Consider the following 57,294-nt stretch of genomic DNA (forward strand, 5'->3'; position numbering starts at 1 on the left):
GACATGTGGAGCTGACTGATACTAATAGATCGAGGACTTAACCAACGCTTTAAAAAAATGAAATACCTTCTTATTATCTAGTTTTGAAGGAACAACGTTCCTTTTATGTTTGGTGGCGATAGCGAAGAGGTCACACCCGTTCCCATTCCGAACACGGCAGTTAAGCTCTTCAGCGCCGATGGTAGTTGGGGGTTTCCCCCTGTGAGAGTAGGACGCCGCCAAGCCATTTCAAAAGATCAGCCATCCGGCTGGTCTTTTTTTGCATAATGCAAAGAAAAATCATTGGAAATAAAGGGATTATCAATTATGGAAACTTTTATAAAGACATACACGTATTGAAATTCTTCATCATACATTGTTAAAAGCATCCCCGGTTCTCTTAAACTATTTAAATTAATGTATGCGAACAATGGTTTTTGGGGAGAATGCAGGTATGGAGGTGGAGATGTTGGGGACAACAACAACCAAAACAACGGCAGGGGAAATGTGCGCGGTTTGTGAACAAATAAAAGGGATGGGTATACATCTATATACGACTTTTATTTGTGAGGAGTGCGAAAAGGATATGATCGGGACGGATACGAACGATCCCAAGTACCAATATTACTTAAAGCAATTAAGAAAAGTCACTAATCCTGAAATATTATCATGAAAAAATAGTTTGTGGAAAGTTAAAGAGTCAGAGAAAAAAGAAATGGTGTGTTTCTTTAGTCTCTGATTCTTTTTTTGGTACTTTAGAAGAATGCTTGCCAATATGTTTCAAGCTCCAACCAGACTGTTCGGGGATACATAATCGCCTTTCTGTTGTCGCAATATGAGATAAAATTGAACTTATTTGATAAAATGAAAAAAATACTATGATATGAGGGAAGAGAAAAATGAATCAATCTCAGACACCATTGTTTGATGCAATGAGTGCTTTTCATAAAAAAAGCCCAATATCTCTGCATGTCCCAGGACATAAAAATGGGTGGGTGTTTAGTAAAAAGGGCCAAGCCTTATACAATCCCCTGCTTGGTATTGATGCCACGGAGATAAGCGGTTTAGATGACCTGCATGCTCCAGAGGGCGCCATTTTAAAGTCCGAGCAACTACTCGCTGACCTATATGGGGTAAAGCGGAGTTACTTTCTCGTTAATGGGTCAACCGTAGGCAACATTGCCATGATTCTTGCTACCTGCCGGGAAGGCGATAAGGTCCTTGTCCAAAGAAACTGCCATAAATCAATTTTACATGGATTGATGTTAGCGAATGTACAACCGATCTTTTTACAACCGGATTATTATGAGAAATGGGGCATTGCTGGCGGTGTGGGATCAACATTAATTGAAGAAGCCTTGAGTGTACATCCAGATGTAAAAGCCATCATTGTTACATATCCTAATTATTATGGTCTTGGTGAGGACCTGACGGAAATGGTAAGACTCGCACATCAAAAGGGGATTCTTGTGCTGGTGGACGAGGCACATGGCGCTCATTTTCAGTTAGGCAGTCCGTTTCCAAAGCCGGCCATTTTGGCAGGGGCAGATGCCGTTGTCCATTCAGCGCATAAAACACTGCCGGCCATGACGATGGGGTCATTTCTTCATGTGAATTCATCCTTGGTTGATGTCGATCAAGTATCATTCTATTTACAAATGCTTCAGTCGAGCAGTCCATCTTACCCGATTATGGGATCGCTCGACTTGGCAAGGGCCTACTTAGCCGGTTTTACATCAGAAGATAAAAGTTCACTTATTGAAAAGATATCAGATTTCAGAGGGGAATTAGGTGCCCTGCAAACAGTAAGGGTGCTGGAGGCGCCACTAGGCACCTCGGCAGACCCGTTGAAAGTAGTCATTCAATCAACAAATGGTTTAAGCGGGTTTGAGTTACAGCAGCTATATGAAGCCGAAGGCATTTTTACGGAATTGGCTGACCCTGATAATTTATTAATGATTTTACCTTTATTAAAAATGGGTACCGAATTTCCTTTTCATGAAATCGTTCAAACTATAAAAAGTGCCACTGAAGGAAGAATTGGAAACAAGGAAGCAGATCTTGGGGTCAACTGGCCTGATCGAAGGTCAATGACAGGACTTGAAATGCCATACTCCGTCATGAAGCATAGTAAATCAAAACCTGTCGCATTAAGGAAAGCAGTGGGTGAGGTATCTGCTGAGATGGTCATTCCTTATCCGCCGGGCATCCCTTTAATTATGTCCGGGGAAATGATTACTCCTGAGCATATATCCATTTTGGGAAGCCTGCTAGAACTGGGATCAAGGTTTCATGGCGGTTCCTCCCTTTCAAATGGAGAATTGATCGTTTATGAAAGCGGGCAGACTGGTTAAAATGTTATACTACAAACAAAGAACCTTGGAGGTACATCGATGAAACGTGGTATTTTTATAACAATGGAAGGGCCTGAGGGTGCCGGGAAAACAACAATTACCCAAATGCTTGGCAAGGCTCTGCAACAAGAAGGCTACCAAGTACTATTAACGCGTGAGCCAGGTGGAGTTCCCATTTCGGAGCAAATCAGGGAAGTGATCCTTAATAAAGATAATACAGCCATGGACTCGAGAACAGAGGCTTTATTATACGCAGCAGCAAGGCGTCAGCATTTAGTGGAAGTGGTCATGCCTGAGTTGGAACGGGGGGGAATTGTCCTCTGTGACCGATTTATAGACAGCTCGTTAGCCTATCAGGGCCATGCAAGGGGTTTGGATATAGAAGAAGTTTACAATATCAATAAATTCGCAATTGGAGATATGATGCCAGATGCCACGTTCTTTTTTGATATCGACCCAGAAGAGGGGTTGAGACGTATCCAGTCCAATGGGGAAAGGGAAGTGAACCGGCTGGATCTTGAAGCCCTCGACTTCCATAAAAAAGTTTGTGAGGGGTATCAGTTCATTATAAATAGATGGAAAGACCGTTTCATCATCGTGGATGCAGGCCGGACAATAGATGAAGTCTTTGAGGAAACGAAAGCCGGCTTGTTGGATTTTTTAGCGAAAGCGGGAAACTGAATATATAGGTTTCCATATTATTCAACCAATACTATTCCAGGCAAGGACTAGTTGATATAATGGAGTTAGTAAAAATTCAGAGTAACCGGAGGATGATGAGAAATGAAAATGATCATTGCTGTCGTTCAAGACAAGGATAGTCATCGCCTGCTGAATCAATTAGTGGAAAATAATTTCGGAACGACCAAGCTAGCCAGCACTGGCGGGTTTTTAAAATCAGGTAATACGACTTTTATGATCGGCACAGAGGATGAACGTGTTGACCAAGCCATCCAGATCATCAAACAGAATTGTCAGTCACGATCCCAATTAGTATCACCGGTTTCACCGATGGGCGGGAATGCCGAGTCCTATGTACCTTACCCAGTGGAGATTCAAGTAGGCGGTGCGACCATTTTTGTTCTGCCGGTTGAAAACTTTTTACAATTTTAACGGTAAGTTTCAGGGAGGTTCATTATGAAAATCAACCATGATATCCCTATTAAGCTTGATAAATCGCGTCAGGATGCCAAACAGTTTCAAACCGGGAATGGAAGATTTCAACAAATGGTCCAGACACAGGATCAAAAGATGCAAATCCAAACATTAAACCGTTTGATAGGCGATATTGAAGGGGCGGGTCAGCGTTTAGTAAGGTCACGTACTTTTAGGGAATTGGCAAAATATAAAGCATTGGTGAAACGGTTTGTTAAAGAAGCGGTTGAATATGGACTTGAACTGAAGCAATCCACGAGCTGGAACGAATATGGACAGAGCCGGCCGTTGAAAACCGTGGAAACGATAGATGTAAGATTGGTTGAGTTAAGCGAGGAAATTCTTAATAAAGAGAAAAGCTCGCTTGAAATATTGGAAATGATCGGCGAGATTAAAGGTCTTCTGATTAATTTATATACTTAAGTGAGTTGATGGTTTTGGATAAAACATGGCAGGACATGAGTGAAATTCAGCCGCAGGTAATGACGATGCTGCAAAATAGCATAACGAAGAACAGGGTGGCTCATGCGTATTTATTTGAAGGGGAAAAAGGGACGGGTAAGCAAGAGATAAGCAATGTCTTTGCCAAAAGCTTACTATGTGAGGCCCCGACAGCAGGTTATGAGCCATGCGAACTTTGTCGGAATTGCAAACGGATTTCAAGTGGGAATCATCCTGATGTCCATTTGATAGCAAAAGACGGTCTCTCAATAAAGAAAGAACAAATCAAGGGACTTCAGGAAGAATTTTCAAAAAAAAGCGTAGAGGCAGATCGAAAGGTTTATATGATTGCCGATGCGGACAAAATGTCGGTGGGGGCAGCCAACAGTCTATTGAAATTTTTGGAAGAACCTTCGGCTGATACTGTAGCAATATTGATGACCGAACAGCTTCAGAGGATTCTACCGACTATATTATCTAGGTGCCAAGTGATTTCGTTCAAGCCATTATCTCCGGAGAATGTGAAACGGAAGCTGATAGAACAGGAGTTAGAACCACAGCTGGCCTCGGTCATCGCACACATAACACAAAATGTGGAAGCTGGAATCGAGCTTAGCCATGATGAATGGTTTGTACAAGCTCAAAAAATAGTGGTAAAATTATATGAAGTGTTAAAACTCAATTCCTTGAAGGCATTGCTGTACCTTCAGACGGATTGGTCCACACACTTTAAAGAAAGAGAACAGGTAGACAGAGGTCTTGATTTGTTACTTCTTATATATAAGGATTTATTATACATTCAGTTGGACAAAAAGGACTTCGTTGTATTCCAAAATAAACTGAAGGAATTTGAAACTCACGCTCTTCATCTTTCCCCAAGACGCCTTGCTGAACATATGGGTTGCATTTTGGAAGCAAAAAGGAAGCTGATGTCCAACACGAATCCACAGCTGTTGATGGAACAGCTTGTGCTGAATTTGCAGGAGGGATCATGATTTGTATGATGTTGTAGGTGTCCGTTTTAAAAAGGCGGGCAAAATATACTACTTCGATCCGGGTGAATTCACTATTCCTAAGGACGATTTTGTAATAGTGGAGACTGTCCGCGGTGTTGAATTCGGTAAAGTCGTTACAGCCCGTAAACAAGTAGATGAAAACGATGTTGTCCTGCCATTGAAAAAAGTACTTCGGGTCGCTGATGCAAAAGATAAGCTGATTGTAGACGAGAACAAGGCGGCTGCAGAAGAGGCTTATTCTATATGTTGTCAAAAGGTTATAGAGCATAAGCTGGATATGAAGCTGGTTGATGTGTCATATACTTTCGACAGAAATAAAGTCGTATTTTATTTTACAGCGGATGGTCGCGTGGATTTCCGTGATTTAGTCAAAGATTTAGCTGCCATATTCAGAACCCGCATAGAACTGCGCCAAATTGGGGTAAGGGATGAGGCAAAGATGCTTGGTGGCATCGGACCTTGTGGCAGAATGCTTTGTTGCTCCACATTTCTTGGGGATTTTGAACCGGTTTCCATCAAAATGGCGAAGGATCAGAATTTATCATTAAACCCTACAAAAATCTCAGGTTTATGCGGTCGATTGATGTGCTGTCTGAAATATGAAAATGATGAGTATGAAAGTGCGAAGGAAATGCTTCCTGATTTAGGTGAAATGATTAATACGCCTGGTGGCAAAGGCAAGGTAGTGGGGCTTAATATTCTAGAACGCGTACTTCAGATTGAACTAATCGAGCAAGAAAGAGTATTAGAGTATACTCTAGATGAGATTCTTAAAGAGGGAGCCGTTTCTATTCAAGCCACAGATTATTAAGGTGGTGGGAGAGCGTGGATAAGAAAGATATTTTTGAGTCGGTGACCAATATGGAAACCCAGATAGGCCAATTATATAAGCAGCTTGGAGAATTGAAGCAGAACTTAGCTGAAATCCTTGAGGAAAATCAGTCGCTCAAGCTGGAGAACAAGCATTTGCGCCATCGATTGGGCCTTGTGGAAGTCGAAACTGAGCCTGCTGCAGTAAAGGTCAAACAAAAAGTGAAAAACCGTACAGCAAGTGCGGACAAGGTTATGGATATCGGGGAAGGCTATGATAATTTAGCCCGTATCTATCAAGAAGGCTTTCATATTTGCAATCTGCATTTTGGCAGTTTGCGAAAAGAAGGGGATTGCCTGTTCTGTTTATCTTTTTTAAACAAGAAGTAATAATGGAATAATATAAAAGATGTTCCATCTCTTTTACGTGATAGATAGACCGTTTACAATATATAGTGATTCGGGGTCTGACGCATACTATGAGTCAGACCCCTTTTTGTACGATAGTAATGTCGAAGCATGGACCCTAAACATGCTTTTTTCCATACATGATTAGGAGGGTAACAGCAATGGTAGAACTTAAAGGAGATGAGCGCCTGGATTATCTATTGGCTGAGAATTTAAGGATCATCCAGAGCCCGTCGGTGTTCTCTTTTTCATTAGATGCCGTTTTATTATCAAGGTTCGTAAATGTCCCGATCCAAAAAGGGAAAATCGTAGATCTTTGCTCAGGGAATGGGGTCATACCTTTGCTGCTGAGTACAAGAACGAAAGGGAAAATTACCGGTGTTGAAATTCAGGAACGGTTATATGACATGGCCCAGAGGAGCATGGACTATAATGGGGTATCCTCCCAGATCGAGATGATTCATGGGGATATAAAGGAAATTCCAAAACAGATAGGGTATAGCAAATATGATGTCGTTACTTGCAATCCACCCTATTTCCCGACGCCATCTATCGAGGAAATTAACAAAAATGAGCATTTTGCAATTGCCCGACATGAATTAATGTGTAATCTAGAGGACGTCATGCGTGTTTCAAGTCAGTTGCTGCGTCAAGGTGGGAAAGCGGCATTCGTTCATAGGCCGGGCCGTCTGATGGATATCCTCCATTTCATGAGGATGTACAGAATTGAACCGAAGCGACTGCAATTCGTTTATCCAAAGGCTTCAAAAGAAGCGAATACGATTCTTATTGAAGGGATAAAGGACGGCAATCCTGATTTGAAGATTCTTCCTCCGCTTGTTGTATATAATGATCAAAATGAGTATAATCCGGAAATCAGAAGGATTTTATATGGAGAAGAATAAGCATTATTTTTATGTTTTAAAATGCAGGGACGGCAGTTATTATGCTGGGTATACAAATAATTTGGACCGTAGGATTGATGCTCATAATCAAGGCAGGGGTGCAAAGTATACACGAGGACGGACCCCGGTTGAACTGATTTATCATGAAATATTCGAAACACAGACATTGGCCATGCAGGCTGAATATAAATTCAAGCAATTAACAAGAAAACAAAAGCAAAAGTGGATGGCAAAGGAGGATACATGATATGTGGCAGCAAAAGAGTTTTGAGAAAGAAGGATTGGAGCCAGCTCTATATCTGGTTCCTACACCGATAGGAAACCTTGAGGATATGAGTTTCCGGGCTTTAAGAATCTTAAAGGAAGCGGATGTCATTGCTGCTGAGGACACGCGAAATACAAAGAAATTATGCAACTACTTTGAAATTTCGACACCTATCGTCAGTTACCATGAACATAATAAGGAGTATAGTGGGAAGCAGATGCTTGAGAGGCTTCGATCTGGAGAGGTCATCGCATTGGTAAGTGATGCTGGCTTGCCGACGATATCCGATCCGGGATATGAACTTGTCAAAGAAGCCATTGCTGAACAGTTTAAGGTCATCCCGTTGCCGGGGGCCAATGCTGCATTAACTGCATTGATCGCATCTGGACTGACTCCGCAGCCTTTTTACTTTTATGGCTTTCTACAACGGGGAGCAAAAGAAAAAAAGCAGGAGCTGGAAAAATTAAAAAAAATGGAATCGACTTGGATCGTTTATGAATCACCACATCGACTGAAAGAAACATTGAAACATATGCATGAAATTTTAGGTGACCGTCAAATAGTATTATGCCGAGAATTAACCAAGAAGTTTGAAGAGTTCATTCGAGGAACTGTTAGTGAAGCATTGACATGGGCGATGGAATCCGAAATTCGCGGTGAGTTCTGTTTAATTATAGAAGGAGGGCAATGGTCGGAGGATGAACCTGAAGAAGCTTGGTGGATGGCCCTTGACATCGTCGGTCATGTTAAGCATTATATGGAAACCAAGCAGCTCACTTCAAAGGACGCAATCAAGCAGGTCGCGAAAGATCGTAATATGCAAAAACGCGATGTATATCAAGCGTATCATATTGATATACAAGAATAATAAACATAAAAAAAACTTCCGAAGACCGGAAGTTTTTTCATTTCATTTATTTAGAAGCAGTGAAGTTTTGTTGAATTTCTTGAATAAGTAATTCTGCACCTTCACGACTAAGAATCAATTTACCATTTGCAAGTGTAAGGTTGTTATCGGAAACTTCACCAGTAACTTGGCAAGTCATGTTTGGTTTGTATTTTTTCAAGATGATGCGCTCATCATCAACATAGATTTCAAGAGCATCTTTCTCAGCGATACCCAATGTACGACGAAGTTCGATTGGAATAACCACCCGGCCTAACTCATCAACTTTACGAACAATACCTGTAGATTTCATTTATAATTTCTCCTCTCAGTTACAATCTAGTACCCTATTTCTATTTTTTTCGCCAATATTCGACAAATTTTTTTATAAATTTATAATACCAGCCATTCCCAAATTCGTCAATGATTTATTTTCATTTTTTTGTAAGAAATAGCATGGCCGATTTCGTGTAACAAAAACGCTTTTAAAGGGAAGAAATCGATTATGTCTTTAATAAAGAAAAGGCAGGCTACAAAGAACTCCTCACTTCACCAGATTTCGACAAAGTGTACCAAATAAAACATACTTCATTATTATATGATTAAATATAATTTAGTTTCAAAACAAAAGTTCTGAATTAAGGATAATTTTCTGAAAAAGTTTATGAATATGTGAGTTGTTGCACAAAAAAAGAAATTTAGGTATATTTTGTTGAGGTAAGAGGTAATGCTGTCATAAGGGAAGTTCACGTCCAGGACACTTATTTTTAAATATAATTTTTTAATTCTATCAACATGATGATTAGATTAGTGATTATTGTCGCATATAGCGTTAAAATAGAGATAATAACTTATATATATTCTTATTGGCTTGGGCCAGTCCCATAGCCGGTTTTTCAAAAGATGAGGAGGGAACGAAGTGCAAGATAAATTAAAAACATTCTATATCACGACACCCATATATTATCCGAGCGGTAATTTACATATAGGGCACGCGTATACGACAGTGGCAGGGGATGCCATGGCTCGTTATAAAAGGATGCGTGGCTTCGATGTCATGTATTTAACAGGCACTGATGAACATGGTCAAAAAATCCAGCGTAAAGCGGCTGAGGAAGGAATCACTCCACAGCAATATGTCGATAATATCGTATCAGGGATTAAAGAGCTATGGGAAAAGCTTGATATTTCATATGATGATTTCATCAGGACGACGGAAGATCGCCATAAAGAGGTTGTAGCCAAGATATTCAAAAGGCTATTGGACCAGGGTGATATATACTTGGACCAATATGAAGGGTTATATTGTACACCTTGCGAATCTTTCTTCACGGAACGTCAGGTGGAAGAAAGCAATGGAAACTGTCCTGATTGCGGCAGGCCTGTTGAGAAGGTGAAAGAGGAATCTTATTTCTTTAAGATGAGTAAATATGCGGATCGGTTACTGAAGTTTTATGAGGAAAACCCGGACTTCATTCAACCGGAATCCCGCAAAAACGAAATGATCAATAACTTCATCAAGCCTGGATTGGAAGATCTGGCCGTTTCACGAACTACTTTCGACTGGGGCATCAAGGTGCCGGGAGATCCAAAGCATGTCATTTATGTCTGGATAGATGCTTTGACCAATTATTTAACGGCATTAGGGTATGAGACGGATAATGATTCTAAATACTTGAATTATTGGCCGGCCGATGTACATCTGGTCGGAAAGGAAATCGTTCGTTTCCATACGATCTATTGGCCGATCATGTTGATGGCTCTTGACGTGCCGCTTCCAAAGAAAGTCTTTGCCCATGGATGGCTTCTCATGAAAGATGGTAAAATGTCCAAATCAAAAGGGAATGTAGTCGATCCCGTTACATTGATTGATCGTTACGGTTTGGATTCTTTACGCTACTATTTATTGCGTGAGGTTCCATTTGGTTCCGATGGAGTTTTTACACCGGAAGGGTTTGTTGAACGGATCAATTTTGACCTGGCAAATGATTTAGGGAATTTATTAAATCGAACAGTTGCAATGGTCAATAAGTATTTTGATGGTGTGATTCCAAATTACGAAGGATCCAATGGCGAATTCGAAAAGGCTTTGCTTGAAATGAACCAAGAGACGGTAGGCAAGTATGAGGAAGCTATGGAAAACATGGAGTTTTCAGTTGCACTGACATCCATTTGGCAACTCGTGAGCAGAACTAACAAATTCATCGATGAAACCCAGCCATGGGCTCTTGCCAAAGATGAATCAAGGAAAGAAGACCTTGCTAGTGTCATGGTTCATTTGGCGGAATCTTTACGCAGGACGGCCATCCTTTTGAAACCGTTCTTGACGCAAACACCGGAAAAAATCTTTGCTCAGCTTAGCATCAAAGATGATGTGTTAAAATCCTGGGAAAGTTTAGCGGAGTTCGGTCAAATTCCTGCTGAAACAAAAGTTTTGAAGGGAGACCCGATCTTCCCTCGTTTGGATATGGAAGAGGAAGTTTTATATATTAAAGAACAAATGCAGGGTGATGCCCCTAAGGCCGAGGAAAAAGTTGAAGAGGCGATTCCCGAGGTTGATGAAATCACTATTGATGACTTTACAAAAGTGGAGCTTCGTGTTGCTCAGGTCATGGAAGTTGAACCTGTAAAGAAGGCGGATAAGCTTCTTAAACTTCAGCTTGATTTGGGCTATGAGAAACGGCAAGTCGTATCAGGCATTGCACAGCATTATAAACCCGAAGACTTAGTAGGCAAAAAAGTGATATGTGTAACGAATTTGAAACCTGTTAAACTTCGTGGCGAGCTCTCTCAAGGAATGATTTTGGCGGGAAGCCAGGATGGTGTACTATCAGTCGCTACTATAGATTCATCGATTCCAAATGGTTCAAAGGTGAAATAAACCGATCAAAACATAAAGGTGTTTCATATGAAACATTTTTATGTTTTTTTCTTTATGCTTTTGGAAAAAGTAATTTTATACAGGTTTTGTTTTTGGTGCTGCATTTATTTGTTGGGCATATAGGGTCCTTTGTAATCTGTTTGTTACCAAATTGTGAAACATAAAACTTTCATTTTTTAATAAAATAGTGCTAGAAAGGAAGAAAAATAATGTTATTTGATACACATGTACATGTTAATGCGGAACAATTCAACGAGGATCTCGAAGACGTAATAGAAAGAGCTAAGGAAGCAGGAGTCAATAATATGGTAGTCGTTGGTTTTGACCGGCCTACTATTATAAGGGCAATGGAGTTAATAGAAGCTTATGATTTCATGTATGCCGCAGTCGGCTGGCATCCTGTCGATGCTATAGATATGACAGAAGAGGACTTACGATGGATCGAGGAATTATCCAACCATCCAAAGGTTGTGGCCATTGGTGAGATGGGCCTGGATTATCATTGGGATAAATCACCGAAAGATGTTCAAATGGAGGTGTTCAGGAAGCAAATCCGATTGGCAAAAAAGGTGGGGCTGCCCATTATCATCCATAATCGGGAAGCGACCGCGGATATCGTGAACATACTCAAGGAAGAAGAGGCATCAACGGTTGGAGGCATCATGCATTGCTTTAGCGGGAGTGCGGAAACGGCTTTGGAATGCATCAATATGAATTTTTATATTTCATTGGGTGGCCCTGTGACCTTCAAGAATGCAAAAAAACCAAAGGAAGTGGCAGCTGCCGTACCTTTAGAACGTTTACTGATAGAGACCGATTGTCCATACTTGGCTCCCCATCCTTATAGGGGGAAGCGTAATGAACCTTCGTATGTGAAGCTTATTGCTGAACAAATTGCAGAAATCAAACAACTCACGATAGAGGAAGTTTCCCTGGCAACAACAGAAAATGCCAAGAAATTATTCGGCATTAACTGACATTTTTTTTTACAATATCTCCCGGGGTTCGCTAGCTGAAATCGCACTTTTTTAATGTTTCAACAAATCTCACTCCAACTATAGGCTTATTATGTCGAGAAGTCGCCCTTTCCTTTTCAATTTGGAATATGCATAATAGGTAGTAATTTCCTGAATGAGAAGTGAATGGGTTGACAGCTTGATAACTAAGTCTATATAATCACCGGGAGGAAGGAGGAGTTTTTCATTCTATTAAAAACTATGAAAAACCTTATTCCCAAACCTTTTGGGAAGAAGAGAATGGCAATTGCCATTTGCAGTGCTATTCTTGTTTCTACAGCATTGGGAATACTAATATATCAAGGAACAAAGGATACAGTAACAATCATGCTAGACGGAAAAAAAGAGGTAGTGCGTACACACGCGGCTACTGTAAATGATATGTTGGAAGATTTAGAGATTACCGTTCAAGCCGCAGACTATGTCCATCCTTCAAGAGCCACAAAGGTTGATGATGATTTAGAGGTGGTTTGGGAGCCTGCACAAAAAATCGTAATGGTACAGGATGGTAAGACGGAGGAAGTTTGGTCCACTGCCGATACGGTAGATGAACTTTTAAAAGACCAAGATCTTAGTGTGAAGGAACAGGATAAGATCACCCCTTCAAAAAATACGAAGCTGAAAGCGAATATGGAAGTTGCCATAGACAAAGCCTTTTCACTGAAATTAGTGGTAGGCGGAGACGAAAAGCAGGTATGGTCAACTTCGACTACTGTCGCTGACTTTTTAAAGCAACAAGGGGTAAAACTCAATGATTTGGATCGAGTTGAGCCAGAATTAACCGAAAAAGTTGAAGCTGAGAATACGGTAAACGTAGTTCGAATTGAAAAAGTCACCGATGTAGTGGAAGAACCAGTTGACTTTGCTGTCATAACAAAAAAAGATGACTCTTTATCAAAAGGGAAAGAGAAAATTGTCAAAGAAGGAAAAGACGGACTCATTTCCAAGAAATATGAGGTTGTTAAAGAAAATGGCAAAGAGGTCAAAAGAGAATTACTTTCAGAAAAAGTAGTTAATAAAAAGCAGGATAAAGTTGTAACGGTCGGAACTCGAACGACGGTTGCCCAGGCATCACGCGGAGTAACTAACGTTAGTTCTTCAAGTGGAAAAGAAATATACGTATCATCAACAGCTTATACTGCCAGTTGTAAGGGCTGTTCCGGTGTCACGTCTACAGGCGTAGATCTTAAGAGTAATCCGGGTGCGAAGATCATTGCTGTCGATCCAAGCGTAATTCCTATGGGGTCGAAAGTATATGTAGATGGATACGGCTATGCTGTAGCTGCTGACAAAGGCGGAGCAATAAAGGGAAATAGGATTGACGTCTTCTTTTCCTCAAAAAATGATGCCTATCGTTGGGGTGTAAAGAGAGTAAAGGTTCGCGTATTGGACTAATAAGGTTTCTCTCGCAGGAGATGAATTCGTCTCCTGTTTTTTGCGTTTTATTTTCCATTTGTTGAAAAACCCTATGTAAAACTGTTTTAATAAGATAGACGTCTCACTATTCCATAAGATTTCAATTTATGCGTGTAAGCTTTCATAAATGATCTTGACTGATTCTCTATCCAGAAAAATTTTACGGGGGACCGGTAACGTTTATCCAAGAGCCAATCAAAGCGCTTGCGCTTTTCTGTATGGAGGAAACCATGAAAAAGATTAAAGAAATTATTGTTGTAGAAGGAAAAGACGATACGGTAGCTATAAAAAGGGCTGTTAATGCTGATACAATTGAAACCAACGGTTCTGCGGTGAATGAGTCCTGTATTGAGCAGGTGAGGCTTGCACAAAAGACGCGTGGAGCCATCATTTTCACAGACCCTGATTTTCCTGGTCAAAAAATCAGGAATATCATTTCAGAACAAGTAAAAGGCTGTAAACACGCCTTTTTAACGAAGGAGGAAGCCCTTCCTAAGTCAGGTAGAGGAATTGGTGTGGAACATGCTTCTCCTGAGGCAATTCGTAATGCTTTAAAGGATGCCCAATTAATGGATGAAGAGGCTTCAGAAGAGATTTCACAGCAGGATTTAATAGATGCAGGTTTAATCGGGGGATCCGGTGCCAAGGAACGAAGGGAAAAACTTGGATCTATTTTAAAAATCGGGTTTACCAATGGTAAACAGTTATATAAGAGACTAAAAATGTTCCAAATATCAACTGATGCTTTTGAGAAAGCGATGGTACAGATAATTCAGGAGGAAAAAAATGAATAAGGATATTGCAACCCCTGTCAGAACGAAAGAAATATTAAAGAAATACGGATTCTCCTTTAAAAAGAGCTTAGGCCAAAACTTTTTAATCGATACGAATATTTTGAAACGTATTGTCGAACATGCCAATTTGACAGAGGAAAGCGGCGCCATCGAAATTGGGCCGGGAATCGGGGCATTGACGGAACAACTGGCGAAAAGCAGCAAAAAGGTTGCGGCCTTTGAGATTGATCAGCGTCTACTGCCCATTTTATCGGATACACTGTCTCCCTATAACAATGTAAACATCATTCACGGCGATGTTCTCAAAGCTGATGTCAAGAAAGTAATCGAGGAGGAATTCGCTGGCTTCTCGGACCTGATGGTTGTTGCAAATCTGCCATACTATGTCACGACGCCGATCATTTTAAAGCTATTGTCCGAGGACCTGCCCATTAGAGGCATCGTGTGTATGCTGCAAAAGGAAGTGGCTGATCGAATTGCCGCAAAACCGGGGACAAAGGAATATGGTTCTTTATCCATTGCGATTCAATATTATACCGAAGCCGAAACAGTGATGATCGTACCCAAAACGGTATTCATGCCTCAGCCTAATGTTGATTCAGCTGTAATCCGCCTTACCTTGCGCGATAAGCCAATCGTCAAAGTCCTGGATGAGGATTTCTTATTCACTGTGACCCGGGCGAGCTTTGCACAGCGCCGGAAAACGATATTAAATAACTTAACCAGTCAGCTGCCGGATGGTAAATCGAAAAAAGAACTCATACTTGCCGCTCTCGAAGCCTCAGAAGTTGATCCTTCCAGACGAGGAGAAACACTGAGCATCAAAGAATTTGGCCGCTTAAGTGATGCGTTATTGCCGAATTTCAAATAAAGATAATGTGAAAGATTCAAGTCGGAATGGGGTCACTCCCAGCTTCCGGCTTTTTTCATTTTGAAATCGGACTGCCATGATGTAACGTACCCGAAAATGTATTCAATCCCCACCTTTCACCATTCAAGAATGGTTCGCATAACTTAAGAATGAAAATAAACTAGGGCGGGCTGAAAATAAGTCTTCTCATGGGGTGGGGCCATGAATATTCAAATAAACGATATTGTTGGTCGGGTTTCTTATAAATGCGACGTGTTGTTCCGGGTAATCGATATCCGTGATATTGACGGAAGGCGTGAAGCTATTCTTTATGGCGAAGATATCCGATTGATTGCAGATGCACCTTTTCAAGATTTAATGATCATTAATGATAATGAAAGAAATGATCGACAAAGGTCGAATGAGGTACTTCAAGAACAATCTTACCGCTTATTAACACAAGATCTAGAGCTGCAACAACAAAAAAATGGCTATCAATCGAGTAATGGCTATCGGTATAGCGGTGAATACTTTCAGATACCAGGGAGGGTCCTCCATGTTGATGGGGACGCATCTTACTTAAAGAAATGCATGGATCTATATCAGAAATTCGGTATACCGGTCAATGGCATCTATTGCAATGAAAAGGAAATGCCCCAAAGAATCGGGGGTTTGTTGGACCATTATCGGCCGGACATTCTTGTTGTCACCGGTCATGATGCCTATTCAAAATCAAAAGGACCGATGTCCGATATCAATGCCTACCGTCACTCAAAGGATTTTGTACAGACAGTTAGAGAAGCGCGAAGGAGGGTTTCTCATTTAGACCAACTGATTATATTTGCCGGGGCTTGTCAATCGCATTTTGAATCGCTAATCCAAGCGGGGGCAAATTTTGCAAGTTCTCCTTCCCGTGTTAATATACATGCTCTTGATCCGGTATATATCGTTGGAAAGATAAGCTTTACGCCATTTTCCGATCATATTCATGTATGGGATGTCCTTCGGAATACTTTAACGGGAGAAAAGGGGTTGGGAGGAATTGAGACAAAAGGGGTGTTACGGACCGGGTTGCCTTTCAAGCCATTTCAGGAAGAATGAACGAGCTGCATTTTGAAAGAATGCAGCTTGCTTTTGGTAGGGAAGAATTCGGATATTCTCGCAAAAAAACGGGTTTTTTGCTTGTTAATGGCACTAAGTAATAATTTAACTACGAAAATTCGGTTTAATAAATAATGAAATAGTTCGTTTACATAATTTTTCATTTCCCAGGATATAATAAAATTGTTCGCGATTTTGCCGAATTTCAAATAAAAATATATTGACTACATTTTTAAGTGCTGATATAATTTATTATTTTGTTTGCGTATATTTGTGAATTGTGATATACTTAACTTAGTGAGGTGGACCGAAAATGCCAAAAACTCTAGCTGATATTAAAACTGCACTTGATTCAAACCTAGGTAAAAGATTGCTCTTAAAAGCAAACGGTGGAAGAAGAAAGACTGTAGAACGATTTGGAACTTTGGCGGAAACTTATCCGGCTGTTTTTGTAATTGAGCTCGACCAAGATGAAAATGCGTTTGAAAGAGTATCTTACAGCTATGCGGATGTTTTAACGGAAACCGTAGAACTAACATTTTTAAACAAACAACAAGAGATTTAACTTAGACGAGGCAGCGAACAACTATGTTTGCTGCTTTTTGTTTTGTATAAAATACCCTGTGGGCCCCAATAAAGGCTTAAAAAGGATGTAATGAAATAGCGTATGATGCAAACACTAGGCATGTGACGGCATGTGAAAGGGGTTGCTTCGCTTGAGCAGGAAAAAAGGGATTATGTCAAATGATCTTAAAGAGGAATTGGCTAAAGAACTTGGATTTTACGATGTTGTCCAGAAAGAAGGCTGGGGAGGAATCCGGGCCAGGGACGCAGGGAACATGGTAAAACTTGCTATCGAAAAAGCACAACGTCAATTGGTGAACAAGGAGTAAGATAAAACACTTAATTGTATCATGCCGTCATGTTGAAAGTAGCCGGACTCTTTATACAATGTATAGCTATATTCATTTTTGCTTACATTGTAGTTAAGGAGTCTGGTTTTTTTATGTATCGGTGAATGCTATATGGATATGTAGCAAGTCTTTTGGGATGAAGGAAGTGGCTGCTCTCCCATGTACCTACATGTGTCTATTCTCCTCTAAAGGCCAATCTTCGCTTCCTTACATTGAAATTACGATGAAAAAACCTTTAGAATATAAACAAATATGATAGAATAGGACAAGAACTTTTAAGAACGTTAAAGTAGGTGGACATATTGAAGCTTATGGAAAAAGCCCCGGCTAAAATTAATTTGGCTTTGGATGTGCTTTTCAAACGGCCTGATGGGTATCATGAGGTGGAAATGATCATGACGACAGTCGACCTTGCCGATAGAATTGAACTAAAGGAAATAAAGGGAAATCATATTCAGATTCTATCCCATAATCGATTTGTTCCGGATGATCATCGGAATTTAGCTTATCAAGCCGCATTTATTCTAAAGGAACGTTTTGGGATCAATAAAGGTGTTTCTATAACAATAGAGAAAAATATACCTGTAGCAGCAGGACTTGCTGGTGGAAGCAGTGATGCCGCAGCTACCCTGAGAGGCTTAAATAGACTGTGGAAGCTTGGTCTTTCCATGGATGAACTTGCGGAAATAGGAGCTGAAATTGGCTCTGATGTTTCATTTTGTGTATATGGAGGTACGGCATTGGCAAGAGGGCGCGGGGAAAAAATCACGCATCTTCCTGCACCGCCAAAATGCTGGGTCATCTTGGCCAAACCGACGATCGGCGTTTCGACTGCTGATATATACAAAAGGCTCCAAACTTCAAAAATGGAGCATCCTGATGTACCTGGGATGATTTCGGCTATTATGGAGAACAATTATCACGCTGTATGTGATGGGTTGGGCAATGTTCTGGAACAGGTGACATTGCAGTTATACCCAGAGGTTGCGAACATTAAAGATCAAATGAAGACATTTGGTGCAGATTCGGTCTTGATGAGCGGAAGCGGTCCGACCGTTTTTGGTTTGGTGGAACATGATTCGCGCATGCAAAGAATTTATAATGGACTTCGCGGATTTTGTGATCAAGTCTATGCGGTCCGTTTACTTGGTGATCGAAACAATCTTGAATAGAAACGTACATTAGTGGTATAGTTGCTATATAATATTCGGAATTCACAAAGGGGGTGTCTCAATGAAATTTCGTCGCAGCGAGAGGCTAGTCGATATGACCAATTATTTATTAGAACATCCGGGGGAACTTGTTTCGCTGACTTATTTTGCTGAAAGGTATAGTTCGGCAAAGTCCTCGATCAGTGAAGATTTGACGATCATCAAAGATACCTTTGAACAGCGCGGGATAGGATCTTTAACAACCGTTCCAGGTGCGGCCGGTGGAGTGAAATATATTGTTTCCATCAAGGAAGAAGAAGCCAATGCCTTCATTGACGGATTATGCGATACGATCGCCAGTCCCGAAAGGTTGCTTCCTGGCGGTTATCTATATATGACAGACATATTAGGACATCCGCAAACCGTGAATAAGGTTGGAAGGATAATCGCTTCAATGTATGCCAAGAAAAATGTCTCAGTCATCATGACAATGGCAACCAAAGGGATATCATTAGCATACGCCGTGGCAAATTATTTGAATGTTCCAGTTGTCATTGTAAGAAGGAATAATAAAGTAACGGAAGGTTCTACAGTGAGCATCAATTATGTTTCTGGCTCTTCAAAGAGGATTCAGACTATGGTACTCTCTAAGAGAAGCTTGGTTGAGGGTTCGAATGTATTAATTGTAGACGATTTCATGAAGGCTGGGGGTACCATTAACGGTATGGTCAGTCTATTGGATGAATTTAAGGCAACAGTTGCCGGAATTGCGGTGCTGGTCGAATCCGAACATACGGAGGAGTGCCTTGTCGAGGACTATGTTTCATTAATCAAGTTGACGCAGGTGGTTGAAAGAGACAAGAAAATCAATGTCAGCCGAGGGAATTATTTTACGAAAAAGGAATAGGGGGAACCATTTGATGAAAACGATACATACGGATGAAGCACCGGCAGCGATCGGACCATATTCACAAGGCGTGATCGTGGATAAGTTATTTTTCAGTTCAGGACAGATCCCACTTACTGCTTCTGGTGAGATGGTGACAGGGAATGTCAAGGAACAAACACACCAGGTCTTTAAGAATCTCCAAGCTGTATTGAAAGAAGCTGGGGCTTCATTGGAAACTGTCATTAAGGCTACAGTATTCATTAAAAGTATGGACGATTTCGGTTCGATTAATGAAATATACGGAGAATATTTTTCTGCCCACAAACCTGCTCGCTCTTGTGTAGAGGTTGCTCGGCTTCCTAAAGATGCACTAGTGGAAATAGAAGTAGTAGCGCTCGTTAAATAAACGGGCGTTTTTTTTTATTTTTTAAGGGGAATTCGTAATGGGTAATTTTCTCGTAATAAAGGGTGATTTTTAGTATTTAAGAAAACTAGGCTGAATTTTCTAAAAAAATTACAGATAATAGAAGGAGTTCACGTTTTTTTGTTGAATATGTACTTTAAGTTTTAACAACAACAAAAAGGGATGGTGAGCTTAAATGGAAGTAACTGACGTAAGATTACGCCGTGTGAATACGGATGGTCGTATGAGAGCTATCGCATCAATTACACTGGATAATGAATTTGTGGTTCATGATATTCGTGTGATCGACGGAAACAATGGTTTATTTGTAGCTATGCCAAGTAAACGAACTCCAGATGGAGAATTCCGGGATATCGCTCATCCAATCAATTCCTCGACACGTGGGAAAATTCAAGAAGCTGTCTTGACAGAATATCATCGATTGGGAGAACTTGAAACTGAATTAGAGGAAGCTGGAGCAGGTGCTTCTTAAAATAACCTTACTTTTACACTTTAAATTTATAATTCGTGCATCTAGAGCCTACTTCATAAGTAGTGCTCTTTTTTATTTATTCAAAAACATGTAAGTTTAGAACTTGTCTGCTCATCATACAGACATTTGCTTTAATGAATTGTTAAACCTACGTTGTTTCTTCAAAATTTTAAGTACCCGTCCTTTTTATTTTTTAAACCTTTTTGATTGAAATTCATGTAAGTGGGATTAAGGGGCTGCCACTTACTCTAGCCATCCAGCTGAAGATGAAATGAACCGGTAACCTGATTTCGGAATGGGAGTTAACAAAGGGTGAAGTATGCCCAAATGGCTTGTACATAGGGCATGACGCAATCATGGCGGTGTTTTGGATAATGGGAGTGGCTGGTGTTATAAAGGGGAGGAGACATGGTTTCTGTTTCATGCTGTTAATGAAAATGACATCGACCATGATGTGAAATAATGCTCAAAGGTCCAATAATAACATTTGTAAGGCTGTCGGAAATCGAACTTTTTTCACCTGATCGGTTGACAATTATATGTACTTTTAATTGTTACCTTGAAAAGAATCACTATTTGAGATAATATTTTTAGTGGATAAAAAGGTGAAAATGGAGGCCTGTTATGAGTAATCGCTATGCAATAATATTGGCCGCTGGGCAAGGTACTAGGATGAAATCTAAGCTTTATAAGGTTTTGCACCCTGTTTGCGGGAAACCAATGGTACAACATGTTATCGATCAAGTCAATCAACTTCAAATAGAAGATATTGTAACAGTCATCGGCCATGGAGCTGAAAAGGTTCAAGAACAACTTGGTGATTCATGCAAGTATGCCTTACAAGAACAGCAATTAGGTACGGCACATGCGGTAATGCAAGCGGAAAGCGTTTTATCCGTAAAAAGTGGTACGACCCTTGTTATTTGCGGTGATACGCCTCTGATTAAAGCGGAAACGATGAAAGAGCTTATAGCATTGCATGAGCAAAGTCAGGCGAAAGCAACAATCTTAACAGCATATGCAGATAACCCTGCTGGCTATGGAAGGGTCCTTCGCGGTGAAGGCGGACTTGTAGAAAAAATCGTCGAGCATAAGGATGCCTCTGATGAAGAAAGATATGTTAAGGAAATAAATACCGGTACATATTGCTTCGATAATCAAGCATTGTTTAGCGCGCTGAAAAAGGTTTCAAATGAAAATGTCCAGGGGGAATATTACTTACCGGATGTTATTGAAATCTTAAAACAGGAAGGCGAAGTGGTGACGGCCTTCCAATCCAGTGATTTCGAAGAAACATTGGGTGTGAATGACCGTGTGGCTTTATCGCAGGCTGAGCAAGTTTTACGGAAACGCATCAATGAAACGCATATGAGGAATGGTGTAACGATCATCGATCCGCTTACTACGTTCATTGAAGCTGATGTACAAATCGGGCAGGATACAGTCATTAACCCTGGGTCATTCATTAAAGGAAAAAGTATTATCGGGCAGGATTGCTTAATTGGTCCGAATACGGAAATCAGTAATTGTGAAATTGGTGATGGAACGGAAGTCCTCCAATCGGTTGTACACGAAAGCAGTATTGGAAGTTTTGTAAAAATCGGTCCATTCGCACATGTTAGACCTCAATCTGATATTAAGGATTCCGTTAAGATTGGTAATTTTGTCGAAATTAAAAAGACCGTTTTTGGCAAAGGAAGCAAGGCCTCACATTTGAGTTATATTGGTGATGCAGAGGTTGGGGAGAATGTTAATATAGGCTGCGGATCTATTACCGTGAATTACGACGGTAAAAATAAATATTTGACGAAGATTGAAGACAATGTTTTCATAGGCTGCAATTCTAATCTAGTTGCACCTGTGACGGTAGGAGAAGGAGCATATGTAGCTGCTGGGTCAACCATCACGCATGATGTACCGCAGGAAGCACTATCCGTTGCTAGGGCTCGTCAAGTTAACAAAGAAGATTATGTCAAGAATTTGAAATTTAATAAATAACCGACGGAGGTCATCATGTCAAATCAGTATTTAGATCCTAATTTAAAAGTATTCTCTTTAAATTCAAACTTCGATTTAGCTCAGGAAATTGCTGCTGCAATCGGTGTTGAACTTGGAAAATGTAGCGTAACAAGTTTCAGTGACGGTGAAGTTCAGATTAATATTGAAGAAAGCATTCGTGGCTGTGACGTATACGTAATCCAATCAACAAGCCAACCAGTCAATGAAAATTTAATGGAACTTTTAATTATGATCGATGCTCTTAAACGTGCTTCAGCTAAAACGATCAATATTGTAATGCCATATTACGGTTATGCCCGACAAGATCGTAAAGCGCGTGCGCGTGAACCGATTACAGCTAAACTTGTCGCAAATCTTTTAGAAACGGCTGGTGCCCACCGTGTAATCACATTAGATCTTCACGCACCACAAATTCAAGGTTTCTTCGATATTCTGATCGATCACCTTGTTGCTGTTCCGATTTTAGCTGATTTCTTCAAGGAAAAAGATTTAAGTGATATCGTCATCGTTTCCCCAGATCATGGTGGTGTAACACGTGCCCGTAAAATGGCCGATCGCCTAAAAGCGCCGATCGCCATTATCGATAAGCGCCGCCCAAGACCGAACGTGGCTGAAGTCATGAACATCATTGGTAATATTGAAGGGAAGACAGCAATACTGATTGATGACATCATCGATACTGCAGGAACTATTACACTTGCGGCCAATGCCCTTGTGGAGAATGGCGCTAAAGCAGTGTACGCTTGTTGTACACACCCAGTCCTTTCAGGTCCTGCCATCGAAAGGATTCAAAATTCAACGATTAAGGAATTGGTCGTGACTAACTCGATTGCCCTATCTGAAGATAAGAAAATCGATAAAATTGTTGGACTTTCTGTAGCACCTTTGATTGCAGAGGCAATTATTCGTGTGCATGAGGAACAATCAGTCAGCACATTATTCGATTGATAACAAAATAAACGAAAACACGGCGGGCCTTCAGGCTCGCCGTATTTTCGTTGAAAAGTTTCAGAAAATATTTAATTCTTAGTTGACAGATGTGAATAGTAATAATAAAATGGCTATACAAATCCAATTAATATTGAATGAAAAACTGTACTAACGCAAATGCATACTGGTTAACGCCGATCGGACTACCGAAGGCTCCTTTTCACTTACCAATAGAACATTAGGCATCATTTTGCCCTATTGTCCTACTGGTGAAGGAAAGGAGCCTTTTATTTTTATATAAATAGTTTAAGAAGGGTGTGCAGAATATGAAGAAAAAACGAAAGATATGGCTGCTGTCCATCTTCAGCATCTTCATGCTGATAGTAAGTGCATGTGGGCAGGAAAAGAACAGTTCCACAAGTGCTGACGCAAAAGAATCAGATAAAACCATCCGAATCGGTTATCAAAAATTCGGGACATTAAATATTTTAAAATCAAAAGGGGATCTGGAAACACATTTAAAAGAAGTGGGATATACCGTCGATTGGACTGAATTCCCTGCAGGACCTCAGCTGCTTGAAGCCTTGAATGTCGGCAGCCTTGATTTTGGGCACACAGGGGAGGCACCGCCGATATTTGCACAGGCAGCCAAGGCTCCGCTTGTCTATATTGCCAATCAACCGGCAAACCCATCAGGTGAGGCTATAGTCGTACAAAAGGATTCACCCATTAAAAATGTGAAAGATTTAAAGGGAAAGAAGGTTGGTTTGAATAAAGGTTCCAATGTTCATTATCTATTGGTAAAAGCTTTAGAGGAAGCAGGACTTGCTCTTGATGATATTACCCCGGTTTACTTACCGCCGGCAGATGCGAGGGCTGCTTTTGAAGGAAACCAAATTGATGCCTGGGTAATATGGGATCCATTTTTATCAGCGGCGGAATTGGAACTTGAAACGAAAACGATCCGGGATGGAGAAGGACTGGTGGCGAATCGTGAATTCTTCTTGGCAACTGATTACTTTGCCGATAATGAAGAGGCTTTGAAGATTATCAAAGAAGAACTGACAAAGGCTGATAAATGGATTGAAGAGAACCCAAGAGATGTTGCTGAGTTTCTATCTCCGGAAATTGGCATGAGTGTTGAGGCATTGGAAAAAACACTAAATAGAAAAGAATATGGACTTGAGCAGATTTCCAATACCGTTTTGGATGATCAACAAAAGATTGCCGATACTTTTTACAATCTTAAATTAATCCCAAGCAAGATTAATATTCTGGATGCTTCAGCAGATCTTAAAAAACATTAAGGGGGAATTACAAATGAAAGTTTTTTGGTTTTTACCATCTCACGGGGAAAGTCGCTATTTAGGATCAACAAAGGGAGGACGAGCAATCACGCTTCCTTATTTAAAACAAATAGCACAGGCTGTCGATCATTTGGGATTTGAAGGAGCTTTGCTTCCGACGGGAAGGTCTTGTGAGGATGCATGGGTAGTGGGTTCTTCATTGATTTCCGCAACGGAAAGAATGAAATTTCTAGTTGCGATCCGACCAGGTTTAATGTCGCCAACCTTGGCTGCCAGGATGGCCTCGAGCTTCGACCGGCTGTCGAATGGACGACTCTTGATCAATGTAGTAACTGGAGGGGACCCGGTCGAATTGGCCGGTGATGGCGTATTTCTGGATCATAAGGAACGATATGGGCAAACAGATGAATTTCTTGATATCTGGAGAAAGGAAATGTCCGGGGGTAAAGTGGACTTTGAAGGGGAGCACCTAAAGGTCGAAGGCGGGGATATCCTGCTGCCACCTGTACAAAAACCGTACCCACCACTCTATTTCGGAGGTTCATCCGGTCCGGCCATCGATATATCAGGAAAGCATATTGATGTGTACTTGACCTGGGGTGAGCCCTTGGTGCAAGTTGCAGAAAAAATTGAAAAGGTACGTAAAAAGGCAGCAGAATATGGACGTGAGGTCAGGTTTGGCATAAGGATGCATGTCATTGTAAGAGAAACGGAAGAAGAAGCTTGGCAGGCAGCGGAGGAACTCATTAAATATGTGGATGACGAAATGATTGAAAATTCGCAAAAGATTTTCAAGAGATTTGATTCAGTGGGCCAGAAGCGGATGTCGCAACTCCATAACGGAAACAGGGATTCGCTTGAAATCAGCCCTAACCTATGGGCAGGTGTAGGTCTTGTGCGCGGGGGAGCCGGCACGGCACTAGTCGGGAGTGCAGAAAATGTTGCTGCCAGAATGAAGGAATATGAAGAAATCGGAATAGAATCCTTTGTTTTATCTGGATACCCTCATCTTGAAGAAGCGTACAGAGTTGCGGAATTATTATTCCCATTACTCCCTGTTGATCGGCTGCAAGGTCCCGTTTCAAAAGCTACGAGCCCATTCGGGGAAATACTGGCTAATGACCACTACCCTACAAAAGGAAGTGAAATTGAAGATGCAGAAAAAGTTAAACAAAAAGTTCAATAGGTTCCACCTCATATCATGGCTTGTGCCCATTCTCCTTTTGGCAACTTGGCAGCTGCTGTCTTTGTGGGGGATTTTGTCGGATCGGATATTGCCTGCCCCGACTGAAGTGTTTCAAGCAGCTGTCGCTTTATTGGGGACAGGTGAACTTATTGATTTCATCGGCATCAGTGCTCAGCGTGCCTTCATCGGCTTTTTAATAGGCGGGATCATTGGTTTTGTACTGGGTTTATTAAATGGATTATCATCCATTGCTGAAACCTTATTCGATACCTCGCTTCAGATGTTGCGTAACATTCCGCATTTAGCTTTAATACCGCTAGTGATTCTATGGTTTGGTATAGAAGAAGAAGCGAAAATCCTCCTTGTCGCTTTAGGGGTTCTGTTTCCTATCTATTTAAATACATTTCATGGAGTGAAATCGGTGGATAAGGGATTAATCGAAGCGGCGAGGGTTTATGGGTTAAGTGGTTTTTCTTTATTCTGGAATGTGATCCTCCCTGCAGCCTTTCCATCCATTTTGGTGGGTATCCGCTTCTCCCTTGGAATCATGTGGGTCACATTAATTGTCGCAGAAACAATATCCGCCAATTCCGGAATAGGATATATGGCCATGAATGCCCGGGAATTCATGAGGATGGATATTGTTGTTCTCAGTATTCTCTTATATGCCTTATTGGGGAAAATATCAGACGTTGCAGCCAAAATGATTGAAAAAAGATGCTTAAAGTGGCATTCATCATACCAATGAGGAGGTCATTTATATGAAAAATGGAAATTCGTTGGAGTTGCAGAGTGTAAGAAAGGACTTTGGCGAGTTTGAAGTATTAAAGGGAATGGACCTCACTTTTAAAAAAGGGGAATTCGTAGCCATTGTCGGTAAGAGTGGATGTGGAAAGAGCACATTGCTTCGTCTTGTGGCAGGACTGGAAAAGCCGACGGGCGGGCAGATACTGGTGAATGGAAAGCCATTGAATGGATTAAATAAATCGTCACGTACGATGTTTCAGGATGGAAGGCTTTTTCCTTGGAAAAAAATCCTTGAAAATATCGGTGTCGGCTTGAAAGGGGATTGGAAGCCAAAGGCAATGGAATTATTGGAGCAAGTGGGTCTTGCTGATCGGGTAAATGATTGGCCATCCGTTTTATCAGGGGGGCAGAAACAAAGGGTGGCATTAGCGAGGGCATTGGTGAACCAACCTGACATTCTCCTCTTGGATGAGCCGTTAGGGGCATTGGATGCTTTGACGAGAATTGGCATGCAAAGACTGATTGAGGAACTATGGAGAAAAAAGGACTTTACTGCCTTGCTTGTTACACATGATGTTGAAGAAGCCGTACTGCTTGCCGACCGTGTCATATTGATCGAAGAAGGCAAGGTTGTCATGAATAAGGAAATCAATCTGCCGAGACCACGGAAAAAGGATAGCATTCAATATTCATCACTAACAGCCCAAATTCTTAACCGGGTGATGCAAGTTGAGGTGGAAATGGAAAACAAAGCGATTCGCGCTTGAATTAGGGAAAAAATGAAAAAATATTTTGCGGCGAATTCCTATGTTTACCATATGTTTATTCTCTTCTTGCTCCCTTCGGATTTTACCTTTCATGTTTAATGATTCACCATTTAGGGAATTGTTAAATATAGAGAAACTTGTAAATTATATTTAGGAAGGCGGAGGATGTATGAGTAATATATTAGCTGCAAAAGAACGTACGGATTCAAAACACTCTAATTTAAGGAATTTGAGAGAAAGCGGCGAAATCCCTGCGATAGTATATGGCAATAAAAGTGACAGTACGGCCATTTCAGTCAATAATATTGAGCTTCAAAAGACAATCAAGGAAATAGGCCGCAATGGCATCATTTCTTTGGACTTGGAAGGTAAGAGTTATAAAGTCATGCTCTCTGACTACCAAAAGGATCCAATAAAGAACTCCATTTATCATGCAGATTTTTTAATTGTAGATATGTCCGCCCAATTACAGGCACAAGTTCGCGTTAACCTTGTCGGTGTTTGTAAAGGCGTGAAAGACGGCGGTGTCCTTCAGCAGTCTCTTCATGAAGTGACGGTTACGGCTAAACCTAATGACATTCCTGACTCCATCGATGTTGACGTTACCGAACTTCAGGTAGGAGATACAATCTACATATCCGATATCCAAACGAATAAGCAAGTTAAAATCGACAACGATGGTGAAGAAGTCGTTGCATCTGTTTTGGCTCCTCGTCAGGAAGAGGAAATAAGTACAGGTGAACAGCAGGATGGCGGTATCCCTGAAAATGAAGAAGGCAGGGAAACCAAGGCATCACCAGAGTCATGATGCCGGGATTAAACAAGTGAATCGTGATATAATAGACGTAGCTCTTTACGAGTTACGTCTTTTCAATCTAGGGGTGCATCCATTTATACCGGACCATTTTTTTGCAATGGATTCCTTTAATTGGGATTTTTCCTAATTAGTTCTCCGGTCGCTTGCAGGCCAGCTTGAAATTAGGGTACTATTTTTCTAAGGTCAATGATCTTGGAAAAACTTCGTCCCACCGTAACTCCCTAAATAACCGTAATGACGGAGTGTGAATCATGAAAATTATTGTAGGGTTAGGGAACCCAGGTAAACAATATGAAAAAACTCGGCATAACGTCGGATTTGAAGTAATAGATGAGTTATCCAAAAGATGGTCGATTCCACTTGATCAAGCAAAACATAAGGGAATCTATGGTGTAGGAATGGTAAAGGGAGAAAAAGTTTTATTGCTTAAACCCTTAACCTACATGAATTTGTCAGGAGAATCCATTTCGGCTGTCATGCATTTCTTTAAGGTGGATATCGCGGATGTTGTCATTATATATGATGACCTTGATTTGCCACCAGGGAAGCTTCGCCTTCGTCAAAAAGGAAGTGCAGGCGGCCATAATGGGATAAAATCTTCAATTGCGCATTTGGGTACGCAAGAATTCAATCGAATCAGAATAGGCATTGGCCGCCCGATTGGCCGTATTCCGGTATCTGACTATGTGTTAGGGCGTTTTTCGCCTGAAGAATGGGATCATGTCGGTGCAATGATCGAAAAAAGCGCTGCTTCTTGTGAAGCCTGGTTGGAAAAACCATTTATACAGGTCATGAACGAATATAACCAATAAGCAGAGAGTAGATATAAGTAAAGAATAATATCTTCCTGTTTCGCTGAATAAAAACCCTCTACTTTTGTACATACTAACACTATTACTAAAATAGGGGGTTACCGAATGGCTCTCCATTATCGATGCCGACATTGCGGAACTAAGCTGGGCTCAATAGAGGCACACTCACTGAGTACGGAGCAGTTAGGTTTTAATCAACTTACCGATGAAGAGCGACAAGAGATGATCGTTTATGATTCTGAAGGGGATATGCATGTAAGGGCGATATGTGAAGACTGTCATGAATCGCTGCAAAGAAACCCTGATTTATATGAAAACGATTATATTATTCATTAGCGGGAGAGGGCTTTGGACAAAATCCAAAGCATTTTTCCGTTTTTCTGGAATACCAAGGGCACATAAAATTGCCGTTAATAAAAAGGACGCTTGGTGAAATGGCCAAGTTCTAATACAAGGATTTCAAATGGTTTTCGCACGTTAAGAGAGGGGGGGAAGAAAATGAATGGATTACAGAACTTGTTCTCCAAACAAGATGATGTTCATTCGTTAATAGCCGGCATCGATGAAGGACTTAAGGAGCAAATCGTCTCTGGTCTGACAGGTTCCTCGAGATCACTATTGCTGGCTTCCGTATATGAAAAGACGAATAGGCCTATTTTGCTAGTCACCCATAATTTATTGCAAGCACAAAAATTCCATGAGGACTTATCCAGTTTCATTCCCGAGGAAGAATTATATATATATCCAGCCAATGAATTGATTGCGGCTGATTTGAGTGTAGCCAGCCCGGAATTAAGGGCCCAACGTGTAGAGGCATTGAACTTTTGGGCGGAGGGAAAGAAAGGGATTGTCATTGCGCCAATTCCCGGGGTTCGTCGTGTGCTTCCTCCAAAGGATATATGGAAGAGGCATCAGCTAGCGTTTAATTTAGGGGAAGACATCGAGCTTGAACCAACGCTCAATAAGTTCATTGCCATGGGGTATAACCGGTCTGAAATGGTTGCTTCTCCAGGTGAATTCAGTATCAGGGGCGGCATCATCGATATTTATCCGATCACCGAACCTAATCCAATACGAATTGAATTATTCGATACCGAAATAGATTCAATAAGGACTTTTTCAAGCGAAGATCAGCGATCTATCGAGAAACTCAAGAAAGTGACGATCGGTCCCGTCAGTGAGGCTTTGCTAGAGACGGAGCATATCGAAAGAATCATAACAAGGCTCGAGAGCGGATTAAGTAAAAGCTTGAAGAAACTTAAAGATGAGAAAACAAAGGAACAGCTGGTTCAAACGATCAGTTATGAGCTTGAACAGCTGAAAATGGGGAATAAACCCGACAAAATCTTTAAATACTTAAGTTTAGCGTATGAAGATCCAGCTAGTTTAATAGATTATTTACCGGTAAATGGTTTGGTTTTCTTGGATGAAATCAGTAGAATCCAGGAAATCAATGATTCTTTGGAAAAGGAAGAGGCTGGTTGGTACACGGACCTTTTAAGTCAGGGACAAATTATCCATGACATAAAATTGGCTCATCCCATGCAGGAATTAATAATGAAATCCAGCAGGCCGTTTGTATACCTTTCATTGTTTTTACGGCATGTGCCGCATACGAATCCTCAGAATATCCTGAATTTTGCCAGTAAACAAATGCAAAATTTCCACGGACAGATGAATGTGTTCAAAGCTGAACTGGAACGTTGGAAAAAAGGAAAATACACAGTCGTCATACTTGGACAGGATGAAGAACGGGTAAAAAAGCTGCATTCAGTTTTAGCCGATTATGATATAGAGGCCGCTGAACTGTTTAATGCGAACAGCATCCTTCCCGGTAAAGTACAGATTTTACGCGGCAGTCTGAATAGCGGCTTTGAATTGCCTATGCAAAAATTCAGTATCATTACGGAAACGGAATTGTTTAATAAGAAATCAAAGAAATCGATACGGAGACAGAAACTATCGAATGCGGAGCGAATCAAGAGTTATTCCGAACTGAAGATCGGTGATTATGTCGTTCATGTTAACCACGGTATCGGTAAATACTTGGGTATTGAGACCCTTACGATAAATGGGGTCCATAAAGATTACCTGAATATCCGTTATCAAGCGGATGACAAATTGTATGTTCCTGTCGACCAGATTGATCTTGTCCAAAAATATGTCGGTTCTGAAGGAAAGGAGCCGAAGCTTTATAAGCTCGGCGGAACGGAATGGAAACGTGTCAAAAGTAAGGTCCAATCATCCGTTGAGAACATTGCCGATGATTTAATCAAGCTGTACGCAGAAAGAGAAGCGGCAAAGGGCTATGCCTTTTCACCTGATGGTGACATGCAGAGAGAATTCGAAACATCATTCGCTTATAACGAAACGGAAGATCAATTACGTTCCATAGTCGAAATCAAAAAGGATATGGAACGGGAACGGCCGATGGATCGTTTATTATGCGGCGATGTTGGATATGGGAAGACCGAGGTGGCCATCCGGGCCGCTTTTAAAGCCATAATGGATGGCAAACAAGTTGCATTCCTGGTTCCGACCACAATCCTCGCCCAGCAGCATTATGAAACATTAAGGGAGCGTTTTCAGGATTATCCGATTTCGATTGGTCTTATGAGCCGTTTCCGGACTAAAAAACAGCAAACGGAGACGATTAAAGGATTGAAGGCCGGCACGGTGGATATTGTGGTTGGCACGCATAGGATTTTATCCAAAGATATCGTGTACCGCGATTTGGGACTGCTTATCATTGATGAAGAACAGCGCTTTGGCGTTACACATAAGGAAAAGATCAAACGGTTAAAGACTAATGTCGATGTACTGACTTTGACTGCGACGCCGATTCCAAGGACCCTTCATATGTCGATGTTGGGCGTGAGGGATTTGTCCGTCATCGAAACGCCGCCTGAGAACCGGTTCCCAATCCAAACTTATGTCATGGAGTATAATGGCTCGTTGGTAACGGAAGCGATAGAACGGGAATTGGCCAGGGATGGTCAGGTTTATTTCCTTTACAATCGGGTAGAGGATATAGCAAGAAAAGCAGAAGAAATTTCCATGCTGGTGCCCGATGCCCGTGTCACCTATGCTCATGGGCAAATGACAGAGCAAGAACTGGAAGCCGTCATGTTCGGCTTTTTAGAAGGCGAATATGATGTTTTGGTAAGTACAACCATTATAGAGACGGGTGTTGATATCCCGAATGTCAATACGCTTATAGTGAATGAAGCGGATAGAATGGGACTTTCACAGCTCTATCAGCTGCGTGGCCGTGTAGGGCGATCCAATCGAGTGGCATATGCATTCTTCACTTATAGGAAAGATAAAGTGTTGACGGAAGTGGCAGAAAAACGACTTCAGTCCATTAAGGAATTTACAGAATTGGGTTCAGGGTTCAAAATCGCGATGCGTGATTTATCCATCAGGGGAGCTGGAAACATTTTAGGGGCTCAACAACATGGCTTCATCGATTCAGTTGGTTTTGATCTGTATTCACAAATGTTGAAAGAAGCGGTAGATGCGAAACGTAATGACCAACCAGCCGAAGAAAAGAACACCCTTGAAATTGACGTTGAAGTGGATGCTTATATCCCTGATGCCTACATAATGGATGGACATCAGAAAATAGAAATGTATAAAAGGTTCAGAGGTATTGCTTCTCTTGAAGAAGTGGAAGAATTACAGGATGAAATGATTGATCGTTTCGGAGAGTATCCAGAAGAAGTTTCCTATTTATTCTTGATTGCCGAAATGAAGGTATATGCTGAAAAGGCCGGGATTGAAAGCATTAAACAATTAAAGCAGGAAATCAGCATTACCCTCAGGGAAAAGGTCAGCAGCGATGTGGATGGACAAAAGGTGTTCGAGCTGGGATCGAAGTATGGCCGTATGGTCGGCTTCGGCATGGACGGCAACCGAATGAAGCTGGTCCTGCACATAAAAGGCGTAGAACAAAGCAAATGGCTTAACATCTTATTTGAGATGACCAAGGGTTTACAGTATGTAAAAAAAGAGACGCAAGCCACAAAAAACTAAAATTGAATGATTGTCCTCGTGAAGAAATTTTTTTAGGTACCATGGTAAAAAAATGCAACAAAAAGAAAAATTTTTTCAAAGTGCATAGAACTTACCATTAGAAAAATACTAAGTACAATAGCTGGTGATGATTTTGCTACAAAATGAGGATTTATCAAATCAATTAGATGAAAGTGAGGCAACATTAGATGAAAGCAACTGGTATCGTTCGCCGAATTGATGATTTAGGAAGAGTCGTCATCCCGAAAGAAATTCGCAGGACCCTCCGTATCCGTGAAGGAGATCCACTGGAAATATTTGTGGATAGAGATGGAGAAGTCATTCTTAAGAAATACTCTCCTATTAGTGAATTAGGCGATTTTGCAAGGGAATATGCAGAAGCTCTTTATGATAGCCTTGGAAACCCAGTTATGATTTGTGACAGGGATACTTACATTGCAGTGGCAGGCGGCTCCAAAAAAGAATACTTAAATAAAAGTGTTAGTGAACTAGTGGAAAAAATCATGGAAGAAAGAAATCCTGTCCTGGAGTCTCCAAACGGACAAGTTTCATTCGTTGATTCCAATGATGAAGAGGTCCAATCTTATACTGCAGCTCCAATCATTGCGAGTGGCGACCCGATTGGTGCCGTCTTGATTTTCTCTAAAGATAGTACCATTGGTGAAGTGGAACAGAAATCGGTTGAAACAGCAGCAAGCTTCCTAGCTAGACAAATGGAACAGTAACCTTGGACATGCATTCATATTTTTAATGATGGAAAGGGCAGCAATCGCGCTGTCCTTTTTGCTCTTTCTAAAAGGTTAACCGGATGGGAGCGGACATAATGAGGGGGATAATATTCTTTGAGGTGAATATGGAAATTAATTAACAGTATATCCGGGATTGAAAAATAACCACTAGAATTATGCTATAATAACTACCACATATGAGTGAAAAGGGGAAAAAGAATGGCTGAAAAGCCTTATAAAACATCAAATGAACTTTTTCGAGGTGCGCTGATTTTGAGCGCAGCAGCAATTATCGTAAAAGTATTGAGTGCGGCCTATCGCATACCTTATCAGAACATTGCGGGTGACGTCGGGTTTTATATCTATCAACAGGTCTATCCCTTTTACGGTGTTGCTTTTACATTATCAACACTTGGCTTTCCGGTAGTCATATCCAAACTTATTGCAGAACGGGAATCTTCCCAAAATGACTTTGCGGTCAAGGACATTTTAGTGACATCATTCGTCGTCTTAAGTTCGATAGGAGTCGTGATGTTTGCTGCACTGTTCCTTGGCGCTGAATGGATTGCTGGATGGATGAAGGATCCGCATTTAGCCGGCCTGCTGAGAATTGTTGCCTATTCCTATTTATTAATGCCGATTTCATCTATTTTAAGAGGCTATTTTCAAGGAATAAACGACATGTTACCGACGGCAAGTTCGCAGGTCGCTGAACAATGCATCCGTGTATTGACGATATTGGTCCTTTCCACAATACTCGTGTATCAGGGCTACTCTCCTTATATGGTCGGCAAGGGGGCGGTCCTCGGTTCGATAACCGGCGGCATAACTGGCCTGGTACTGCTTATTGCTTTCGTCATTTTAAGAGAAGAATGGAAGCTTTTTTTACGGATGAGAATCAAACCGGTAAATTTCATCAAAATTTCCAAAGTCCTGGTTTTCCAAGGGTTGGCCTTTTGCATAACTGGCTTGATCCTAATCTTGTTTCAGTTTGTCGATTCACTGCACCTGTATTCCCTGCTTAGGGAAACGGGGATGGGGGAAAAAGAAGCCAAAGAATGGAAAGGGGTATATGACCGAGGACAGCCTTTGCTTCAGCTAGGTACAGTCGTGGCTAATTCTTTTGCATTGGCGCTTGTACCTGTAATATCCGGATTCGTCCAGAGGAAAAGTGAACATGAATTGTTGAATAAGATCAAATTGGCGCTTCGTGTAAGTGCGACGATAGGACTGGCAGCTGCGATCGGGCTGGTGGTGACGATGAAGCCTGTCAATCATATGCTGTTCACGGATGTTAAAGGGACAATTACTTTAGCAATTTTCTCTTTATCGATTTTATTCACATCCGTCATAATGGCAGAAGCGGCAGTGATTCAAAGTTTAGGCTATTCATTCATACCGGTGATCATTACGCTTGTGGGGGTGGTCAGCAAGTGGGCTTTGAACCTTGTTCTGGTGCCTCATTACAAAATCGCGGGAGCAGCCTCGGCAACAGTGCTTGCGTTTATGATCATGACTGTATTATTTTATGTGGTATTGAGAGTACATATTAAAAAGACATTAATTGAAAAGAAACACGTGTTAATAATCTTGAAGAGTACGGTTTACATGGGTACGGCGGTTGTTTTATTCAATGGCTTATTCGAATGGGTGTCCTCAGGCGAGAGCCGGTTGCTAGCTACGATCCAAGCTTTGATCGGTGTAGGGATCGGTGCATCCGTTTTTGTGATGACCGCCCTTCGTGCAGGCTTATTTGGTGAAGAAGAACTTTCACTTATACCTGCAGGTTCAAAGCTTAAACGATTTATAATAACGAATAGGAGTATACGAAATCATGAATGAGATTACGATAATGGGCCTTGGTGCAGGGGATTTAGATCAGCTTCCACTAGGGATTTATAAAAAATTGCTACAAACGGAACAATGCTTCGTCAGAACGATTGATCATCCGGTAATCGGGGATTTGAAAAGGGAAGGGATCAATTTCACGGCGTTTGACGGGATATATGAAAAGCACGACCAATTTGAAGCGGTATATGAAGAAATTGCCGGAACATTATTGCAAGAGGCTTCAAACCGTTCCGTTCTATACGCAGTTCCGGGGCATCCTATGGTAGCGGAAAAAACGGTTCAGCTTTTGCTCGAAAAGGGTCCGGCTCTTGGAATAGCCATTAAGCTGGAAGGCGGGCAAAGTTTCCTTGATCCGTTGTTTCAGGCTGTTAAAATCGATCCGATTGAAGGGTTCCAGCTATTGGATGGAACAGATCTTTCACCAGATGATTTGCACATTACCCAGCATATGATAATCGGACAGGTGTATGACGCATTCAGTGCGTCCAATGTGAAGCTGACTTTAATGGAAAAGCTACCGGATGACTACGAGGTATATATCGTTACAGCGGCAGGGAGCAGTCAGGAAAAAGTGACAAAATGCGCTCTGTTCGAACTCGACCGTCAGCTGGAGTTAAGTAACTTGACGAGTGTTTATGTCCCGCCTGTTAGAGAAGAAGCTTTACGATATAGGGAGTTTTCTAAGCTGCGGCAGGTCATCGCGGAACTTAGAGGTCCTGACGGATGTCCTTGGGATAAGAAACAAACTCATGAAAGCTTGAAGAAATATCTAATAGAAGAGGCATATGAGCTGATTGATTCCATCGACGAAGAGGACGATGAGGGCATGGTTGGTGAACTTGGGGATGTCCTGCTTCAGGTGATGCTTCATTCACAAATCGGTGAAGATGAGGGCATGTTCACGATAGATGATGTGATTGAAGGCATTACGGCAAAAATGATTCGACGCCACCCACATGTATTCGGGGATGTTGAAGTGAACGGCGAGGAAGATGTATTGGTGAACTGGCAGAAAATCAAAGAAGATGAAAAAGGGAGCGAAACAAAAGCTCCGCAATCCATACTGGATGGGATTGAGAAATCGCTGCCAAACTTACTTCGGGCCGAAGAGTACCAAAAAAGGGCTGCGAAGGTTGGATTTGATTGGGATGAGGTTGCCGAAGCCTGGAAAAAGGTCAGGGAAGAAGTGCAGGAATTGGAAGTGGAAATATTAAGTCCGAACAGGGATGTCGATAGAATAAAATCAGAGCTGGGCGACCTCTTTTTTGCGCTTGTCAACATTTCACGTTATTATGACATACAAGCGGAAGAAGCCGTCTACAAAGCAAACCAGAAATTCCACCGGCGTTTTACATATATAGAAGAGTGCATTCAAAAGGCAGACAAAAAGTTTGAGGATTATACATTGGAAGAACTGGATTCATATTGGGATGAAGCAAAAGCTAAAGGACTTTAATTAAGGGAGAGATTTTAATGTCGATGAGATTGGATAAATTCCTAAAAGTTTCAAGGTTGATCAAGCGCCGTACACTTGCGAAAGAGGTTGCGGATAAAGGGAGAATCACGATTAACGGACAACAGGCCAAAGCAAGTTCGAATGTGAAAGATGGCGATGAATTGACTGTACGATTCGGTCAAAAGCTCGTTACGGTACGTGTCGATAAAATTCAAGAAACGACGAAAAAAGAAGCGGCTGCGGATATGTATACCATCGTAAAGGAAGAAAAGCTAGCGGAGGAGTAAGGACAGGCTTGGTTCTAATTCCGCTCTTACAGACATACACTTGTACAAAATCAGTGGTACTGTGAGGGATGAAAAAATGAGCCAATATATTGATCCGAATGCTGGTTACACAAAGGGAACGATCCAAGAGCATGATGTAACGATGAAAGGCCGCCGTTTACTTGATATTACCGGCGTCAAACAAGTTGAAAGTTTTGATAATGAGGAGTTTCTGCTCGAAACTGTAATGGGATTTTTATCTATCCGGGGCCAAAACTTGCAAATGAAGAATTTAGACGTTGATAAAGGCATCGTGTCCATTAAGGGCAAGATTTTCGACCTTGTTTATTTAGATGAGCAATCAGGGGAGAAAGCTAAAGGCTTCTTTGGCAAATTGTTCAAATGACCTTAACGATCCAATTTTATACGTTGCTTGCGATGATAGGCATGGGCAGTGGCTTTGGAGCTGCCCTGGATACGTATAGCAGGTTCCTGAAACGTTCAGAAAGGAAAAGGTGGATTGTATTCATCCATGACTTCCTTTTCTGGATCATTCAGGGTCTCCTTATTTTTTATGTTTTGTTTTTAGTGAATGAGGGAGAGTTTCGTTTCTATTTATTTTTGGCCTTATTATGCGGTTTTTCAGCTTATCAAGCACTTTTAAAAGGTTTTTATCAACGTTTTTTAGAGTTTTTGATAATACTTGTGATAAAGTTGGCGAGATTTATAACGAATTCGGTTCACATGCTGATATTTGTTCCGATAAAATGGGTAATAGTATCTGTAATAGCTATCATCATCGGGATAGGAAAGCTCGTTTTAGCAATATTAAAATGGGCGGGGAAAATACTTCTCTTTATTTTGAATATATTATGGAGGCCATTAAAATGGATTCTGGCTTATATATGGAATTTATTGCCGGTTTTTGTTACGAAAAACGTCGGGAAGTTTTATAATAAAGGAAAAGGGATTTTATTGAAAATAAAGAATTCTATATTTAGAACGCTAAATAGATGGAGAAATAAAAAGAAATGAGGAGCGATAAAAAATGAGTAGCCTGCGTAAAAGGAAAGTGGCAAAAATAGAAAATCCCTACGTCGCTCAACAAGAGAAAAAAGTACAAACCGTAGAAAAAAAGAAGCGTGGTCTAATGCGTAGATTAACTCTTTACTCAATTTTCGCAGCTGTCTTTTTGATTTTTGCCGTTTCAACCCTCATAACGCAAAATGTTGCACTGGATGAGAAAGTTAAACAGAAGGAAGAATTGAAGGGAAAGTTAGCTGAATTGAAAAAAGATGAGACCCTTCTTAAAGAAGAAATCGTAAAGCTTAATGACGACGACTATATAGCGAAAATAGCCAGACGGGATTATTTCTTATCTGAAAAAGGTGAAATCATATTTACCCTTCCAAAAGGGAAGGAAGATAGTGACTAATATTGACACTGTTTTTTTACTTTCGTTATAATATAGAGTGAAGAGATTTTTTAACATTTCTAAGGAGGAACATTTTTTTTATGTCAATCGAAGTAGGCAGCAAGTTACAAGGTAAAGTAACAGGCATAACTAATTTTGGTGCATTTGTAGAGCTACCTCAAGGTTCAACCGGTCTTGTCCATATCAGTGAAGTGGCTGATAACTATGTCAAGGATATCAATGATCATTTAAAAGTGGGCGATACAGTTGAGGTGAAAGTCATCAATGTTAAAGATGGCAAGATTGGCTTGTCCATAAAAAAAGCGATAGACCGTCCTGAAGGTGAGCAAAAACCTGCATACACACCACGTCCGCGCCAAGGAAGAGGGAATGACAGCCGTTCCAAAGACTTCCGCTCGAAAGGTAATAGTTTCCAACCCAAGGAAAACTTTGAGCAAAAAATGGCTAAATTCTTAAAAGATAGCGAAGACCGCTTAACGACCCTTAAACGTAGCACCGAAACGAAACGGGGAGGTCGAGGAGGACGACGCGGATAAAACTGCTGCTGAAAATAATAGTTTAGCAACCTTTCTGTGAAATTATTCATAGTGTAGATAAAGGCAAGCTTGCCGGCTTGTCTTCTTTTAATTATCAACGACATAAAAAAAGCGCCTCTGTACACTTACTGTGATAAGTGTGCAGAGGCGCTTTTTTTATTTGATGACCCGTACGGGATTCGAACCCGTGTTACCGCCGTGAAAGGGCGGTGTCTTAACCGCTTGACCAACGGGCCGTTTTTTTCATGATAAAGGATAGCGGCAGAGGGGATCGAACCCCCGACCTCACGGGTATGAACCGTACGCTCTAGCCAGCTGAGCTACGCCGCCATAATAGTAAGTGCTACTGAAGCACAAGTTATATCTTACATTCGTGAAGTATAAATGTCAACAAAAAAAATAAAGTTTGTCGGTTTCCATTTCCTGATTATTTATTCGTGTTATTTTCCGCAAAAATAACCTAAAAACTTTGCTTTTCTTCAAAAAAAAAAGAACACCCGTTTCTGTATTGGAAAAAAAGGCACAAAAACCTGTATACAAATGATTGTTCAAGAAGAATTTCGTCGAACGTTTTTCATATCCGCTTATAAAATTCTGACAAAAAAATAGACAAGCCCTCTATATAATAAAAATCACTAATACGAATGGGGTGTTGAAATGGAAAAAGTAGAAAGACCTATGATGGAACCTCTTGGAGATGTTCAGTTAAAAGAAGCGAAGGCAGGGGCCATCAATTGGATCCAACAACTGCAAATGAAGACGGAAGACATATTCATAAAAAAAGGTATCTCTTTAGCAATTATCGGTTTTTTATTAGGACGGGCTTTAATTCTTTCGCAGCTGGCACCATTTGGACTTCCGTTTTTCGCCGCCGTGTTTCTCATGAGACGTGACAGGGCACCGCTTGCTTTATTCGGATTGATTGCAGGCGGGCTGACCGTTCACTATTCTAATAGTTTAGTTATCTTTGCATCGGCGTTCCTGCTCCTGTTATTTCATAAGATCAAGAAGCCCGCCGTGGAGGGACAATTCAAGACGATGTCGATGTACGTCTTTGCTTCACTATTCCTGGTCAACCTGGCCGAGCAATATCTGGTATTTCGAACGATTCAGCTGTACGACTTGATGATGATAGGAGTAGAGGCGGGACTCGCAATGATACTAACCTTAATCTTCATACAGTCCATCCCGCTGCTGACCGTTCGGACAAAGTCCCAATCATTAAAGACGGAGGAAATCGTCAGCATCATCATCTTGCTGGCTTCGGTGATGACCGGAACCATCGGCTGGATGATATACGATTTATCACTCGACCATATATTCTCGCGATACCTGGTCCTCCTCTTCGGGCTGGCGGGAGGGGCCGCCATAGGCTCCACTGTCGGTGTAGTTACTGGATTGATATTCAGCTTGGCAAGTATTGCAAGTCTTTATCAAATGAGCCTTCTCGCATTTTCCGGGCTTCTGGGCGGTTTGTTGAAGGAGGGAAGGAAGATAGGGGTTGCCGCAGGTCTCTTGATTGCTACGTTACTGATAGGTTTATATGGTGAGGGCACCAACAATATAATGGTGACCCTCTATGAATCACTTATAGCTGTGGCCCTATTTATATTGACACCGTCATCCATAATCAACAAAATAGCGAAACATATACCGGGAACAGTCGAGAATTCTGATGAACAGCAGCAGTATGCCCGAAAAGTGAGGGATGTCACCGCCCAAAGGGTGGAGCAATTCTCACATGTATTTGAGGCGCTCTCTAATAGCTTTTCCCAAGTGGATGAAAGGGGAAGATTGGAGGAAGATGAGAAAGAATTCGACTACTTCTTAAGTAATGTAACGGAAAAGACGTGCCAGCTCTGTTTTAAAAAGGAACAGTGCTGGTCCAAGAACTTTAATACAACCTATGACGGCATGCAGGAAATCATGCTTCAATTAAGTGAAAATAATGGTCAGCTCCCCCAAAAGACTTCGAAGGAATGGGGGAAATATTGTAGCCGCGGGCCCCAGGTCATTGGGGCGATATCACAGGAACTTACTTATTTTGAAGCCAACCAAAAATTAAAAAGGCAGGTGAAGGAAAGCCGGAAACTAGTGGCGGATCAACTGCGGGGCGTTTCTGCAGTAATGGATGATTTTGCGAAAGAAATTCAAAGGGAAAGGAAGAATCATCATGTACATGAAGAATCCATTTTGGAAGCCATCCAGGATTTTGGCCTGCACATAGGGTATGTAGAAATATACAGTCTGGAACAAGGGAATGTTGATATAGAGATGAGTGTCCCATACTGCCAGGGCAGAGGGGAATGTGAAAAGTTGATTGCACCCATGCTTTCTGACATTTTAGGGGAAACAATAGTCGTTCATTCAGAAGAGTGTGCAACGTATCCAAACGGGCAATGTGAGGTGATATTTAGGTCAGCAAAAAAATTCACGGTCGAAACGGGTGTGGCTCATGCTGCCAAGGGGGGAGGGCTTGTATCAGGAGATAGTTATACGACCATGGAAATTGGCTGCGGCAAATTCGCAATAGCCATTAGTGATGGAATGGGAAATGGGGAAAGGGCCCATTTTGAAAGTACAGAGACATTGAAGCTGCTTCAAAAATTTTTACAATCGGGAATAGAAGAAAAAATAGCCATTAAATCCGTAAACTCCGTATTATCTCTACGCACTACCGATGAAATATTTTCGACTCTTGATTTGGCAATGATTGATCTTCAGGACGCAAGGGCTAAGTTTTTAAAAATCTGTTCGATACCGAGTTTCATTAAAAGGGGGGATAGGATAATAAAAATTGAATCAAGTAACCTCCCCATGGGGATCATCCAGGATTTCGATGTTGATGTTGTATCAGAAGAGCTGAAGGCAGGGGATATACTAATCATGATGAGCGATGGTGTGTTCGATGGCCCCTCACATGTCGAAAACATCGAGTTCTGGCTTAAACGAAAAATCAAGGAAATGGAAACGGACGATCCGCAGGAAATCTCTGATTTAATATTGGAAGAGGTCATCCGGACAAAAGGGATCATAGATGATGACATGACAGTGGTAACATCGAAAATTAAGCATAACACACCGAAATGGGCATCCATTCCCGTTTCTCCAAAACGCAAAAAGGCCCAGTAGGGGCCGTTTATATATATTAAATAAAACCAAAAATGAGGTGGTGAAATGGAAGACGGATAAAAGGTAAAGAGATTTTTCAATCACTCCACTCCATGATGTGACTTGATGCGATGTCATTAGCGTATAAATTCCCCCTTTTTAGTCAATTATGGTAACAAATTGATAGGAAGGGAGAGCAAAACATGAAAGCAGGAACATTAAGACAGATTTTGCTTATAACCGACGGATGTTCAAATCATGGTGAGGAGCCGTCTGCCATGGCTGAATTAGCAAGGGAGCAAGGCATAACCATCAATGTTATAGGTGTCATGGAAAATGATGTGATAGATGAAAAGGGGCTTAAGGAAATCGAGAAGATTGCTGGTTCAGGAGGTGGCGTAAGTCAAATAGTCTATGCCCAGCAGTTGTCCCAAACCGTCCAAATGGTGACCCAAAAGGCAATGACTCAAACTATACAGGGAGTTATCAATCGCGAACTTCAACAAATACTTGGAGATTCAAAAACGATGGAGGATCTTCCGCCGGATAAACGAGGAGAAGTGATGGAGGTGGTCGATGAGCTTGGGGAAACAAGCAAGCTCGAAGTGCTGATTCTTGTTGATACCAGTGCAAGCATGAAACATAAACTGCCTACAGTAAAAGATTCCTTATTAGATCTTTCCCTTAGTATGAATGCAAGAATGGGTGACAGCCGTTTTTCCGTATTCGTATTTCCTGGGAAAAGAAATGATGTTGAAAAGTTGCTGGATTGGACCCCGAACCTTGAAGCCTTGACGGCAACTTTTCCTAAGCTTAGTACAGGAGGACTCACTCCGACAGGTCCAGCCATTCGTGAAGCTTTAACATATTTCAATAAAAAACGTTCATTGAGGGGATTGTTATCACATGATGATGAACAATACTTTGAGGAATCAATGTAAACTCCTGCCTGGCAGTTTGGTCACTGGAAAATGGAATAAAAACCAGTACAAAATAATTAAGGAATTGGGGTGTGGAGCGAACGGGATCGTCTATTTGGTTGAAAGCAAAAATCGTCATTATGCTTTAAAGCTCAGTGATAATGGGACATCCATTATTTCGGAGATGAATATCCTAAAATCCTTTTCAAAGGTCCAGGGGTCTACCCTTGGACCTTCCTTTTTGGAAGCGGATGATTTCATGAAAACAGGAAAGCAGCTCCCTTTTTATGTCATGGAATATATCCACGGACACGATTTTTTGCGTTTCATCGATAAGAAAGGGCCATCGTGGATTGGAGTCTTAATGCTTCAGCTTTTAACCAGCTTGTCTGCCTTGCATACCAATGGCTGGGTGTTCGGGGATTTAAAACCTGAGAATTTGATCGTGACTTCACCAGCCTATAAGGTGAGGTGCGTGGATGTAGGCGGAACCACCTTAATTGGGCGATCTGTTAAAGAATTCACCGAGTTCTTTGACAGGGGTTACTGGGGACTTGGTTCAAGAAAGGCCGATCCGCAATATGACTTGTTCGCTGTGGCGATGATTATAATCAATTCTGCCTATCCTGGACGTTTCCACAAGCAAGGGGAGGGGTATAAACAGCTTAACGACTTGATTAAGCAGAAAAAGGAATTGCGCCCATATAGAAAGATGCTGGATAAAGCACTCCACGGGCAGTATGATTCTGCCCTCCAAATGCGGGAGGATTTGGTCACGGTGCTAAGTAAGCAAAATCACTCGAAGAAAAAGGGTCCGACTCAGGCAGTGACGGGTCAGCCACAAACAATGCAACCTGCAACGAGACAAGCAAGAAGGTCCCAAAACCAATCAAAAAAGAAAAGTGGCGGTTTTTTTGAAACTTTTTTGCTGGTTGCCATCATATCGATGCTCTATGTTCTTTACATATATGAACAGTTGTTATGATATAGTAAATAGGTGAATACCATGGAATATTTGAAACCATTTCATGATTGAATCGTATAAAACTAATGCCTGTTCATAAAGAAGGAAGATTGTATGTTAAAGGAAAAAGTTTTGAGCACCATTTATAGAAACGAATTGATTAAGGAAAACTCGAAGTTGCTAATAGGCGTTTCCGGAGGACCGGATTCATTGGTGCTTCTCCATATCCTTAAGGAAATTCAATCTCTTTTTCATTACGAGATGATCGTTGCAAGTGTTGACCATATGTTTCGTGGTGAAGAATCCTATGAGGATTATAAATACGTTGAGCATATATGTGAACGGTGGGGCATTGCATTTGAGGGAAAAAGGATCGATGTTCCTGCCCGGATGAAACAGACGGGGGAAAGTTCACAAATAACATCGAGAAAGTTGCGTTTTGCCTTCTATGAGGAAATGATGGATAAGCATCAGGCCTCCACTCTTGTCCTGGGGCATCATGGCGATGATCAAATCGAAACGATGCTCATGCGTTTAACAAGAGGGGCTACAGGTAAGGCTAGGGCAGGCATTCCTATAAAGAGACGTTTCCATACCGGGAATCTGATCAGACCTTTTCTTGAAATCACGAAAAGCCAAATAATCGAATATGCGGGCCTTCATGATATTGAACCGAGGTTTGATCCGAGCAATGAAACGGGTGTCTATGCAAGAAATCGTTTTAGACATGAAGTCCTACCGTTTTTAAAGAAAGAAAATGGAAAGGTTCATGAGCATTTTCAACGATTCAGTGAAGAGCTTTATGAAGATGAAGAGTTTTTTTTGAACCTGGTTTCAGGCAAAATGTCCGAGGTTTGGATCACACAGGATAAAGATCAAGCGGTTATTCAGATTGATAAGGTTCTCGCGATGCCTAAACCTTTACAAAGAAGGGCGATTCAACTAATATTAAACTATCTTTATTTGGAGAGACCTTCATCGCTTTCGGCATTACATATTGACCAACTTTTAGTTTTGTTTTTGAATCCTCAACCATCTGCAGAATTGCATCTTCCGGAGGGCCTTATTGCGGAAAAATCATATCATACTTGCACTTTTAGATTTTTTCGGCAAGAAAGCCATAAATATTCCTTTAAATTACAAATTCCCGGTGAGACTATTCTTCCGAATGGATATAAGATTAAAGCGCACTATATAAAAGAAGAAATTCCGGTACTTAGAGGAAATCATTCTTTTATACTTCCCGAATCAGCTGTTCAGTTCCCTCTTACAGTCCGAACCAGGAATGAAGGCGAACGGATGGCCGTCAAGGGATTGGGTGGAACTAAAAAGTTAAAGGATATTTTTATTAATGAAAAGATTCCGATGCTAGAAAGAAATGTGTGGCCGGTCATCATCGATCAAACGGGAACGGTCATTTGGCTACCTGGTTTAAAGAAATCGAATGTTGAGCCGGATATAATTTCTGATGAAAAATCTTTAATCTACTTAGAATATAAAAAAGCTTAATTCTTCATGGGGGGCAATTAATTACAATGACCATGCAAAACGACATTGAAAAGGTTTTAATATCAGAGGAAGAACTTCAAAAGAAAATCAGGGAATTGGGTGCGCAGCTTGAAGCTGATTACCAAGGTAAGTTCCCGTTGGCCATCGGAGTGCTGAAAGGCGCCATGCCATTTATGTCAGATTTACTGAAACGCGTTGATACACACCTTGAAATGGACTTTATGGATGTTTCAAGCTATGGTAACTCCACTGTATCTTCCGGTGAAGTGAAAATCATCAAGGATCTTGATACATCAGTTGAAGGCCGGGATATTTTAATCATCGAAGATATTATCGACAGCGGTTTAACTCTTAGCTATCTTGCGGAACTTTTCCGTTATCGAAAAGCAAAATCAATTAAAATCGTTACCTTATTGGATAAACCAACAGGCAGGAAAGCGGATATCACTCCGGACTATGCCGGGTTCATCGTTCCGGATGCATTTGTTGTCGGATATGGTCTTGATTTTGCGGAAAAGTATCGTAATCTCCCGTATATTGGCATATTGAAGCCTGAAATTTACTCGAATTAATCGTACCTGTTTGAAAGGGAAGACCAGATAAAAACAGCGGTGTTAAATTATTGTAATTCATTAATTTTGTATGATAGTATTTACTATAGTTTGTTTACCCGTGGGAGGAGGTAAGGGATGAATCGGATCTTCCGTAATACTATATTTTATTTACTGATCTTTTTGGTCATCATTGGGATTGTAAGCATTTTTAATAATAACAATGAACCAACGGAGAAAATGACCCAAGATGAATTCTATACGCATTTGGAGAATGGGGACGTTACATCACTGACGATGCAGCCCGAAAGCAGTGTATTTGAAATCACAGGAAAGCTCAAAGGTTATGAGGAAAACAAATTCTTTGTGACTTACGTGCCTTTCAGTGAATATTCGCAAAGCCGAATCAATGATGCCGTAACCAAGTTGGATAAGGACATCATCACTGTTGAACCTCCAGAAAAAACAAGTGGCTGGGTGACATTTTTCACTTCCATCATTCCATTTGTAATCATTTTTATCCTCTTCTTCTTTTTACTGAACCAAGCTCAAGGCGGCGGTGGTGGCCGCGTCATGAACTTCGGGAAAAGTAAGGCGAAATTGTATAATGATGATAAGAAAAAAGTACGCTTCAATGATGTTGCCGGAGCGGACGAGGAAAAGCAGGAACTTGTCGAGGTCGTCGAATTCTTGAAAGATCCTCGCAAATATGCCGAGCTTGGAGCCCGTATTCCAAAAGGGGTACTTTTAGTTGGGCCTCCTGGTACAGGTAAAACTTTACTTGCACGAGCAGTAGCTGGTGAAGCCGGAACTCCTTTCTTCTCAATCAGTGGTTCTGATTTTGTTGAGATGTTTGTGGGTGTCGGTGCATCCCGTGTTCGTGATTTGTTTGAAAATGCTAAGAAGAATGCACCGTGTATCATCTTTATCGATGAAATCGATGCAGTCGGACGTCAGCGTGGCGCAGGTCTTGGTGGCGGTCACGATGAACGTGAACAGACATTGAACCAATTACTGGTGGAAATGGATGGCTTCGGCGGTAATGAAGGAATCATAATCATCGCTGCGACTAACCGTGCTGATGTATTGGATCCGGCATTATTGCGTCCGGGACGTTTTGACCGTCAAATAACGGTAGGGCGCCCTGATGTCAAGGGCCGTGAAGAAGTGCTGAAAGTGCATGCACGCAATAAACCTTTAGCAGAGACAGTCGATTTGAAAGCGATCGCTCAGCGTACTCCAGGATTTTCTGGTGCTGATCTTGAAAACTTACTGAATGAAGCGGCGCTTGTAGCTGCCCGTCAAGATAAGAAGAAGATCGACATGTCCGATTTGGATGAAGCTTCGGATCGCGTTATCGCCGGACCTGCCAAGAAAAACCGTGTCATTTCCAAAAAGGAAAGAAATATCGTAGCGTGGCATGAAGCAGGCCATACCATTATTGGATTGGTTCTGGATGATGCCGAAGTCGTTCATAAAGTTACGATTGTCCCTCGTGGTCAAGCTGGCGGTTATGCAGTCATGCTGCCGAAAGAAGATCGTTTCTTCATGACGGAACCTGAGCTTAAGGATAAAATCGTAGGGCTATTGGGTGGCCGTGTAGCCGAAGAAGTTACATTCGGAGAAGTGAGTACCGGTGCGCATAACGACTTCCAGCGTGCAACGGGCATAGCTCGGAGCATGGTCATGGAATATGGCATGAGTAAACTCGGACCACTTCAATTCGGTAACTCTCAAGGTCAGGTATTCCTAGGCCGCGATTTCAACAATGATCAAAACTATTCAGATGCAATAGCATATGAAATCGATCTTGAAATTCAACGTATCATCAAGGAAGCTTACGAAAGATGTAAGACGATACTTACTGAAAATCGTGAAAAACTTGATTTGGTTGCAAAAACCTTGCTTGAAGTGGAAACACTTGATGCTGAACAAATCAAAAGTTTATTCCATAATGGTAAATTGCCAGAACGTGACTATACGGCTCTGAATGGGAATTTAACCACTGATGAGAATGTCAAGGTGAACATCAATAAGAAGAAGGAAGAAAAAGAGGCCCTATTAGATCCATTGGATAAAAGAGGACCTGAGGACCTTGAAATAACGGAGGAAGGATTGAATACTCCTCCAATCAAAGAAGGTGCACCTCAAGATCAGCCGCTTTCCTTCCCGAACGAAGATGACAATAAAAAGTCTTAAGTTGACTAAATTCAAAAGGGTATTTCCGCCTCGGAAATACCCTTTTCTTAACTCTTATGATAAAGTTTTTGGGATACCTTTCGAGAAGTGCGTCTAATAGCGTGGGAAATAACAGTGTGGTATGATGTTGGAGAATAATTTACCGGAGTGATGAAACGATGATTTTTGTATTGGATGTTGGGAATACGAATACCGTATTAGGCGTATACGATGAAGATATTTTAAAATATCATTGGCGAATTGAGACTAACCGTCACAAGACAGAAGATGAGTATGGAATGGTCATAAAGTCTTTGCTGCAACATGAAGGTCTTTCGTTTGATCAATTTGATGGAATCATTATTTCTTCGGTAGTTCCGCCAATTATGTTTGCGCTTGAACGCATGTGTAAAAAATACTTTGGAATTAAACCGCTAATAGTTGGACCTGGAATAAAAACTGGATTGAATATTAAATACGAAAATCCCCGTGAGGTGGGAGCGGACCGAATCGTTAATGCTGTTGCAGGCATTCAGGAATATGGAAGCCCTCTCATTATCGTGGATTTTGGCACGGCAACGACATATTGCTACATAAATGAGGATAAACAATACATGGGCGGAGCCATTGCTCCGGGTATAAATATTTCTACTGAAGCACTTTATTCAAAGGCAGCCAAACTTCCAAGAATTGAAATCAGCCGGCCGGAAGGGATTATTGGGAAAAATACGGTATCCGCCATGCAGGCTGGCATTTTGTATGGGTATGTTGGACAGGTAGAAGGAATCGTAAATCGAATTAAGGCGCAAAGTAATCTAGAACCAACGGTAATAGCGACAGGCGGACTGGCTACCTTAATTGCTAATGAGTCCACTGTGATTGACGTTGTGGAGCCATTTTTGACCTTGAAGGGGCTGCAGCTGATTTATAAACGTAATCGTGAGCAAGTGAAGAAGTAATACAAAGCGTGGAAGGAGCAAAATAAATGAAGGATTATCTAATAAAGGCGTTAGGCTATGAAGGACAGGTTCGGGCATATGCCGTTTCAACAACAGACACCGTAGGAGAAGCTCAGCGACGCCATTATACGTGGCCTACTGCTTCTGCTGCCCTTGGACGGGCCATGACGGCAGGAGTTATGATGGGCGGGATGTTAAAAGGTGAAGAAAAACTGACGATTAAAATCGAGGGCGGTGGACCGATTGGTTCCATCCTGGTCGACAGCAATGCAAAGGGAGAAGTCCGCGGATATGTCACTCACCCGCAAACCCACTTTGATTTGAATGAGCAAGGAAAGCTGGATGTAAGGAGAGCGGTGGGTACCGATGGATTGTTGACTGTCGTCAAGGATATTGGTCTTCGTGATAATTTTTCGGGGCAAGTACCGCTTGTATCGGGAGAGTTAGGTGAAGATTTCACTTATTACTTTGTTACTTCCGAACAGGTGCCATCATCTGTGGGGGTTGGGGTCCTGGTGAATCCGGATAATTCAATCCTTGCAGCGGGTGGATTTATCATTCAGTTGATGCCGGGTACATCAGAAGATACGATTTCCAAAATCGAAAATCGACTAAGCACGATAACTCCTGTTTCCAAGATGATTCAAAGTGGCATGACTCCTGAAGAAATCCTAACCGAAATTTTAGGTGAGGGCAATGTGAATATACTAGAAAAAATGGATGTCCAATTCTCCTGTCAATGTTCTAGGGAAAGAATTGCCAATGCATTGATTAGCCTAGGGCAAGCTGAGATTCGGGATATCATCGAGACAGACGGACAAGCGGAGGCACATTGTCATTTTTGTAATCAGACCTACCAATTCTCGAAGGAAGAACTCGAGGAACTGGAAGCGGAAACCAAAAAATAAATTACGGGGGATAAGGGTTTGCCAAAACAAAAGCTTCGGGCGATTATTGCTGGCCTTGCCTTGTTGAACCTATTGACTATCATTATCTTTGTCATAAAACCACTAATCATTTCAAAAACCGTCATTGGGGAAGAAACGGCCGCAAAGGTTGGATCCAAGGATATTTCCCGGGAAGCATGGATAAATGAGCTCGAAAAAAGATATGGGGAAGATGTACTTGAGGAAATGGTCGATAAAGAGGTAGTGAAACAGGCAGCTGAAAAATACAAAGTGAAAACTTCGGATGAAGAGCTTGATCGGGAACTTAAAATGATGAAAACGATGTATGGGACTGCCGGTCAGAACCTTAATAAAACCAACGATCAACTGAGGCAGGAAATTCAGTCGAGTCTCCTCCTCGAGAAGCTCCTCACCAAGGACGTTTCGGTTTCCGAAACGGCAATGCGAAGTCATTATGATAATAATAAGGATATCTACAGAATTCCTACTGCTTTCCATATTTCCCATATTACCACGTCTACAAAAAAGCAGGCAGACCAAATCATACGTGAACTGGAGAAAGGTGTCTCCTTTGATGTCTTGGCGATGGAAAAGTCCCTTGATGAATTCACTGCCAATCAAGGAGGCGACATGGGTTATATCTCCCAGGATAACGAGCAAGTCTCCAAGGAATACATTACCGCTGCCGAGAAATTGAAGGTGAAAAAGTGGAGTGATGCAATCCAAACGGAGGATGGCTGGGCGGTTCTCTATCTGCATGAAAGAATAGAGGGCAAGCAGTATGAATATGAAGAAGTTAAAGACAAGATTCACCGCCAAATAGCTCTTGAACAGATTCAGGCACCGGTCTCAGGGAAAATTTTCTGGGACGAATTTGATGTAGAATGGTTTTATGGAGTGAAAGAAGAAAAGTAGTTCAATGGTTGTGTAAGAAAATTTAGAATATAGTATATAATCATTGACAATGAACTATTAAAACTGGTAACTTTAAAATTATAAAACCAATAAACATACTCGGTATTGAAATGATAAGGGAGTGGAGAAAATGGCACGTATAGCTAATTCTGTAATCGATTTAATTGGACAAACACCTATTGTTAAGTTAAACAAGCTTCAAAATGAAAACAGTGCAGATATTTATTTGAAACTTGAGTATTTTAACCCGGGCAGCAGTGTAAAAGACCGTATCGCCCTTGCGATGATCGAAGCTGCAGAAAAAAATGGTACCCTTAAGCCAGGTGATACGATCATTGAACCTACAAGCGGAAATACGGGAATAGGACTGGCGATGGTAGCTGCGGCAAAGGGCTATAAATCAATTCTGGTTATGCCGGAGACGATGAGCCTGGAACGCCGTAACTTGCTTCGCGCTTATGGGGCAGAATTAGTTCTTACTCCTGGGCCTGAAGGAATGAAGGGTGCAATCGCAAAGGCGACTGAGCTGTCTAAAGAAAAAGGTTACTTCATTCCACAGCAATTCGAAAACGAAGCCAACCCTGAAGTTCATCGGAACACTACAGGCCCTGAAATCGTTGAAGCCTTTGGAGATGAAGGCCTGGATGCATTCGTTGCCGGAATCGGTACTGGCGGAACCATAACTGGTGCTGGTGAAGTCCTGCGTGAAAAATTCCCTGACATTAAAATTTACGCTGTTGAACCTGCGGACTCTCCAGTATTATCGGGCGGGACTCCAGGACCTCATAAAATCCAAGGAATCGGAGCGGGCTTCGTTCCTAGTATTTTGAATACAGATCTCTATGACGAAATCATTCAAGTCAATACAGAGGAATCGTTTGATTATGCCCGCCGCGCAGCAAAAGAAGAAGGAATCCTTGGTGGAATTTCTTCTGGAGGCGCAATTGCAGCTGCCATTAAAGTGGCTGACAAACTGGGGAAAGGCAAAAAGGTCCTTGCCATCATACCGAGTAATGGTGAACGTTACTTAAGTACACCATTATATAACTTTGAGTAAGAACAGGCACTAAATGAGAAGCGAAGTTCCTTGGGGACTTTGCTTTTCTTTATGTAGTAAAGCCTGCTGGAGTGTTCCAAATCTTCATTGAGCTTGCACTATGCCTATGTAAATGGGTAAACTCGTATATATAGATTTCTATAGGTGAAGGAGAACGTTGGATGTCATTAGCTGGAGCGTCAAAAATAAAATGCGGTTCATTTGATTTGGATTACAGCAATAAAACCTTAATTATGGGGATTTTGAATGTCACGCCGGATTCCTTTTCGGATGGCGGGAAATATAATCGGATAGATGCCGCTTTGAAGCATGCTGAACGGATGGTCAACGAAGGAGCGGATATATTGGATGTAGGCGGGGAGTCCACCCGTCCTAACTATGAGAGGATATCGGATGAAGAGGAAATAGAGAGAGTCGCCCCAATTATTGAAGCGATATCCCGTAATATTGAGATTCCAATATCGGTCGATACGTATAAATCAAGAGTAGCAGAAGAGGCGGTAAAAGCGGGGGCCCATATATTAAATGACATTTGGGGAGGTAAAGCCGATTCCTTGATGTCAAGGGTTGCTGCGGAATATAAGGTGCCGATTATCTTGATGCATAACAGGGATAATATGGATTATGGACATTTTGTCCGGGATGTACTTCAAGATTTATTCGAAAGCATCATGATGGTAAAGGATGCGGGAGTCAAGGATGAAAACATCATTCTCGATCCGGGTATTGGCTTTGCGAAGGATTTAAAGTTGAATTTGGAAATGATGAGGAATCTTGATAAGCTGGTATCATTAGGATATCCCGTGCTGCTAGCCACATCAAGAAAATCCATGATTGGACATGTTCTGGACCTGCCGCCTAGTGAGAGGATGGAAGGAACAGCCGCCACAATCTGCCATGGCATTCAACAAGGCTGTCAAATGGTTCGTGTACATGATGTGAAGGAAATGGCACGGACTGCAAAGATGATGGATGCTCTATTAGGAAAAGGTGAATGAAATGGATAAGATATATGTGAATAAAATGGAGTTTTACGGTTATCATGGAGTTTTTCCGGAAGAAACGAAGCTTGGTCAGCGGTTTAAAGTGGATTTAATCGTCCATACTGATTTAGCCAAGGCTGGGAAGAGTGACAACCTTGAAGACTCAATCAACTATGGTGAGTTATATGAAGTGTGTAAAAGTGTTGTGGAGGGAGAACCTTTTAAGTTAGTGGAAGCTGTCGCTGAAAAAATTGCCTCTGAACTACTTAATAAATATTCTTCCATCGAGACATGCACCGTGAAGGTTTATAAACCAGATCCTCCTATAGCAGGTCACTATGATTCAGTTGCTATAGAGATTGTAAGGGGACGCTGATCTTGGTAAATATTGCTTACCTTTCAATAGGGTCGAACTTAGGGGATCGCCTTGATACATTCCAAAGAGCTTTCCAATTATTGTCTAAGAATCCTCATATCAAGTTGGCGGGCTGCTCTTCTTTATATGAAACAGACCCGATAGGATATGAAGAACAGGACTGTTTTTTAAATGCTGTCCTTAAAGTGGAAACCGATTTAGAACCCGAAAAATTACTTCACGTTTGTATGAAAATCGAACAAGATTTAGGGAGAAAAAGGGAAATTAGGTGGGGGCCTCGTACTTTAGACCTTGACATTTTGTTATATAATCAAGAAAATATTGAGACAGAGATTCTTTCAGTCCCGCACCCTCGTATGCACGAGAGGGCTTTTGTTATCGTGCCTTTAATGGAAGTGGACCCTGATATATCACTTCCGCAAATGCATGCACCTTTGAGCGACCTGCTTGAACAGATTTCGGATAAAGAAGGAGTTCGATTATGGAAGGTGAAAAATGGGGAAGGCGTATTCGCGCTTTTCGAAAGTTAAAGGGTTATACCCAGGAAGGGTTTGCGAAAGAAATAGGTGTTTCCGTTTCCTTGTTGGGAGAAGTCGAACGAGGAAACCGCAACCCTTCAGAAGCATTTTTACTGGAAGTGGCGGAAATTCTTCATGTTTCCATTGAGGAGCTTCAGCCGCCTGAGGATAAATGAAAGAATGTTTTAGGAGGTCACAACGTGTTAAAAATAGGCGACATAGAAATGAAGAATCCGGTAGTGCTGGCACCGATGGCGGGAGTCTGTAACTCGGCATTCCGCTTGACCGTCAAGGAATTTGGTGCTGGCCTTGTTTGTGCGGAGATGGTCAGTGACAAGGGAATCGTACTTCAAAATGCTAAAACGATGAATATGCTTTATATAGATGAAAGAGAAAAGCCGTTAAGTTTACAAATCTTTGGCGGTGAAAAGAAATCTTTGGTCGAAGCAGCACAGTTTGTAGATAAAAATACAAATGCTGACATCATTGATATCAACATGGGCTGCCCTGTACCTAAAATCACTAAATGTGATGCGGGTGCGAAGTGGCTTCTCGATCCAAACAAAATTTATGAGATGGTTTCAGCGGTGGTTGATGCCGTTGAAAAGCCGGTAACGGTGAAAATGCGCATAGGCTGGGATGACGAGCATGTTTTTGCGATTCAAAATGCTCAGGCTGTTGAACGCGCAGGTGGTAAAGCTGTTTCCATGCATGGCAGGACACGAGTTCAAATGTATGAAGGAAAAGCTAACTGGGACATCATCCGTGAAGTGAAGAATTCGATTAATATTCCCCTTATCGGTAACGGTGATGTGGAAACTCCACAGGATGCGGAAAGAATGCTGAAGGAAACGGGTGTTGATGGAGTCATGATCGGACGTGCAGCTCTAGGTAACCCGTGGATGATTTACCGGACTGTAAAATATCTAGAAACCGGTCAATTGATGGATGAACCTTCAGTTCGTGAAAAAATGGACGTTTGCGTGCTTCATATGGATCGTCTGATTGCGTTGAAAAATGAAATTGTCGCTGTTCGTGAAATGCGTAAGCATGCTTCTTGGTATTTAAAGGGTGTTAAAGGGAATGCTAAGGCTCGTAAAGGAATTAATGATTGTGAAACAAGGGAAGATGTGGTTAAGCTTCTTTATGGACTTGTTGATGATATTGAAGCGAAGCAACAAAATATCCAAATGGTCTGATGTTTGACATTACCTTCCTGTTTTCCTATAATACGCTTATCTTTAACTGCCAGTAATCCTGGCAGTTTTTATATGTACATACACATGTTTTAAGATAAAAAGCTGTTGAATTCCTTTACTTTATGTAAGAATAAATATGTATGCAAAAGAATTTCTGATTAATTATATAAGGCATTTATTAATAAAGATGGAGATGATTTTCGTGAGTCATGAAGAATTGAATGACCAACTGCAGGTAAGGCGCGATAAAATGCAGGCCATGATTGACAATGGACAAGACCCTTTCGGGAGCAGGTTCGAACGCACACATAACACTCAGGAGATAATCAGTGCTTATGGTGAATTAGAAAAGGAAGATCTTGAAGAAAAAGAAATTGAAGTTACGATCGCTGGCCGTGTCATGACGAAGCGCGGAAAAGGTAAAGCGGGATTTGCCCATATCCAGGATATTAGCGGTCAAATCCAAATCTACGTCCGTTTGGATAACATAGGGGAAGATTCTTACCAAATTTTCAACCAAACGGATCTTGGCGATATCGTGGGGGTAACTGGCGTTATTTTCAAAACGAAAGTCGGGGAACTTTCCATTAAAGCAAAAGAATATGTGTTCCTTGCTAAAGCACTGCGCCCGTTACCTGATAAATTTCATGGCTTAAAGGATGTTGAAGAGCGTTATCGGAAACGTTATGTCGATTTAATTACAAATGAGGAAAGTAAAAATACATTGATCATGCGCAGTCGTATTGTACAAGCCATGAGACGGTATTTGGACGATCATGGATACCTTGAAGTGGAGACGCCGCTATTGCACTCTGTTGCTGGTGGAGCCGCTGCACGCCCTTTCCTTACTCACCATAATGCCTTGGATATGCCTTTGAATTTAAGGATTGCCATTGAACTTCATCTAAAACGCTTAATCGTTGGCGGATTGGAGAAAGTATATGAAATTGGCCGGGTTTTCAGAAATGAAGGAGTGTCCACAAGGCACAACCCAGAATTCACTTTGATCGAATTATACGAGGCTTATGCGGATTACCAAGATATCATGAGTTTAACGGAAAACCTGATTGCCCATATAGCTCAAGAAGTTCTTGGGACGACTTCCATCCATTATGGGGAGTATGAGATAGAGTTAAAACCGGAGTGGAAACGACTTCACATGGTTGACGCTGTAAAAGAATATACTGGTGTGGACTTCTGGACTGAAATGAGTAAAGAAGAAGCCCAGCAGCTTGCTAAAGAAAATGGGATTGAAATTAAGGAATCCATGGAGTTCGGCCATATCGTAAATGAATTCTTTGAACAAAAGGTGGAAGATAAGCTAATTCAACCTACATTCATTTATGGACATCCAGTGGAAATATCTCCTTTAGCAAAAAAAAATCCGGAAGATTCCCGTTTCACAGATCGTTTTGAGTTATTCATTGTAGGTAGAGAGCACGCTAATGCCTTCACTGAACTTAATGATCCTATTGATCAACGTCAACGCTTTGAAGCTCAATTAAAAGAGCGAGAGCAGGGTAATGATGAAGCTCATGAAATGGATGAAGATTTCTTGGAGGCGTTAGAATACGGAATGCCGCCGACTGGTGGACTGGGAATTGGTGTTGACCGTTTGGTTATGCTATTGACCAATTCTCCTTCTATACGTGACGTCCTGTTATTCCCTTTAATGAGACATCGCTAATATAAGTTTTATTTGCAGGGCCGAATTCGGATGGCTGGGATCATTGGGCGTAGCTCTTGATCCTGGTAAGTCCAATTCGGTTTTTGTTTTTTAATTATAATTTCATGTCTTTCAATAGATTGCAGTTCTAGGGTTTGAAAGAAAAATAACATTATCTCAAAAAAACTTTATAAAAGGTATTGCGCAGTTAACGTAAAGGTGTTATATTTATATCTGTCGTTACGAACGAGTTGCAAACAGATTACAAACTTTAAAAAGTTTTAAAAAAGTTGTTGACTCAGAGTAATGAAAATGTTATTATAAATAAGCTGTTTCGAAAGACATTGCTCTTTGAAAACTGAACAAAACAAAGCGCCAACGTTAAATTTTAAGTGAGCACACACTATCAAAAAAGCAAATGAGCAAGTCAAACATTTCTTCGGAGAGTTTGATCCTGGCTC

The 57,294-nt window shown here is 41.4% G+C and carries 58 protein-coding genes, 2 tRNA genes and 1 rRNA gene; 58 read left to right on the forward strand and 3 right to left on the reverse strand.

The window, feature by feature from the left end; all coding sequences use genetic code 11:
* Positions 1-108: 108 nt before the first annotated feature.
* The 12 genes from rrf to rsmI all read left to right on the forward strand — a co-directional run bounded on the left by rrf (position 109) and on the right by rsmI (position 8,201).
* Positions 109-224, forward strand: a 5S ribosomal RNA gene (rrf, locus tag J7E52_RS19300).
* Between the two features lie 209 nt (positions 225-433).
* Positions 434-652, forward strand: coding sequence for a sigma factor G inhibitor Gin (locus J7E52_RS19305; protein WP_214750092.1), 219 nt, complete (start codon positions 434-436; stop codon positions 650-652).
* 226 nt (positions 653-878) lie between these two features.
* Positions 879-2,333, forward strand: coding sequence for an aminotransferase class I/II-fold pyridoxal phosphate-dependent enzyme (locus J7E52_RS19310; RefSeq protein ID WP_214750093.1), 1,455 nt, complete (start codon positions 879-881; stop codon positions 2,331-2,333).
* A gap of 39 nt (positions 2,334-2,372) precedes the next feature.
* Positions 2,373-3,014: a dTMP kinase gene (tmk, locus tag J7E52_RS19315; RefSeq protein WP_214750094.1), complete on the forward strand. Its 642-nt coding sequence runs from the start codon at positions 2,373-2,375 to the stop codon at positions 3,012-3,014.
* Between the two features lie 102 nt (positions 3,015-3,116).
* Entirely contained in the window at positions 3,117-3,446 is a 330-nt protein-coding gene (locus tag J7E52_RS19320) for a cyclic-di-AMP receptor (protein WP_034316369.1), read from the forward strand.
* 24 nt (positions 3,447-3,470) lie between these two features.
* Positions 3,471-3,911, forward strand: coding sequence for a DUF327 family protein (locus J7E52_RS19325; protein WP_141993385.1), 441 nt, complete (start codon positions 3,471-3,473; stop codon positions 3,909-3,911).
* Between the two features lie 14 nt (positions 3,912-3,925).
* Positions 3,926-4,924, forward strand: a complete 999-nt coding sequence (gene holB, locus J7E52_RS19330) for a DNA polymerase III subunit delta' (protein ID WP_214750095.1) — start codon at positions 3,926-3,928, stop codon at positions 4,922-4,924.
* Between the two features lies 1 nt (position 4,925).
* A complete protein-coding gene (gene ricT, locus J7E52_RS19335) occupies positions 4,926-5,756 on the forward strand; it encodes a competence/sporulation regulator complex protein RicT (protein ID WP_214750096.1) in 831 nt (276 codons plus the stop codon).
* A gap of 50 nt (positions 5,757-5,806) precedes the next feature.
* A complete protein-coding gene (gene yabA / locus J7E52_RS19340; RefSeq protein WP_396020297.1) occupies positions 5,807-6,145 on the forward strand; it encodes a DNA replication initiation control protein YabA in 339 nt (112 codons plus the stop codon).
* A gap of 179 nt (positions 6,146-6,324) precedes the next feature.
* Complete coding sequence (locus tag J7E52_RS19345; protein WP_214750098.1) at positions 6,325-7,068, forward strand: tRNA1(Val) (adenine(37)-N6)-methyltransferase; 744 nt, start codon at positions 6,325-6,327, stop codon at positions 7,066-7,068.
* Positions 7,055-7,315, forward strand: a complete 261-nt coding sequence (locus tag J7E52_RS19350) for a GIY-YIG nuclease family protein (protein ID WP_214750099.1) — start codon at positions 7,055-7,057, stop codon at positions 7,313-7,315. The genes J7E52_RS19345 and J7E52_RS19350 overlap by 14 nt, the downstream gene beginning before the upstream one ends.
* Before the next feature lies 1 nt (position 7,316).
* Positions 7,317-8,201, forward strand: a complete 885-nt coding sequence (gene rsmI / locus J7E52_RS19355) for a 16S rRNA (cytidine(1402)-2'-O)-methyltransferase (protein WP_214750100.1) — start codon at positions 7,317-7,319, stop codon at positions 8,199-8,201.
* Positions 8,202-8,247: 46 nt separating this feature from the next.
* On the opposite strand, the gene J7E52_RS19360 is transcribed toward rsmI, so the two are convergent.
* Positions 8,248-8,532 (reverse strand): transition state genes transcriptional regulator AbrB, encoded by a 285-nt coding sequence (locus tag J7E52_RS19360; RefSeq protein WP_048689982.1) that lies wholly within the window; start codon positions 8,530-8,532, stop codon positions 8,248-8,250.
* Positions 8,533-9,138: 606 nt separating this feature from the next.
* On the opposite strand from J7E52_RS19360, the gene metG reads away from it, so the two are divergent.
* The 30 genes from metG to J7E52_RS19510 all read left to right on the forward strand — a co-directional run bounded on the left by metG (position 9,139) and on the right by J7E52_RS19510 (position 39,019).
* Positions 9,139-11,100 carry a methionine--tRNA ligase gene (metG, locus tag J7E52_RS19365; protein WP_214750101.1) on the forward strand — a complete coding sequence of 654 codons (1,962 nt, stop codon included), beginning with the start codon at positions 9,139-9,141 and terminating at the stop codon, positions 11,098-11,100.
* 209 nt (positions 11,101-11,309) lie between these two features.
* Positions 11,310-12,077 (forward strand): TatD family hydrolase, encoded by a 768-nt coding sequence (locus J7E52_RS19370; RefSeq protein WP_214750102.1) that lies wholly within the window; start codon positions 11,310-11,312, stop codon positions 12,075-12,077.
* Between the two features lie 279 nt (positions 12,078-12,356).
* Complete coding sequence (locus J7E52_RS19375) at positions 12,357-13,511, forward strand: G5 and 3D domain-containing protein (RefSeq protein WP_286197915.1); 1,155 nt, start codon at positions 12,357-12,359, stop codon at positions 13,509-13,511.
* 251 nt (positions 13,512-13,762) lie between these two features.
* Positions 13,763-14,326, forward strand: coding sequence for a ribonuclease M5 (gene rnmV, locus J7E52_RS19380; RefSeq protein WP_214750104.1), 564 nt, complete (start codon positions 13,763-13,765; stop codon positions 14,324-14,326).
* The gene (rsmA, locus tag J7E52_RS19385; protein WP_214750105.1) at positions 14,319-15,197 is read left to right on the forward strand and encodes a 16S rRNA (adenine(1518)-N(6)/adenine(1519)-N(6))-dimethyltransferase RsmA; all 879 of its coding nucleotides are present in this window, start codon (positions 14,319-14,321) and stop codon (positions 15,195-15,197) included. Before rnmV ends, rsmA begins: the two co-directional genes overlap by 8 nt.
* Before the next feature lie 201 nt (positions 15,198-15,398).
* Entirely contained in the window at positions 15,399-16,277 is an 879-nt protein-coding gene (yabG, locus tag J7E52_RS19390; protein WP_214750106.1) for a sporulation peptidase YabG, read from the forward strand.
* A gap of 313 nt (positions 16,278-16,590) precedes the next feature.
* On the forward strand, positions 16,591-16,842 hold the full coding sequence (gene veg / locus J7E52_RS19395; protein ID WP_061440325.1) for a biofilm formation stimulator Veg: 252 nt from the start codon (positions 16,591-16,593) through the stop codon (positions 16,840-16,842).
* A 151-nt stretch (positions 16,843-16,993) separates the two neighbouring features.
* Positions 16,994-17,170, forward strand: coding sequence for a small, acid-soluble spore protein, alpha/beta type (locus J7E52_RS19400; RefSeq protein ID WP_034316340.1), 177 nt, complete (start codon positions 16,994-16,996; stop codon positions 17,168-17,170).
* A 323-nt stretch (positions 17,171-17,493) separates the two neighbouring features.
* On the forward strand, positions 17,494-18,363 hold the full coding sequence (gene ispE / locus J7E52_RS19405) for a 4-(cytidine 5'-diphospho)-2-C-methyl-D-erythritol kinase (protein ID WP_214750107.1): 870 nt from the start codon (positions 17,494-17,496) through the stop codon (positions 18,361-18,363).
* Positions 18,364-18,424: 61 nt separating this feature from the next.
* A complete protein-coding gene (gene purR / locus J7E52_RS19410; protein ID WP_101225907.1) occupies positions 18,425-19,249 on the forward strand; it encodes a pur operon repressor in 825 nt (274 codons plus the stop codon).
* A 10-nt stretch (positions 19,250-19,259) separates the two neighbouring features.
* Positions 19,260-19,637 (forward strand): RidA family protein, encoded by a 378-nt coding sequence (locus J7E52_RS19415; protein WP_170971529.1) that lies wholly within the window; start codon positions 19,260-19,262, stop codon positions 19,635-19,637.
* A gap of 193 nt (positions 19,638-19,830) precedes the next feature.
* Positions 19,831-20,127, forward strand: a complete 297-nt coding sequence (gene spoVG / locus J7E52_RS19420; RefSeq protein ID WP_034316332.1) for a septation regulator SpoVG — start codon at positions 19,831-19,833, stop codon at positions 20,125-20,127.
* Positions 20,128-20,751: 624 nt separating this feature from the next.
* Positions 20,752-22,125 (forward strand): bifunctional UDP-N-acetylglucosamine diphosphorylase/glucosamine-1-phosphate N-acetyltransferase GlmU, encoded by a 1,374-nt coding sequence (gene glmU, locus J7E52_RS19425; RefSeq protein WP_214750108.1) that lies wholly within the window; start codon positions 20,752-20,754, stop codon positions 22,123-22,125.
* A 15-nt stretch (positions 22,126-22,140) separates the two neighbouring features.
* Positions 22,141-23,094 (forward strand): ribose-phosphate diphosphokinase, encoded by a 954-nt coding sequence (locus J7E52_RS19430; RefSeq protein ID WP_061440331.1) that lies wholly within the window; start codon positions 22,141-22,143, stop codon positions 23,092-23,094.
* Between the two features lie 308 nt (positions 23,095-23,402).
* Complete coding sequence (locus J7E52_RS19435; protein WP_214750109.1) at positions 23,403-24,383, forward strand: sulfonate ABC transporter substrate-binding protein; 981 nt, start codon at positions 23,403-23,405, stop codon at positions 24,381-24,383.
* 13 nt (positions 24,384-24,396) lie between these two features.
* A complete protein-coding gene (ssuD, locus tag J7E52_RS19440) occupies positions 24,397-25,569 on the forward strand; it encodes an FMNH2-dependent alkanesulfonate monooxygenase (protein WP_214750110.1) in 1,173 nt (390 codons plus the stop codon).
* Positions 25,538-26,317 carry an aliphatic sulfonate ABC transporter permease SsuC gene (gene ssuC, locus J7E52_RS19445; protein ID WP_214750111.1) on the forward strand — a complete coding sequence of 260 codons (780 nt, stop codon included), beginning with the start codon at positions 25,538-25,540 and terminating at the stop codon, positions 26,315-26,317. Before ssuD ends, ssuC begins: the two co-directional genes overlap by 32 nt.
* 13 nt (positions 26,318-26,330) lie before the next feature.
* Entirely contained in the window at positions 26,331-27,083 is a 753-nt protein-coding gene (locus tag J7E52_RS19450) for an ATP-binding cassette domain-containing protein (RefSeq protein ID WP_214750112.1), read from the forward strand.
* Between the two features lie 169 nt (positions 27,084-27,252).
* A complete protein-coding gene (locus J7E52_RS19455; RefSeq protein WP_214750113.1) occupies positions 27,253-27,891 on the forward strand; it encodes a 50S ribosomal protein L25/general stress protein Ctc in 639 nt (212 codons plus the stop codon).
* Positions 27,892-28,151: 260 nt separating this feature from the next.
* Positions 28,152-28,712 (forward strand): aminoacyl-tRNA hydrolase, encoded by a 561-nt coding sequence (pth, locus tag J7E52_RS19460; protein WP_214750114.1) that lies wholly within the window; start codon positions 28,152-28,154, stop codon positions 28,710-28,712.
* A 105-nt stretch (positions 28,713-28,817) separates the two neighbouring features.
* Positions 28,818-29,048, forward strand: coding sequence for an anti-sigma-F factor Fin (gene fin, locus J7E52_RS19465; protein WP_034316319.1), 231 nt, complete (start codon positions 28,818-28,820; stop codon positions 29,046-29,048).
* 162 nt (positions 29,049-29,210) lie between these two features.
* Positions 29,211-32,747, forward strand: a complete 3,537-nt coding sequence (mfd, locus tag J7E52_RS19470; protein ID WP_214750115.1) for a transcription-repair coupling factor — start codon at positions 29,211-29,213, stop codon at positions 32,745-32,747.
* A gap of 188 nt (positions 32,748-32,935) precedes the next feature.
* Positions 32,936-33,472, forward strand: a complete 537-nt coding sequence (gene spoVT / locus J7E52_RS19475; RefSeq protein ID WP_063574550.1) for a stage V sporulation protein T — start codon at positions 32,936-32,938, stop codon at positions 33,470-33,472.
* A gap of 222 nt (positions 33,473-33,694) precedes the next feature.
* Positions 33,695-35,317, forward strand: coding sequence for a putative polysaccharide biosynthesis protein (locus tag J7E52_RS19480; protein ID WP_214750116.1), 1,623 nt, complete (start codon positions 33,695-33,697; stop codon positions 35,315-35,317).
* Entirely contained in the window at positions 35,310-36,782 is a 1,473-nt protein-coding gene (yabN, locus tag J7E52_RS19485; RefSeq protein WP_214750117.1) for a bifunctional methyltransferase/pyrophosphohydrolase YabN, read from the forward strand. The genes J7E52_RS19480 and yabN overlap by 8 nt, the downstream gene beginning before the upstream one ends.
* A gap of 23 nt (positions 36,783-36,805) precedes the next feature.
* Positions 36,806-37,069: an RNA-binding S4 domain-containing protein gene (locus J7E52_RS19490; protein WP_034316386.1), complete on the forward strand. Its 264-nt coding sequence runs from the start codon at positions 36,806-36,808 to the stop codon at positions 37,067-37,069.
* Positions 37,070-37,145: 76 nt separating this feature from the next.
* The gene (yabP, locus tag J7E52_RS19495; RefSeq protein ID WP_214750118.1) at positions 37,146-37,454 is read left to right on the forward strand and encodes a sporulation protein YabP; all 309 of its coding nucleotides are present in this window, start codon (positions 37,146-37,148) and stop codon (positions 37,452-37,454) included.
* Entirely contained in the window at positions 37,451-38,083 is a 633-nt protein-coding gene (yabQ, locus tag J7E52_RS19500; protein WP_214750119.1) for a spore cortex biosynthesis protein YabQ, read from the forward strand. The genes yabP and yabQ overlap by 4 nt, the downstream gene beginning before the upstream one ends.
* A 13-nt stretch (positions 38,084-38,096) precedes the next feature.
* Complete coding sequence (locus J7E52_RS19505) at positions 38,097-38,483, forward strand: FtsB family cell division protein (protein WP_214750120.1); 387 nt, start codon at positions 38,097-38,099, stop codon at positions 38,481-38,483.
* Between the two features lie 80 nt (positions 38,484-38,563).
* The gene (locus J7E52_RS19510; protein WP_063235924.1) at positions 38,564-39,019 is read left to right on the forward strand and encodes a S1 domain-containing RNA-binding protein; all 456 of its coding nucleotides are present in this window, start codon (positions 38,564-38,566) and stop codon (positions 39,017-39,019) included.
* 164 nt (positions 39,020-39,183) lie between these two features.
* Here J7E52_RS19510 and J7E52_RS19515 read toward each other — a convergent pair.
* Both J7E52_RS19515 and J7E52_RS19520 read right to left on the reverse strand, forming a co-directional pair.
* Positions 39,184-39,255 (reverse strand) — tRNA-Glu (locus J7E52_RS19515).
* Positions 39,256-39,275: 20 nt separating this feature from the next.
* Positions 39,276-39,349 (reverse strand) — tRNA-Met (locus J7E52_RS19520).
* 327 nt (positions 39,350-39,676) lie between these two features.
* Here J7E52_RS19520 and spoIIE point away from each other — a divergent pair.
* The 16 genes from spoIIE to lysS all read left to right on the forward strand — a co-directional run bounded on the left by spoIIE (position 39,677) and on the right by lysS (position 56,854).
* A complete protein-coding gene (gene spoIIE / locus J7E52_RS19525) occupies positions 39,677-42,151 on the forward strand; it encodes a stage II sporulation protein E (protein WP_214750121.1) in 2,475 nt (824 codons plus the stop codon).
* A gap of 182 nt (positions 42,152-42,333) precedes the next feature.
* Positions 42,334-43,071 carry a VWA domain-containing protein gene (locus J7E52_RS19530; protein WP_063235926.1) on the forward strand — a complete coding sequence of 246 codons (738 nt, stop codon included), beginning with the start codon at positions 42,334-42,336 and terminating at the stop codon, positions 43,069-43,071.
* Positions 43,040-44,035 (forward strand): protein kinase domain-containing protein, encoded by a 996-nt coding sequence (locus J7E52_RS19535; RefSeq protein ID WP_214750131.1) that lies wholly within the window; start codon positions 43,040-43,042, stop codon positions 44,033-44,035. The genes J7E52_RS19530 and J7E52_RS19535 overlap by 32 nt, the downstream gene beginning before the upstream one ends.
* Positions 44,036-44,128: 93 nt before the next feature.
* Complete coding sequence (tilS, locus tag J7E52_RS19540; RefSeq protein WP_214750122.1) at positions 44,129-45,523, forward strand: tRNA lysidine(34) synthetase TilS; 1,395 nt, start codon at positions 44,129-44,131, stop codon at positions 45,521-45,523.
* A gap of 32 nt (positions 45,524-45,555) precedes the next feature.
* Positions 45,556-46,095, forward strand: coding sequence for a hypoxanthine phosphoribosyltransferase (hpt, locus tag J7E52_RS19545; RefSeq protein ID WP_076373001.1), 540 nt, complete (start codon positions 45,556-45,558; stop codon positions 46,093-46,095).
* Between the two features lie 117 nt (positions 46,096-46,212).
* A complete protein-coding gene (gene ftsH, locus J7E52_RS19550; protein WP_214750123.1) occupies positions 46,213-48,273 on the forward strand; it encodes an ATP-dependent zinc metalloprotease FtsH in 2,061 nt (686 codons plus the stop codon).
* Between the two features lie 158 nt (positions 48,274-48,431).
* The gene (locus J7E52_RS19555) at positions 48,432-49,211 is read left to right on the forward strand and encodes a type III pantothenate kinase (protein WP_063235928.1); all 780 of its coding nucleotides are present in this window, start codon (positions 48,432-48,434) and stop codon (positions 49,209-49,211) included.
* A 26-nt stretch (positions 49,212-49,237) separates the two neighbouring features.
* Positions 49,238-50,119 carry an Hsp33 family molecular chaperone HslO gene (hslO, locus tag J7E52_RS19560; RefSeq protein ID WP_214750124.1) on the forward strand — a complete coding sequence of 294 codons (882 nt, stop codon included), beginning with the start codon at positions 49,238-49,240 and terminating at the stop codon, positions 50,117-50,119.
* A gap of 18 nt (positions 50,120-50,137) precedes the next feature.
* A complete protein-coding gene (locus tag J7E52_RS19565; RefSeq protein WP_214750125.1) occupies positions 50,138-51,034 on the forward strand; it encodes a peptidyl-prolyl cis-trans isomerase in 897 nt (298 codons plus the stop codon).
* Between the two features lie 130 nt (positions 51,035-51,164).
* Positions 51,165-52,091, forward strand: coding sequence for a cysteine synthase A (gene cysK, locus J7E52_RS19570; protein ID WP_095394505.1), 927 nt, complete (start codon positions 51,165-51,167; stop codon positions 52,089-52,091).
* Positions 52,092-52,252: 161 nt separating this feature from the next.
* Positions 52,253-53,089: a dihydropteroate synthase gene (gene folP, locus J7E52_RS19575; protein ID WP_214750126.1), complete on the forward strand. Its 837-nt coding sequence runs from the start codon at positions 52,253-52,255 to the stop codon at positions 53,087-53,089.
* Position 53,090: 1 nt separating this feature from the next.
* The gene (folB, locus tag J7E52_RS19580) at positions 53,091-53,450 is read left to right on the forward strand and encodes a dihydroneopterin aldolase (RefSeq protein ID WP_214750127.1); all 360 of its coding nucleotides are present in this window, start codon (positions 53,091-53,093) and stop codon (positions 53,448-53,450) included.
* A gap of 2 nt (positions 53,451-53,452) precedes the next feature.
* Entirely contained in the window at positions 53,453-53,980 is a 528-nt protein-coding gene (gene folK, locus J7E52_RS19585) for a 2-amino-4-hydroxy-6-hydroxymethyldihydropteridine diphosphokinase (RefSeq protein ID WP_214750128.1), read from the forward strand.
* Entirely contained in the window at positions 53,932-54,144 is a 213-nt protein-coding gene (locus J7E52_RS19590; RefSeq protein ID WP_063235935.1) for a helix-turn-helix domain-containing protein, read from the forward strand. The genes folK and J7E52_RS19590 overlap by 49 nt, the downstream gene beginning before the upstream one ends.
* A gap of 24 nt (positions 54,145-54,168) precedes the next feature.
* Entirely contained in the window at positions 54,169-55,167 is a 999-nt protein-coding gene (gene dusB, locus J7E52_RS19595; RefSeq protein ID WP_214750129.1) for a tRNA dihydrouridine synthase DusB, read from the forward strand.
* 187 nt (positions 55,168-55,354) lie between these two features.
* Entirely contained in the window at positions 55,355-56,854 is a 1,500-nt protein-coding gene (lysS, locus tag J7E52_RS19600; RefSeq protein WP_214750130.1) for a lysine--tRNA ligase, read from the forward strand.
* Positions 56,855-57,294 lie beyond the last annotated feature (440 nt).

The organism is Bacillus sp. ISL-34, from assembly GCF_018613325.1.
In the GTDB taxonomy this organism is placed as follows: Bacteria; Bacillota; Bacilli; order Bacillales; family DSM-1321; genus Peribacillus.

Excerpts from the sequence above, each read along its gene's own strand:
- J7E52_RS19325 (WP_141993385.1), top strand. The coding sequence starts at position 3,471 with ATGAAAATCAACCATGATATCCCTATTAAGCTTGATAAATCGCGTCAG.
- yabP (WP_214750118.1), top strand. The coding sequence starts at position 37,146 with ATGAGCCAATATATTGATCCGAATGCTGGTTACACAAAGGGAACGATC.
- mfd (WP_214750115.1), top strand. The coding sequence starts at position 29,211 with ATGAATGGATTACAGAACTTGTTCTCCAAACAAGATGATGTTCATTCG.
- ssuC (WP_214750111.1), top strand. The coding sequence starts at position 25,538 with ATGCAGAAAAAGTTAAACAAAAAGTTCAATAGGTTCCACCTCATATCA.
- hslO (WP_214750124.1), top strand. The coding sequence starts at position 49,238 with ATGAAGGATTATCTAATAAAGGCGTTAGGCTATGAAGGACAGGTTCGG.
- J7E52_RS19590 (WP_063235935.1), top strand. The coding sequence starts at position 53,932 with ATGGAAGGTGAAAAATGGGGAAGGCGTATTCGCGCTTTTCGAAAGTTA.
- yabN (WP_214750117.1), top strand. The coding sequence starts at position 35,310 with ATGAATGAGATTACGATAATGGGCCTTGGTGCAGGGGATTTAGATCAG.
- folP (WP_214750126.1), top strand. The coding sequence starts at position 52,253 with ATGTCATTAGCTGGAGCGTCAAAAATAAAATGCGGTTCATTTGATTTG.
- J7E52_RS19360 (WP_048689982.1), bottom strand. The coding sequence starts at position 8,532 with ATGAAATCTACAGGTATTGTTCGTAAAGTTGATGAGTTAGGCCGGGTG.
- J7E52_RS19310 (WP_214750093.1), top strand. The coding sequence starts at position 879 with ATGAATCAATCTCAGACACCATTGTTTGATGCAATGAGTGCTTTTCAT.
- purR (WP_101225907.1), top strand. The coding sequence starts at position 18,425 with ATGAAATTTCGTCGCAGCGAGAGGCTAGTCGATATGACCAATTATTTA.
- J7E52_RS19455 (WP_214750113.1), top strand. The coding sequence starts at position 27,253 with ATGAGTAATATATTAGCTGCAAAAGAACGTACGGATTCAAAACACTCT.
- tmk (WP_214750094.1), top strand. The coding sequence starts at position 2,373 with ATGAAACGTGGTATTTTTATAACAATGGAAGGGCCTGAGGGTGCCGGG.
- J7E52_RS19530 (WP_063235926.1), top strand. The coding sequence starts at position 42,334 with ATGAAAGCAGGAACATTAAGACAGATTTTGCTTATAACCGACGGATGT.
- J7E52_RS19430 (WP_061440331.1), top strand. The coding sequence starts at position 22,141 with ATGTCAAATCAGTATTTAGATCCTAATTTAAAAGTATTCTCTTTAAAT.
- fin (WP_034316319.1), top strand. The coding sequence starts at position 28,818 with ATGGCTCTCCATTATCGATGCCGACATTGCGGAACTAAGCTGGGCTCA.
- cysK (WP_095394505.1), top strand. The coding sequence starts at position 51,165 with ATGGCACGTATAGCTAATTCTGTAATCGATTTAATTGGACAAACACCT.
- spoVG (WP_034316332.1), top strand. The coding sequence starts at position 19,831 with ATGGAAGTAACTGACGTAAGATTACGCCGTGTGAATACGGATGGTCGT.
- J7E52_RS19535 (WP_214750131.1), top strand. The coding sequence starts at position 43,040 with ATGATGAACAATACTTTGAGGAATCAATGTAAACTCCTGCCTGGCAGT.
- J7E52_RS19505 (WP_214750120.1), top strand. The coding sequence starts at position 38,097 with ATGAGTAGCCTGCGTAAAAGGAAAGTGGCAAAAATAGAAAATCCCTAC.
- J7E52_RS19480 (WP_214750116.1), top strand. The coding sequence starts at position 33,695 with ATGGCTGAAAAGCCTTATAAAACATCAAATGAACTTTTTCGAGGTGCG.
- yabA (WP_396020297.1), top strand. The coding sequence starts at position 5,807 with ATGGAAACCCAGATAGGCCAATTATATAAGCAGCTTGGAGAATTGAAG.
- J7E52_RS19555 (WP_063235928.1), top strand. The coding sequence starts at position 48,432 with ATGATTTTTGTATTGGATGTTGGGAATACGAATACCGTATTAGGCGTA.
- yabG (WP_214750106.1), top strand. The coding sequence starts at position 15,399 with ATGAATATTCAAATAAACGATATTGTTGGTCGGGTTTCTTATAAATGC.
- rnmV (WP_214750104.1), top strand. The coding sequence starts at position 13,763 with ATGAAAAAGATTAAAGAAATTATTGTTGTAGAAGGAAAAGACGATACG.
- J7E52_RS19490 (WP_034316386.1), top strand. The coding sequence starts at position 36,806 with ATGAGATTGGATAAATTCCTAAAAGTTTCAAGGTTGATCAAGCGCCGT.
- ftsH (WP_214750123.1), top strand. The coding sequence starts at position 46,213 with ATGAATCGGATCTTCCGTAATACTATATTTTATTTACTGATCTTTTTG.
- J7E52_RS19510 (WP_063235924.1), top strand. The coding sequence starts at position 38,564 with ATGTCAATCGAAGTAGGCAGCAAGTTACAAGGTAAAGTAACAGGCATA.
- spoIIE (WP_214750121.1), top strand. The coding sequence starts at position 39,677 with ATGGAAAAAGTAGAAAGACCTATGATGGAACCTCTTGGAGATGTTCAG.
- J7E52_RS19320 (WP_034316369.1), top strand. The coding sequence starts at position 3,117 with ATGAAAATGATCATTGCTGTCGTTCAAGACAAGGATAGTCATCGCCTG.
- glmU (WP_214750108.1), top strand. The coding sequence starts at position 20,752 with ATGAGTAATCGCTATGCAATAATATTGGCCGCTGGGCAAGGTACTAGG.
- rsmI (WP_214750100.1), top strand. The coding sequence starts at position 7,317 with ATGTGGCAGCAAAAGAGTTTTGAGAAAGAAGGATTGGAGCCAGCTCTA.
- rsmA (WP_214750105.1), top strand. The coding sequence starts at position 14,319 with ATGAATAAGGATATTGCAACCCCTGTCAGAACGAAAGAAATATTAAAG.
- hpt (WP_076373001.1), top strand. The coding sequence starts at position 45,556 with ATGCAAAACGACATTGAAAAGGTTTTAATATCAGAGGAAGAACTTCAA.
- J7E52_RS19375 (WP_286197915.1), top strand. The coding sequence starts at position 12,357 with ATGGCAATTGCCATTTGCAGTGCTATTCTTGTTTCTACAGCATTGGGA.
- J7E52_RS19350 (WP_214750099.1), top strand. The coding sequence starts at position 7,055 with ATGGAGAAGAATAAGCATTATTTTTATGTTTTAAAATGCAGGGACGGC.
- yabQ (WP_214750119.1), top strand. The coding sequence starts at position 37,451 with ATGACCTTAACGATCCAATTTTATACGTTGCTTGCGATGATAGGCATG.
- J7E52_RS19450 (WP_214750112.1), top strand. The coding sequence starts at position 26,331 with ATGAAAAATGGAAATTCGTTGGAGTTGCAGAGTGTAAGAAAGGACTTT.
- J7E52_RS19370 (WP_214750102.1), top strand. The coding sequence starts at position 11,310 with ATGTTATTTGATACACATGTACATGTTAATGCGGAACAATTCAACGAG.
- veg (WP_061440325.1), top strand. The coding sequence starts at position 16,591 with ATGCCAAAAACTCTAGCTGATATTAAAACTGCACTTGATTCAAACCTA.
- spoVT (WP_063574550.1), top strand. The coding sequence starts at position 32,936 with ATGAAAGCAACTGGTATCGTTCGCCGAATTGATGATTTAGGAAGAGTC.
- J7E52_RS19305 (WP_214750092.1), top strand. The coding sequence starts at position 434 with ATGGAGGTGGAGATGTTGGGGACAACAACAACCAAAACAACGGCAGGG.
- lysS (WP_214750130.1), top strand. The coding sequence starts at position 55,355 with ATGGAGATGATTTTCGTGAGTCATGAAGAATTGAATGACCAACTGCAG.
- ssuD (WP_214750110.1), top strand. The coding sequence starts at position 24,397 with ATGAAAGTTTTTTGGTTTTTACCATCTCACGGGGAAAGTCGCTATTTA.
- tilS (WP_214750122.1), top strand. The coding sequence starts at position 44,129 with ATGTTAAAGGAAAAAGTTTTGAGCACCATTTATAGAAACGAATTGATT.
- pth (WP_214750114.1), top strand. The coding sequence starts at position 28,152 with ATGAAAATTATTGTAGGGTTAGGGAACCCAGGTAAACAATATGAAAAA.
- J7E52_RS19435 (WP_214750109.1), top strand. The coding sequence starts at position 23,403 with ATGAAGAAAAAACGAAAGATATGGCTGCTGTCCATCTTCAGCATCTTC.
- folB (WP_214750127.1), top strand. The coding sequence starts at position 53,091 with ATGGATAAGATATATGTGAATAAAATGGAGTTTTACGGTTATCATGGA.
- J7E52_RS19345 (WP_214750098.1), top strand. The coding sequence starts at position 6,325 with ATGGTAGAACTTAAAGGAGATGAGCGCCTGGATTATCTATTGGCTGAG.